This window comes from Bradyrhizobium sp. SZCCHNR1015 (assembly GCF_032489875.1).
Classification (GTDB): domain Bacteria; phylum Pseudomonadota; class Alphaproteobacteria; order Rhizobiales; family Xanthobacteraceae; genus Bradyrhizobium.
Genome location: NZ_JAUEYW010000001.1, coordinates 229,416 through 287,086, shown reverse-complemented (window position 1 = coordinate 287,086; position 57,671 = coordinate 229,416). Strand labels below are relative to the sequence as shown.

At 65.1% G+C, this 57,671-nt stretch carries 49 protein-coding genes and 1 tRNA gene (2 of these 50 cut by a window edge); 20 read left to right on the top strand and 30 right to left on the bottom strand.

Annotation, left to right across the window (positions count from 1 at the left end):
• Together QX128_RS01245 and QX128_RS01240 are read right to left on the bottom strand one after the other, a co-directional pair.
• Positions 1-1,709 carry the 5' portion of a TRAP transporter large permease subunit gene (locus QX128_RS01245; protein WP_316236483.1) on the bottom strand. The gene continues 178 nt to the left of window position 1, outside the view, so only the first 1,709 of its 1,887 coding nucleotides appear in the window; it begins with the start codon at positions 1,707-1,709; the stop codon falls past the left edge of the window.
• Positions 1,710-1,803: 94 nt separating this feature from the next.
• Positions 1,804-2,832, bottom strand: coding sequence for a TRAP transporter substrate-binding protein (locus QX128_RS01240; RefSeq protein ID WP_316236482.1), 1,029 nt, complete (start codon positions 2,830-2,832; stop codon positions 1,804-1,806).
• Between the two features lie 464 nt (positions 2,833-3,296).
• Between QX128_RS01240 and QX128_RS01235 the strand changes: the two genes are divergently transcribed.
• Entirely contained in the window at positions 3,297-4,142 is an 846-nt protein-coding gene (locus QX128_RS01235) for a hypothetical protein (protein ID WP_316236481.1), read from the top strand.
• Between the two features lie 51 nt (positions 4,143-4,193).
• Here QX128_RS01235 and QX128_RS01230 read toward each other — a convergent pair whose 3' ends face one another.
• The 7 genes from QX128_RS01230 to QX128_RS01200 all read right to left on the bottom strand — a co-directional run bounded on the left by QX128_RS01230 (position 4,194) and on the right by QX128_RS01200 (position 11,702).
• Positions 4,194-5,246: a hypothetical protein gene (locus tag QX128_RS01230; RefSeq protein WP_316236480.1), complete on the bottom strand. Its 1,053-nt coding sequence runs from the start codon at positions 5,244-5,246 to the stop codon at positions 4,194-4,196.
• Between the two features lie 34 nt (positions 5,247-5,280).
• Positions 5,281-6,750, bottom strand: a complete 1,470-nt coding sequence (locus QX128_RS01225) for an ATP-binding cassette domain-containing protein (protein ID WP_316236479.1) — start codon at positions 6,748-6,750, stop codon at positions 5,281-5,283.
• A complete protein-coding gene (locus QX128_RS01220; protein ID WP_315799965.1) occupies positions 6,747-7,676 on the bottom strand; it encodes a branched-chain amino acid ABC transporter permease in 930 nt (309 codons plus the stop codon). Before QX128_RS01220 ends, QX128_RS01225 begins: the two co-directional genes overlap by 4 nt.
• A 2-nt stretch (positions 7,677-7,678) precedes the next feature.
• Positions 7,679-8,554, bottom strand: coding sequence for a branched-chain amino acid ABC transporter permease (locus QX128_RS01215; protein WP_316236478.1), 876 nt, complete (start codon positions 8,552-8,554; stop codon positions 7,679-7,681).
• Positions 8,555-8,630: 76 nt separating this feature from the next.
• Positions 8,631-9,863: an ABC transporter substrate-binding protein gene (locus QX128_RS01210; protein ID WP_316215819.1), complete on the bottom strand. Its 1,233-nt coding sequence runs from the start codon at positions 9,861-9,863 to the stop codon at positions 8,631-8,633.
• 298 nt (positions 9,864-10,161) lie between these two features.
• Entirely contained in the window at positions 10,162-10,887 is a 726-nt protein-coding gene (locus tag QX128_RS01205) for a site-2 protease family protein (RefSeq protein WP_315799962.1), read from the bottom strand.
• Complete coding sequence (locus QX128_RS01200; RefSeq protein WP_316236477.1) at positions 10,884-11,702, bottom strand: DUF2167 domain-containing protein; 819 nt, start codon at positions 11,700-11,702, stop codon at positions 10,884-10,886. The genes QX128_RS01205 and QX128_RS01200 overlap by 4 nt, the downstream gene beginning before the upstream one ends.
• Positions 11,703-12,059: 357 nt before the next feature.
• Here QX128_RS01200 and QX128_RS01195 point away from each other — a divergent pair, with 357 nt between their 5' ends.
• Positions 12,060-12,881 carry a hypothetical protein gene (locus tag QX128_RS01195; RefSeq protein WP_316215820.1) on the top strand — a complete coding sequence of 274 codons (822 nt, stop codon included), beginning with the start codon at positions 12,060-12,062 and terminating at the stop codon, positions 12,879-12,881.
• A gap of 69 nt (positions 12,882-12,950) precedes the next feature.
• On the opposite strand, the gene QX128_RS01190 is transcribed toward QX128_RS01195, so the two are convergent.
• Together QX128_RS01190 and QX128_RS01185 are read right to left on the bottom strand one after the other, a co-directional pair.
• Positions 12,951-13,850: a hypothetical protein gene (locus QX128_RS01190; protein WP_316236476.1), complete on the bottom strand. Its 900-nt coding sequence runs from the start codon at positions 13,848-13,850 to the stop codon at positions 12,951-12,953.
• Positions 13,851-14,093: 243 nt separating this feature from the next.
• Entirely contained in the window at positions 14,094-15,554 is a 1,461-nt protein-coding gene (locus tag QX128_RS01185) for a GH1 family beta-glucosidase (protein ID WP_316236475.1), read from the bottom strand.
• Positions 15,555-15,827: 273 nt separating this feature from the next.
• Here QX128_RS01185 and nthA point away from each other — a divergent pair, with 273 nt between their 5' ends.
• From nthA to QX128_RS01165, 4 genes are all read left to right on the top strand, one after another.
• On the top strand, positions 15,828-16,463 hold the full coding sequence (nthA, locus tag QX128_RS01180; protein WP_316236474.1) for a nitrile hydratase subunit alpha: 636 nt from the start codon (positions 15,828-15,830) through the stop codon (positions 16,461-16,463).
• Complete coding sequence (gene nthB, locus QX128_RS01175) at positions 16,463-17,125, top strand: nitrile hydratase subunit beta (protein WP_316236473.1); 663 nt, start codon at positions 16,463-16,465, stop codon at positions 17,123-17,125. The genes nthA and nthB overlap by 1 nt, the downstream gene beginning before the upstream one ends.
• Positions 17,122-17,508, top strand: a complete 387-nt coding sequence (locus QX128_RS01170; RefSeq protein WP_315799956.1) for a nitrile hydratase accessory protein — start codon at positions 17,122-17,124, stop codon at positions 17,506-17,508. Before nthB ends, QX128_RS01170 begins: the two co-directional genes overlap by 4 nt.
• Before the next feature lie 182 nt (positions 17,509-17,690).
• Entirely contained in the window at positions 17,691-18,458 is a 768-nt protein-coding gene (locus tag QX128_RS01165; protein WP_316236472.1) for a hypothetical protein, read from the top strand.
• A 52-nt stretch (positions 18,459-18,510) separates the two neighbouring features.
• On the opposite strand, the gene queC is transcribed toward QX128_RS01165, so the two are convergent.
• Positions 18,511-19,227: a 7-cyano-7-deazaguanine synthase QueC gene (gene queC, locus QX128_RS01160; RefSeq protein WP_316236471.1), complete on the bottom strand. Its 717-nt coding sequence runs from the start codon at positions 19,225-19,227 to the stop codon at positions 18,511-18,513.
• 132 nt (positions 19,228-19,359) lie between these two features.
• Between queC and mazG the strand changes: the two genes are divergently transcribed.
• Positions 19,360-20,202 (top strand): nucleoside triphosphate pyrophosphohydrolase, encoded by an 843-nt coding sequence (mazG, locus tag QX128_RS01155; RefSeq protein ID WP_316236470.1) that lies wholly within the window; start codon positions 19,360-19,362, stop codon positions 20,200-20,202.
• On the opposite strand, the gene QX128_RS01150 is transcribed toward mazG, so the two are convergent.
• Positions 20,203-21,105: a LysR family transcriptional regulator gene (locus QX128_RS01150; protein ID WP_316178715.1), complete on the bottom strand. Its 903-nt coding sequence runs from the start codon at positions 21,103-21,105 to the stop codon at positions 20,203-20,205.
• 124 nt (positions 21,106-21,229) lie between these two features.
• Between QX128_RS01150 and QX128_RS01145 the strand changes: the two genes are divergently transcribed.
• The 3 genes from QX128_RS01145 to QX128_RS01135 are packed head-to-tail and all read left to right on the top strand — an operon-like array spanning position 21,230 to position 26,063.
• Positions 21,230-22,603 (top strand): MFS transporter, encoded by a 1,374-nt coding sequence (locus tag QX128_RS01145; RefSeq protein ID WP_316178713.1) that lies wholly within the window; start codon positions 21,230-21,232, stop codon positions 22,601-22,603.
• A gap of 24 nt (positions 22,604-22,627) precedes the next feature.
• Positions 22,628-24,313: an FAD-dependent oxidoreductase gene (locus QX128_RS01140; protein WP_316236469.1), complete on the top strand. Its 1,686-nt coding sequence runs from the start codon at positions 22,628-22,630 to the stop codon at positions 24,311-24,313.
• A 16-nt stretch (positions 24,314-24,329) separates the two neighbouring features.
• Positions 24,330-26,063, top strand: a complete 1,734-nt coding sequence (locus QX128_RS01135; protein ID WP_316236468.1) for a thiamine pyrophosphate-requiring protein — start codon at positions 24,330-24,332, stop codon at positions 26,061-26,063.
• A gap of 176 nt (positions 26,064-26,239) precedes the next feature.
• Here QX128_RS01135 and QX128_RS01130 read toward each other — a convergent pair whose 3' ends face one another.
• From QX128_RS01130 to dusB, 8 genes are all read right to left on the bottom strand, one after another.
• The gene (locus QX128_RS01130) at positions 26,240-27,907 is read right to left on the bottom strand and encodes an HNH endonuclease signature motif containing protein (RefSeq protein WP_316178708.1); all 1,668 of its coding nucleotides are present in this window, start codon (positions 27,905-27,907) and stop codon (positions 26,240-26,242) included.
• A 474-nt stretch (positions 27,908-28,381) separates the two neighbouring features.
• On the bottom strand, positions 28,382-29,761 hold the full coding sequence (gene hflX, locus QX128_RS01125) for a GTPase HflX (RefSeq protein WP_315799947.1): 1,380 nt from the start codon (positions 29,759-29,761) through the stop codon (positions 28,382-28,384).
• 27 nt (positions 29,762-29,788) lie between these two features.
• Positions 29,789-30,037, bottom strand: a complete 249-nt coding sequence (gene hfq / locus QX128_RS01120) for an RNA chaperone Hfq (RefSeq protein ID WP_006613906.1) — start codon at positions 30,035-30,037, stop codon at positions 29,789-29,791.
• Between the two features lie 270 nt (positions 30,038-30,307).
• On the bottom strand, positions 30,308-31,678 hold the full coding sequence (locus QX128_RS01115) for a sigma-54 dependent transcriptional regulator (RefSeq protein ID WP_315799946.1): 1,371 nt from the start codon (positions 31,676-31,678) through the stop codon (positions 30,308-30,310).
• A gap of 17 nt (positions 31,679-31,695) precedes the next feature.
• Complete coding sequence (locus QX128_RS01110; RefSeq protein ID WP_316236467.1) at positions 31,696-34,041, bottom strand: PAS domain-containing sensor histidine kinase; 2,346 nt, start codon at positions 34,039-34,041, stop codon at positions 31,696-31,698.
• A 175-nt stretch (positions 34,042-34,216) separates the two neighbouring features.
• The gene (gene ntrC / locus QX128_RS01105) at positions 34,217-35,659 is read right to left on the bottom strand and encodes a nitrogen regulation protein NR(I) (protein WP_315799944.1); all 1,443 of its coding nucleotides are present in this window, start codon (positions 35,657-35,659) and stop codon (positions 34,217-34,219) included.
• A 9-nt stretch (positions 35,660-35,668) separates the two neighbouring features.
• On the bottom strand, positions 35,669-36,844 hold the full coding sequence (locus tag QX128_RS01100; protein WP_315799943.1) for a nitrogen regulation protein NR(II): 1,176 nt from the start codon (positions 36,842-36,844) through the stop codon (positions 35,669-35,671).
• On the bottom strand, positions 36,841-37,794 hold the full coding sequence (gene dusB / locus QX128_RS01095) for a tRNA dihydrouridine synthase DusB (RefSeq protein WP_316236702.1): 954 nt from the start codon (positions 37,792-37,794) through the stop codon (positions 36,841-36,843). Before dusB ends, QX128_RS01100 begins: the two co-directional genes overlap by 4 nt.
• Positions 37,795-38,243: 449 nt before the next feature.
• On the opposite strand from dusB, the gene QX128_RS01090 reads away from it, so the two are divergent.
• The 4 genes from QX128_RS01090 to QX128_RS01075 all read left to right on the top strand — a co-directional run bounded on the left by QX128_RS01090 (position 38,244) and on the right by QX128_RS01075 (position 42,354).
• Positions 38,244-39,425 carry a bifunctional 2-C-methyl-D-erythritol 4-phosphate cytidylyltransferase/2-C-methyl-D-erythritol 2,4-cyclodiphosphate synthase gene (locus tag QX128_RS01090; protein ID WP_316236466.1) on the top strand — a complete coding sequence of 394 codons (1,182 nt, stop codon included), beginning with the start codon at positions 38,244-38,246 and terminating at the stop codon, positions 39,423-39,425.
• A gap of 372 nt (positions 39,426-39,797) precedes the next feature.
• Positions 39,798-40,409, top strand: coding sequence for a CinA family protein (locus QX128_RS01085; protein ID WP_316236465.1), 612 nt, complete (start codon positions 39,798-39,800; stop codon positions 40,407-40,409).
• A 164-nt stretch (positions 40,410-40,573) separates the two neighbouring features.
• The gene (locus QX128_RS01080) at positions 40,574-40,951 is read left to right on the top strand and encodes a hypothetical protein (RefSeq protein ID WP_316236464.1); all 378 of its coding nucleotides are present in this window, start codon (positions 40,574-40,576) and stop codon (positions 40,949-40,951) included.
• A 353-nt stretch (positions 40,952-41,304) separates the two neighbouring features.
• Positions 41,305-42,354, top strand: coding sequence for a hypothetical protein (locus QX128_RS01075; protein WP_316236463.1), 1,050 nt, complete (start codon positions 41,305-41,307; stop codon positions 42,352-42,354).
• Between the two features lie 185 nt (positions 42,355-42,539).
• Here the strand turns inward: QX128_RS01075 and QX128_RS01065 are convergent, their stop codons facing one another.
• Together QX128_RS01065 and QX128_RS01060 are read right to left on the bottom strand one after the other, a co-directional pair.
• On the bottom strand, positions 42,540-42,887 hold the full coding sequence (locus QX128_RS01065; protein WP_316236462.1) for a DUF1127 domain-containing protein: 348 nt from the start codon (positions 42,885-42,887) through the stop codon (positions 42,540-42,542).
• Between the two features lie 246 nt (positions 42,888-43,133).
• Positions 43,134-43,691, bottom strand: coding sequence for an HD domain-containing protein (locus tag QX128_RS01060; RefSeq protein ID WP_316236461.1), 558 nt, complete (start codon positions 43,689-43,691; stop codon positions 43,134-43,136).
• Positions 43,692-44,490: 799 nt separating this feature from the next.
• On the opposite strand from QX128_RS01060, the gene QX128_RS01055 reads away from it, so the two are divergent.
• On the top strand, positions 44,491-45,753 hold the full coding sequence (locus QX128_RS01055; protein ID WP_316236460.1) for a methyl-accepting chemotaxis protein: 1,263 nt from the start codon (positions 44,491-44,493) through the stop codon (positions 45,751-45,753).
• Between the two features lie 351 nt (positions 45,754-46,104).
• On the opposite strand, the gene QX128_RS01050 is transcribed toward QX128_RS01055, so the two are convergent.
• Positions 46,105-46,578 (bottom strand): type II toxin-antitoxin system RatA family toxin, encoded by a 474-nt coding sequence (locus QX128_RS01050; protein ID WP_316236459.1) that lies wholly within the window; start codon positions 46,576-46,578, stop codon positions 46,105-46,107.
• A gap of 10 nt (positions 46,579-46,588) precedes the next feature.
• Complete coding sequence (lipA, locus tag QX128_RS01045) at positions 46,589-47,548, bottom strand: lipoyl synthase (protein WP_315799936.1); 960 nt, start codon at positions 47,546-47,548, stop codon at positions 46,589-46,591.
• Between the two features lie 135 nt (positions 47,549-47,683).
• Here lipA and QX128_RS01040 point away from each other — a divergent pair, with 135 nt between their 5' ends.
• Complete coding sequence (locus QX128_RS01040) at positions 47,684-48,322, top strand: DNA-3-methyladenine glycosylase (protein ID WP_316236458.1); 639 nt, start codon at positions 47,684-47,686, stop codon at positions 48,320-48,322.
• Between the two features lie 80 nt (positions 48,323-48,402).
• On the opposite strand, the gene QX128_RS01035 is transcribed toward QX128_RS01040, so the two are convergent.
• From QX128_RS01035 to QX128_RS01015, 5 genes are all read right to left on the bottom strand, one after another.
• Positions 48,403-51,267 carry a valine--tRNA ligase gene (locus QX128_RS01035; protein ID WP_315799934.1) on the bottom strand — a complete coding sequence of 955 codons (2,865 nt, stop codon included), beginning with the start codon at positions 51,265-51,267 and terminating at the stop codon, positions 48,403-48,405.
• 311 nt (positions 51,268-51,578) lie between these two features.
• Complete coding sequence (locus tag QX128_RS01030; protein ID WP_315799933.1) at positions 51,579-52,334, bottom strand: DUF2497 domain-containing protein; 756 nt, start codon at positions 52,332-52,334, stop codon at positions 51,579-51,581.
• 379 nt (positions 52,335-52,713) lie between these two features.
• The gene (locus tag QX128_RS01025) at positions 52,714-54,099 is read right to left on the bottom strand and encodes a TolC family outer membrane protein (RefSeq protein ID WP_316236457.1); all 1,386 of its coding nucleotides are present in this window, start codon (positions 54,097-54,099) and stop codon (positions 52,714-52,716) included.
• Positions 54,100-54,380: 281 nt separating this feature from the next.
• Positions 54,381-55,046, bottom strand: a complete 666-nt coding sequence (locus QX128_RS01020) for a protein-L-isoaspartate O-methyltransferase family protein (protein WP_316236456.1) — start codon at positions 55,044-55,046, stop codon at positions 54,381-54,383.
• A gap of 133 nt (positions 55,047-55,179) precedes the next feature.
• Entirely contained in the window at positions 55,180-55,365 is a 186-nt protein-coding gene (locus QX128_RS01015; RefSeq protein ID WP_315799930.1) for a hypothetical protein, read from the bottom strand.
• A gap of 258 nt (positions 55,366-55,623) precedes the next feature.
• On the opposite strand from QX128_RS01015, the gene QX128_RS01010 reads away from it, so the two are divergent.
• The 4 genes from QX128_RS01010 to QX128_RS00995 form a co-directional block, all read left to right on the top strand.
• Positions 55,624-55,698: transfer RNA gene (locus tag QX128_RS01010), tRNA-Asn, on the top strand.
• A gap of 164 nt (positions 55,699-55,862) precedes the next feature.
• Positions 55,863-56,366: an NUDIX domain-containing protein gene (locus QX128_RS01005; RefSeq protein ID WP_315799929.1), complete on the top strand. Its 504-nt coding sequence runs from the start codon at positions 55,863-55,865 to the stop codon at positions 56,364-56,366.
• Positions 56,367-56,381: 15 nt separating this feature from the next.
• On the top strand, positions 56,382-57,227 hold the full coding sequence (locus QX128_RS01000) for an EamA family transporter (RefSeq protein ID WP_316236455.1): 846 nt from the start codon (positions 56,382-56,384) through the stop codon (positions 57,225-57,227).
• 228 nt (positions 57,228-57,455) lie between these two features.
• Positions 57,456-57,671: the 5' end (the start) of a response regulator gene (locus tag QX128_RS00995; RefSeq protein WP_315799927.1), read on the top strand. The gene runs 249 nt beyond the window's last position; 216 of the gene's 465 nt are visible here — the first part of the coding sequence; its start codon is at positions 57,456-57,458; the stop codon falls past the right edge of the window.

Sequence of the window (57,671 nt, the reverse complement as noted above, 5' to 3'; positions counted from 1 at the left end):
AGGATGATCACCATGGCATAATGCACCTCGTGCACGCCGACGGCACGCGCGATCGGAAACAGCAGCGGCCCGAACAGCACGATTGCCGGAATGCCCTCGAGCACGCTGCCGAGGATCGTGAAGGCGACGATCGAGACCGCGATGAACGTCGCCGGGCCGCCCGGCAGCCCGGTCATCGCGGCCGCCAGCGCGCGCGAGAAGCCGGACTGCGTCAGGCCCCAGGCCATGCCGGTGGCGGTGCCGATGATCAGCAGGATGGCGCCGGACAGCGCCGCCGTCTCGATCAGCATCGGCATCAGCCGGCGCCAGTCGAAGCGGCGATAGACCAGGAGGCCCGCCAGCACGCCATAGACGATGCCGATGGTCGAGACCTCCGTCGCGGTCGCGACGCCCTCGACGACGGCCGCGCGGATCACGAAGGGCAGGGCCAGGGCAGGGAGCGAGACGATGAAGGCCTTGCCGATCTCGGCTCCGGTGGCGCGGCGGACGCCGCTCATGTCCTCGTTGCGGTAGCGCCACCACACCAGCGTGCACAGCGTGATCGCCAGCACCACGCCCGGCAGCAGGCCGCCGGTGAACAGCGCCGCAATCGACACACCGGTGACGGAGCCGATGGTGATCAGCACCAGGCTCGGCGGAATGGTCTCGGTTTGCGCGCCGGTGGCGGCAAGCAGGGCGACGAGATCGCCGGGCCTGGCGCCGCGCGCCTTCATCTCCGGAAACAGCACGGGCGCGACCGCGGCCATATCGGCGGCCTTGGCGCCGGAAATGCCCGAGACCAGGTACATCGCGCCGACCAGCACGTAATGCAGCCCGCCGCGGACGTGCCCCAAGAGGCTTGCCAGGAACGCGACCATGGCGCGGGCCATGCCGGTCATCTCGATCAGCAATCCGAGAAAGACGAACAGCGGCACCGACAGCAGGATGAGGTGGCTCATGCCCTCGTCCATACGCCCGACCAGCACCATCAGCGGCGTGCGCGTCGTCAGCGCCAGATAGCCGAAGATCGCGAGCCCGAAAGCGAACGCGATCGGCACGCCGGCGAAGACGCACAAGCCGACCACGCCGACGAAGAAGATCACGAGGTTGATGTTGCCGAGCGGCTTCAGCAGCGGCTGCGCCACCCAGAACAGCGCGATGATGGCTACGACGGAGACGACGGCCAGCAGCATCGTCCTGACGCTGGCCGTGCGGGCGAGACGGATGAGGGCGAACAGCGCCATCAGTCCGACGCCGACCGGCAGTGCGGCGGCGCGCCAGATATTTTCGATCTGCAGCGCCGGCGTGGTGATGAAGCTTTCCTCGTAGGCGTACTCCCAGGACGGCCAGGCGATCATGACCAGGAACGCCAGCGCCGCGCTCGTCGCGACCAGATCGAGATAGGCGCGCAAGCCGGGGCTGGCGCGCGCCACCATTGCCGTCATCCGCATGTGCTCGCCGCGGCGGAACGCCACCGCGGCGCCGAGCATTGCGAGCCACAGGAACAGGATCGAGGCCAGCTCGTCCGACCAGATCAGCGGCTGGTGCAGGACGTAGCGCGCCACGACGCCCGCGAACAGGATGACGATCTCGGCCACGACGAGCAGCGCGGCGGGGATCTCGACGAGGAGGCCGAGCAGGGCCTCCAGGCCGTCGAGCCAGGACCGGCGGCGAGGGGTCTCAATGATCACCTCGCTGATCGCAATTTCCGTGAACTCGGCATGCGCCATGACGTCACCCGAACGCGCCCTACGCCATTCTTGTTTTGAGCATGATCTTTTCGGAAAACCGGGTCTCCACTTTTCCGGATCATGCTCGGGGGGGCTACGACAGCTTGCCGACGGCCTTTTCGAGCAGCGCCCAGGCCTCGTCGCCGTATTTGCCCTTCCACTCGGCATAGAAGCCGGCGGTGCGCAGCTTGTCGCGGAACGGCGCGACGGTCGGCTGATTGAACGTCAGGCCCTTCGACGCGAGCTCTGCCTGCAGGCCGGCATTGAGCTTGGCGACGTCCTCGCGCTCCTTCACGGCGGCCGCGTTGATGTGCTTGGCGACGATCGTGCGCATGTCGGCCGGCACGGCCTCCCAGGCACGGCGGTTCGCCAGGAACCAGAAGCCGTCCCACATGTGATTGGTCAGCGAGCAGTACTTCTGCACCTCGTAGAGCTTGGCGGTGGAGATGATCGCCAGCGGGTTTTCCTGGCCCTCGACCACCTTGGTCTGCAGCGCCGAATAGACCTCGCTGAAATTGATCGAGGCGGGCGCCGCCTCGAATGCCTTGAACATCGAGGTCCACAGCGGTGACACCGGCACGCGGATCTTGAAGCCCTTGAGGTCATCCGGACCGTTGATCGGCTTGGTCGACGACGTCGTCTGGCGGAAGCCGTTGTCCCAGATCTTGTCCATGACCACCAGGCCGGCCTTGTTGATCTGGCCGCGCACATAGGCGCCGAGATCGCCGTCCATGGCCTTCCAGACCGTGTCGTAGTCCGGGAACGCGAAGCCGATGCCATTGATCGACGCGGCTGGCACCAAGGTCGCGAGGATCAGGCCCGAGAGCGTGAAGAACTCGACGCCGCCGGAGCGGATCTGGCTCAGCATGTCCGTGTCGGAACCGAGCTGGTTGTTCGGGAATATCTGCAGGTCGAACTTGCCGTTGGTCTCGGCCTTGATCGCCGCCGCCATCTCCTTGGCGCGGACGTTGAGCGGATGGGAGTCGGGGAGGTTGTTGGCGTATTTGTACGTGAACTCGGCGCTCTCAGCGCGCGCCACATGCGGCGCTGCGACGGTGCCAATTCCACCCAGTACGGCTGACGCCGCGGAGGCCTTCAACAGCGCGCGTCGTGACAGGCTCATTCTCGTTTCTCCCTGGAGAAGCTTCTTCTCGTTGCATCGCGCCGCCGCAAGCATCGCCGGACGAATCCAGCGACATCAGCGACGTCGCCTGCGCTTATTGCAGCGATGGGCCGCAGCAGCAATATCGGCGTTCGCAGCAGGCCCCATGCGCAGCGCGAGTCTCGGCGATGGCGAGCGCCCATCAGCTTGGGCTGGCCGGGGGTCTGAAGGGCCCGCGGCTGCCGTAAATTCGAGGATTCGGCGCCAAGCCGTTGAACTCCCTCAGCATATAAATATTTCATAATATACCTTATGCGAATTGGCTATGGGCGGTTGCCTGACGGTGGAAGCCGCACATCGGCCCGCCCAGCGCACGTCGGCGCCTGTGCGAAATCGCCCCCGCCTCGTCACCCCGCAGTCTTCGTTTGGTCAAAGCCCAGAGGTCAAAACCGCATCCTTCAGGATTGGGCACGGGCGTATCGTGAATGGGATCCGAAGACATGCCAGTTCAGTCGACGTCGAAGGAAGTTGATCCGGGTGATGTCGCGCTGCCGCCTGACGACGCTGTCTGCGAGGAGATCTATCAGCGGGTGCTGGCCGAGGTGCGCGCACGTATCGATCAGCGGATCGCCGCCATCGAGGCCCAGGCCGCCGCAGATGCTGTCGAGGCTGCCGAACCCGCTGCAGGCGGCGAGCACCTGGAAACGCCTCCTCCGGCCCGGCGCCGGCCCGTATTGCGGGCCATGATCACGCTGATGGCGTCGGCCGGGCTCGTCGGCGCGGCCATCACCCTGGCGCGGGACCATACCGAGACCATCACCTCCGTCACCGACCGGATCGAAGCGGCGGTTCAATCCATCCGGCGCGAGAACGCTCAGACGGCGAATCCAGCCGTGACGCTGGAGACGGCGGCGAACGGATCGAGTGTGGCCGAGACGGCCCCTGCCTCACCATCACCATCCGTATCACCATCCGTTTCGCCAACACCGGAGACGTCACCGTCAGCATCATCAACGCGCTCCAGCGATCCATCCTCCGCGATGGCGGAGGCAACGTCGGAGCGTGACATGCCGCCCGCTCCCGACCGGGACGTTATGCCACTGATCGAGAAGATCGCGCATGATGTCGCCGAACTGCAGAGCGGGTTCCAGGAGTTCAAGTCCAGCCAGGAGCAGGCCAACCGCGATCAGGCCAGGGCGATCGAACAGCTGCAGGCAAGCCAGGACCAGTTGGTGCGCGCGGTCCGGGGGGCGAAGACCGAGGCCACGACGGTTGGCGCAGCCGTGCGCCTCCCACCCCGGCCGCCTCAGGCCCGCCCGCCTCGCTTCTAAGAAGTTCCGGCACGGTTCTCCCGGACGCGCAGGCATGTGCGGACTTTGCGATCAGCGAAATCGCCAGGCCCAGTGTGCGTCGCCTCGGTCGCGCCGCTCGACGATGTCGATCCTCATGAATCGGTCGTGCGCGAGCGCCGTGCCGACCCAGAGTTCGCTCCAGGCCTCGAACACGGCTGGCGGGAGGTTGTCCCGCTCGGACATCAGACGCCAGGACGTCTGGCGTACGAGGATCGAGTCGCGATCCGGCGACAGCTCTGCGTCGTCGCCTTGGCCGCGGGCCAGTCGCGCGAACGCCTTTGCGAACCCTGCAGCGCCAGGCTCGACGCCGCCAAGAAGCGCTGCGACCTCGTCGAACGTATGCATGCCGATCAGCCTCGCCGCGGCGCCGGCCAGATGGCCGCCTTCCTCCGGGCCGAGCACGGCCACCGTCTCCGGCACGATCGAGGTGATATACTCCATCGCATAGTTGCGGAGCACCTTGAGGAGCCGTTCTTCGGGCCAGGCATTCTCCGCGAGCTTGGGAGCGCGGGCCGGATCGAAAGCCGGGCAACGCTCGCCCGGCGAGAACTGAAGACGTTCGTCCGGCGCGAGATCGTGATCCCATTCCTTGTAGTAGCCTTCGAGGCCGGGCTGGCCGTCGACGGTCTGCCCGGTGCAGACGAAGCCGAGCCTGGGATTGCCGAGGACGACGCCATTGTTGGCGTGCCATCCGCGCAGCATCGCGCGCGACACCTCGGAGGGAATGCCGCAGATCGCCGTCCCCGACCAGATCCAGCGCGGCGGCGGATAGCGCACCCACGCCTTGCGATCGTTTTCGTAGACGTATTCGACCTTCACGCCGCCGACCTGATTGGACAGGTAGTGGTACTGCGCACACGCGACCGCATGCGGCAGACCGTCGAGACCGAGCTTCTTCAACCCCGGAAGGAAGCGAGCCAGTTGCTGCCGCCGAAACGTCCGGAACACGATCTCCGCAGCGCGCTGCGGACCCGCCCGCGACGACAACATCAGGATGAGGCCGGTCAGGTAGGAGTGATAGATCAACTCGACGGCGCGACAGGCCGCAACGTCGGAAACGGGTGCGTGGCCATTCCCCTTCAATTGGCTCCCCTTCCCCACGCTCTCCGCTCAACCCTCACAGATAGTTCGCAGCGGCCTCGGCCTCGAAGCGGTCCGGCGGGCCTTCCCAGACGATCTTGGCATGATCCAGCACGTAGACGCGGTCGGCGTGCGGGAGCGCGAAGGTGACGTTCTGCTCGCCGAGCAGCACCGTGATCTTGGTGGTCTCGCGCAGTCGGTCGAGCGCCTTCGAGAGCGTCTCCAGGATGACCGGCGCGAGCCCGAGCGTCGGCTCGTCGAGGATCAAGAGCTTCGGCTTCATCATCAGCGCCCGCGCGATCGCCAGCATCTGCTGCTCGCCGCCGGACAGCGTGCGCGCCAGCTGCGGCTGCCGCGACTTGAGGATCGGAAACAGCCCGAACAGCCATTCGAGCCGCTCGGCACGCTCGGTGTCGGCCAGCGCATTGCCGCCGAGCTCGAGATTTTCGCGCACGCTCATGTCGCCGAACAACTCGCGCGTCTCCGGACATTGCACGATGCCTGAGCGGGCGATCTGCGCCGCCGTGCCGCCGGCAAGGCTGCGCCCTGCCCACTTCACCTCGCCCGAATATGGCACCAGGCCCGAGATGGCGTTGAACAGCGTCGTCTTGCCGGCGCCGTTGAGGCCGACGACCGAGACGAACTCGCCCTCATGGACGTGCAGCGACACGTCCTGGAGCGCCTGCGCCTTGCCGTAGAGCACGCCGACCTTGTCGACCTGCAGCGCCGGCGTGACGTCCTTGAAGCTCGCCTCCGGCCGCGCGGTCGAGACCAGCGCGCCGCCGAGATAGACGCGCCGGACCGTCTCGTCCTGCATCACCTCGGCCGCCCTGCCCTCGGCGATCTTCTCGCCGAGATACATCGCCAGCACGCGGTCGACCAGCGCCGACACGCTCTTGACGTTGTGGTCGACCAGCAGCACGGCGTGGCCGTCGTCGCGGAATTCGCGGATGAGCTCGGAGAAGTCGGCGACCTCGGACGCCGTGAGGCCGGCGAAAGGCTCGTCCACCAGCACCAGCTTCGGGCTGCGCGCCACCGCCTTCGCAAGCTCGAGCCGGCGCAGATCGGCAAACGCCAGTGTCGGCGGCCGCCGGTCGATGACGCCGCCGAGGCCGACGCGCTCCGCAATGGCCCGTGCGCGCGCATCGACGTCCTTGTCGGCGAACAGCCGCGTCAGCTTGTCCGGCAGCAGCGCGACCTTGATGTTCTCCAGCACGGTCTGGCGCGCCAGCGGCCGCGAATGCTGGAACACCAGCCCGACGCCCATGCGCGCGATGTGATGCGACGGCAGGCCCGCGAGCTCGACGCCGTCGAGCCTGACCGAGCCCGCGGTCGGCCGCTCGACGCCCATGACGCTCTTCATCGCGGTCGACTTGCCCGAGCCGTTCGGCCCGATCAGGCCGAGGATCTCACCGGGCCGGATCGAGAAGCTCAAATTCTTGACGGCGACGAGGCCGCCGAACCGTTTGGTGAGGCCGTTGACCTCCAGCATCGGAGCGCCACTCATGCCTTGGCCCCTCCCCTGATCATGCCGAGGAAGCCGTCGGGGAAGAAAAGGATGACCACGAGCGCAATCACGGAGACGATGAGGGTCGCGAGCTCGCCGAGCGGCCGCAGCAGCTCGCCCATGCCGATCAGGAAGATCGCGCCGATCGCGGCGCCAATGACGGTGCGCCGGCCGCCGAGCACCGCGGCGATGATGATCTGCACGCCGACGCCGACATCGACAAAGGTCGAGACCGAGGCCGTGCCCATGTAGAACACCATCAGCGCGCCGGCGAGCCCGGAGAAGAACGCGCTGACGACGAAGGCGGCGAGCTTGTGCTTGGTGACATTGAAGCCGAGCGCGCCGGCCTGGATCTTGTCTTGGCCACTCGCCTGCAGGATCAGCCCGATGGCGCTGCGCGACAAGCCGAACAGGATCGCTCCGCTCACCAGCATGAAGCCGAGCGCGATCCAGTAGTTGGTCCTGGCATCGATCGAGATCACGTCCGGCACGGCGAGGCCGATCTCGCCGCCGGTCAGCCCTGCGGCAACGACGATGAAGTTCTGCAACATCAGCACGGCCACCAGCGTGGTCAGGCCGAAATAAGGCCCGCTGACGCGCAGCGCCGGCAGCGCCAGCACGACGCCGCCGACGACCGCCGCCAGTGCGCCGGCGGCGATGCACAGCCAGATCGACAGGCCCGGCGAGAAGTGCGCATCGAGAATGCCGGCCGTATAGGCGCCGACGCCGATCAGGAAGGTCGGTCCGAAATTGACCTCGCCGGCGAAGCCGAATAGCAGGTCCCAGGACATCGCGAACACGGCCGTGTAGTACGCGACCGTCAGCAGCCCGAGGACGTAGCCTGAGACGTAGGTTGGCAGGATCAGAGCCACGATCACCGTCAGGAGCGCGATCCAGAACAGCCGCGACATAACGAATGCAGGCATGCTCACCTCCGTCCGAACAGCCCTTGCGGGCGCAGATACATGACGATGACGAGCAGCAGCAGCGCCGGGATCGTCCGGTAGGCCGGCGAGATCAGATAGGCCGTTCCGGTCTCGAGATAGCCGACGACATAGGCCGCGATCAGCGAGCCTGACACGCTGCCGAGGCCGCCGAGCACGACGATCGAGAACGCGCTCGCCGTCAGCGGTCCGACGCTGTAGGAGCTGACGCCCAGGAACATGCCGAGCAGGATGCCGGCAACGCCCGCCAGCAAGCCGTAGATCGCCCAGACGGTGAGATAGATCGACGACAGCTCGATGCCGAGCAAGGTGACGCCGCGCGGGTTCATCGACGCCGCCATCACGGCCTTGCCGCGCCTGGTGCGGTTGACCAGGAACCACAGCAGCCCGATCGCGACCCAGCAGATCACGGAGGTGAAATACTCGTTCTTCGGCGTACGCACGCCGAACACCGTGGTCACGCCCTCGACGATGGGCAGCACGGTCTTGGCGTTGTTGGTAAACAGATACGCGATCGCCTCCTGGATGATGATGCCCCACAGCAGCGTCGCGGTCAGGATGAAGATCTCCTTCTCGGACTCGGCGATGACCTTCGATCGCTGGATCGGCCTGACGGCGATGAAGTAGGTGGCGAACGCCAGGATGAAGCCGGCGATGACGCCGATCAGCGCCCCCGTGTAGGGCCCGACGCCGAGCTCGCTGGCAGCGGCCCAGGCGGCGACCGCGGCGCCGACCATGATGGCGCCGTGAGAAAGGTTGAGAACGCCGGAGACACCGAAGATGAGCGTGAAGCCGGTTGCGCCCAGGGCATACAGCGCGCTGATGGCAAAGCCATCGATCAAGATCTGCCAGAAAAGCATTGAAAATCGATCCGCAACGTCAGACTGAGGCACCAAGAAAATGGGCCGCTCCTTGAAGGAGCGGCCCCGCGATGCGTCAGTTGCTGGCCGCCTTGAGCTTGATGAAGGACGGCCAGGTTGCGGTGCCGGAGGCGAGCTCCTTGGGCCAGACATTGACCTGCTTGCCGTTCTGCCACTGCAGCATCAGTCCGGTGATGTAGCCCTTGCCGGTCCGCAGCGCGTGCGGGTTCGGATCGCCCTTCGGCTTGAAGGCGATGCGGCCAATCGTGCCGACATAGTCGGTCGCTTCCATCGCCTCGACCATCTTGTCGGGATCGGTGCCGCCGGCCCGATGGATCGCGTCCGCGATCATGTAGACTTCGTCGTAGGAGGTGTAGCCGGCATAGGATGGGAAGTTTCCGAACTTCTTCTGATAGGCATCCACGAACGGCAGTGTCTTCGGCGTCACCGCGACGCCCGGCCCCGATACGGCATTGTACATGACGCCCTCGACGGCGCCGTTGGTGTCCTTCCAGAAGGTCGAGTTGGTCGCCTGCGAGGAGATGCCGAACATCGGGATCGGCACCTGCTGGCTCTTCCACTGCACGGTCGGCTGGGTGCCGACATGCGAGATGCCGGTGATCATGACGTCCGGCTTCAGGCCTTCGATCTTGTTGAAGATCGGCGTGAAGTCGGTGGTATCAGGCGACATCCGGATATGGTCGACGACCTTCAGCCCGATCTCCGGCAGGCACTTCTCGTAGCCGGCGTCGAGCGGCGTCGTCCACGCCGCATCCTCGCTCATGATTACCGCGGTCTTCATCTTGTAGGGTTCGACCAGCAGATCCTTGGCCGCGTCGCAGACGAGGCCGGCCAGCGAGGTCGAGGTCAGATAGCCATGGAAGGTGTATTTGAGCTGGTCGTAGTTCTTGGCGATGTTCTGGGTGATGACGTCGGATGCGGCGCCTGGCGTGATCATCAGCGTCTTGAGGCGCCCTGCCCACGGCTCCAGCGCCAGCACGACCTCGGAGATGTAGCTCGCAATGACGGCGTTGACCTTGTCCTCGCTGACGGCGCGCTGGAAGGCACGCACCGATTCCGCCGAGGAGGAGTGATTGTCGTAGACGACGATCTCGATCTTGCGCCCGTCGACGCCGCCCTTGGCATTGATCTCCTCGGCGGCCAGTTGCGCCGCGGGAGCGATCGACGAGCCTGCGACGGCCTGGGCTTCGGCGATGACGCCGATCTTGATGGGATCGGCGGCCATGGCGGCCGAGGAGACGAGCGCAGTTGCGCAGCTCGCAAGCAAGATGGACTTGAGCGAAATCATGAAACCTCCCGAATCCTTATGCCTCTGACGGGCAGGCCCAACTTTGGTCTCCGATATGCCAGTGGGCAAGGGAACATCCGGCGACGTGCTCTGCGCTCAGCGCATTGTGATAGCGCGCCGCGCTCATGGCTCATGGAACATCTTACAAGACTGCCTCGTTCCTGCGCGCCGCCCAGACACATCCGCTGCATTGCAGCAACGGATATTCCGAGTCGCAGAAGGCCCACGTCCTTACGACCAGGCGGTGCCGGTGCCCTCGATCTACATGAAGCTTCTCGTCTGAAGCGGCGACCTCAACTCAGCCAAACTGGCGCAAGTGTCCAAGCATCTCGTGCACGTCGTAGGTCATGACGGCGAGCAGCGCCGCGAGCGCGAGATACGTCCCGGCATATTCGAGCTTCGTCTGCAGCGTCGTGCCATAATAAGCAACGTTCTCGGGCGCGCCGGGATCGTAGCGCCAGGCCTTCATCAGTTGCGGGGCTGCGAGGATGGCGATGATGAACAGCATCGGGCTCGGCCGATAGAGCATCAAAGCCAGCAGCAAGGGAACGCCGAGCAGCCAGATGCGCGGGCTCAGCACGCTGGTGATGCGGCCGCCGTCCAGCGGCGAGATCGGCAGCAGGTTGAACAGGTTCAGGAACAGGCCGGAATAGGCGATCGCGAGCAGCAGATTGCTGTCTTCCGATCTTGCCAACAAATAGACCGCGAGCGCCGCGGCGGTCCCGACCAGCGGACCGGCGAGTGCCACATAGGCCTCCGTCTCGACGTCGACCGGCTGCTCCTTGAGCGCGATCCAGGCGCCGACGAACGGAATGAAGGCGGGAGCGCCGACGTCGAGACCGCGCTGGCGCGCGGCGACGTAGTGCCCCATCTCATGAGCAAACAGCAGCGCGATGAAACCCGCCGCGTAGCGCCAGCCCCAGATGCCCGCATACACGACCAGCGACAGCAGCATCGTGCCGCCGCTCATGGCGAGCTTCCCCCATTTCAGGCCGGAGAACAGGATCAGCAGGAGTGCCTTCACGCGGGCCCGCCCGCGTTGTCGCCGCGCGGCTTGCGGCGCAGGAAGTTCATGACCGCGGCCCCGGCGCCGACGACGGCGAAGATGATGATCTTGGCGAACTTCAGGACGAACGCACCGGCCAGCGCCAGCAGCCCGAGCTTCTTCGCGGCAACGCCGCCGACCAGCGCCAGCAAGCCATATTCGGCGATCCGATCTGTGCCGGCGCTGAAATCCTCATAGCGCTTGCCGGCATTGTAGGAGAGATCGGACAGCAGTTCGTGCGCGACAGCCTTGTCGCCCGCGATCCGCTCCGAGCCGGACAGCAGGTTCAGGCTGAAATAGCCGTCACGCCCGAGCGCGTAGGTGTTGTAGTTGACGTTCTTCGGCGCATCGTCGGGCTGGCCCTTCTCCTTGGCGAGCAGCGACCAGACGAGACGATGCGTCGTGGCATCGTAGGCCGGCGGCTCGACCCAGCCGATCACGGCCATTTCCGGAAATCCGCGCGCCGCACGGTCCTTGTTCGCCTCTTCGGCGCCGGCGCGGAGGTTGCTCAGGAGATCCTCCGCGTTCCAGCTCTTGGCATCGTCGTCTTTGATGTAGCCTTCCTTGATGTGCTTGATGACCACCATCCAGTCGTCGTTCTGGCGCCTGCCGACGACCAGCCCGACGAAGGTCGCGTCGTTGACGACGTTGCCGAGCGCGCGAAGGACCCGCAGGCCTTCGTTCTTCGGGACGTAGAAGTAGTCGGCCGGAAGCTTCAGCGTGCCCTGGTCGATCAGCACGATGTCGCTTGGTCCGTCGGTGCCCGCTTGGCTCGCTGCCTGCCAGGCGGCCATCAGTTCAGCCTTGCGCGTGGCCTCATCCAAGGGCACGGCCTGCGCGTGAGCGGACAGGACGACGAACGCTGCGCACAACACTGCGCGCGCAATGACAATCAAGCTTTGCACCGGCCCCAATCCCCCAAAAACATCGGTCGGATAGTACCTCGAAGGCTCGGCAGCGCGCAACCAAAGGCCGATTGAGGCCTCTCGAAGCGATCGATTGGCGCTGCAGCGAGGGAGAGATGGTCCGAAAAGGCCCCCTCCTCGTCACGACGCTGTCTTGCTTTCGGCCAAAGCGGCGGGTCGAGTCACGTTTGAAAATTCAAAGAGAACATCGGCGTCGGCGGCGGGCCAAGGGTTTGGGGATCAGCAATGCAGTCCACACAGAACGTGCAACAGATTGATCAGAGCGAGATCGGCCTCGCCCCTGAGAAGCCCGAGAAGGCGAGCTACGATCAACTGTACCGGCGGGTCCTGCGCGAGGTGCTGACCCGGATCGATACGCGGCTCGCGGCGATCGAGAAGCCCGGCATGGCGGCGGATGCCGCGGCGGCAGCGAGCACGAGCGGGGCGGCAGACGCCGGGGCCAGCCGCTGGGCGCGGGTGAAGGCCCCCCTCGGCAGGCTGCGCGGGCGCAACGCCGTGGGTCTCGCGCTGCTGGTCGTGCTGGTCGGCGGCTCGGTCGCCTGGTCGCAGCGCGACGTCGGCACGTCACTGATGGACCGCTGGATGCCGGGCGCCAGCGAAGCGACGCAAGACGAGGCGACGGCTCAGCAGGGCAGCGAGGATGCCATGATGTCGAATGCCTCGCTGAGGGGAGCGGAAGACACCACCGGCTCCCGCGAGCCCGCGACGTTGATGCAGAGGATGGCGCGCGACATCGCCGATCTGCAGCAGGGCATCGAACAGATCAAGTCCACACAGGATCAGGCCAGCCGCGATCACACCCGCGCCATCGAGCAGCTACAGGCCGGCCAGGATCAGCTGATGCGACTGGTGTCACGAATGTCCAACCAGGCGGTGCAGGCACGCGGCACGGTCCCCCCAGGCCCGCCCCAGCAGATCATCGTCACGCCGCAGCAGCGGACCACGACGGGAATGGCCCGGCCGCAGCCGGCGCAGCCGCAGGGTTCGACGTTCGGGACACTCTTTACCCGCAACACCTCGGGCATTCAGCCGCCGATGCCGCGTTGATGGTGTGATCGGCAGCGGCCATCGGTAGCGGCCTTTGCGCTGCCGATGCGCCCATTTGCCGACCGGTCCTTACGAGCAGGTGTGAACGCGCCCGTCGTAGCCGCGATAGGTGCCCTTCTCCGCATCGTAGGTACGGAAGCTCTTGCAATTGACACCACCCCTCTTCGCTTCGCTCTCGGGCTTGCTGCGGGCGCGGAGCTTGCGCTTGGCCGGCTTGGCGTCGTCCTCGGCGTGATGAGCATGCGCGTTCGCTTTGCCGTGCCGTTCGGGCTTGGCTGACGGGGCTGCGGTATCCTGCTTCACAGCCGCCGTCTGCGGTACCGCCGCTGAAGGCGCCGCGGCCGGCGGCTCGGATGTCTTGGGCTCGGCCGGCGCTACCGCAGGCTTCGCCTCGGCAGCGGTGGCCGGCTGTTCCGCCGGCGCAGCGGCCGCCGGCTTGCTCTCCGCCGCCTTCTCCTCGGCCTTGCCTTCGAGCTTCTCCGGTACGGGCGCGTCCTTGGCGACGGCGGCCGGCTGAACGGCCGGAGCGGGCTCTGCCGGTTTCGACTCGGTCACGGCCGGCTTCTGGCCGACGTCGGTGGCGGAGTTCGGTTCGACCTTGGTCTCGGATTTGGCCTCGGCCGGCTTGCTCTCGGCCGCAACATCCGTCGCGGTTTTTTCGGTCGATACTTTGTCCGCCGGCTGCGGGCTGGCGCTGTCAGTGGACTGAACGGGCTTGGTGTCCACAGCGGCCGGCTCGGCGGGCTTCTCGGCCGTCTTCTCAGGCTCGGCCGCGGCCGCCGGCTTGCCGGCGTCCGAGGGCTGCTCTGCGGGCTTGTCGGCCGTCGGCGCGGCAGACTGCTCCGTGGCGGGCTTGGCCGCATCGTTCGCGGCTCCCTGGGCCCAGGCGCTGGAGCCAGCGATCACTCCGAGGACGCACAACAGAACGCCCGCGCGGACGGCTGGCGGACAGACAACGGAAACTTGCATGCTGGAAAACTCGCTTGAGGGGCCGGCAGATTGCCGGTTTAAGTCATCTGCAGCCAGCTTTCGCCACGAAAACTGCGTGCGCGCAAAAGAGTCGCACAAGGTGTGCTTTCCGCATCATGGATTTGCAATCGCGGCGTGAAGTCCGGCGCGCCGACACTCAATGCGTCGGATGCCGAGGGCACATTGGCCGCCTGAATGGCGTGGACTGGGTCCGGCTGGCCCCCCGGGTGACGTCGCGGCGCTTCACGCGCTCACGGCGTTGCGGCTGATCACGTGATGGTAGTACGACGCGCTGAGCTTGGGCGTGCGCACCTGGGTGTCGAAGTCGACGTAATAGATGCCGAAACGCTGCTTGTAGCCGAACACCCACTCGAAATTGTCCAGCAGGCTCCACAGGAAGTAGCCCTTCACGGGCACGCCCTCGGACGTTGCGCGCTGGAGCTGGGCGAGATAATTGCGCAGATACATCACGCGGTCGAGGTCGTGGACCTTGCCGTCGGCGGTCAGCTTGTCGTCCGATGAGGTGCCGTTCTCGGTGATGTAGATGGTCTGGAGATTCCAGATCTTGGCGGCGAGCTTCGGCACCCAATAGGCCGTCTCCGGACCGACCTGCAGCCAGGGGGAGCTCATATGCGGGAACGAGGACGGCATCGGCAGCACGTCGAAGCCAGCCGCGCGGTCCGACGCGACGACATAGGCTTGCGGCGCGTAGATGTTGAGGCCGACGAAATCGACCGGCGCCGAAATGATCTTCAGTTCGTCGGCGGTGAATTTCGGGGCATCCTTGCCGGACCACGCCAGGAAACCGTCCGTGTAGCGCCCCTCGAGGATGACGTTGAGGAAGCCCGCATTCAATTCGCGCGTCGCGATCTCGGCGGCGCGGATGTTCTCCGGCGTGTCGATCGCCGGCAGGCAGGCCGTGATGTTCTCGGCCATGCCGACGCGCATGCCGGTTTGCCCGCCGGCGCGGATGGCCTGGACGGCGAGACCGTGCGCCAGCGCCACGTGATGGCGCGCCTGGTTGACCTGCTGCTGCGGCAGCTTCAGCCCGGGCGCGTCGACGCCGAGGCCATAGCCGAACGGGATGAATCGGCCGCATTCGTTGATCGTGAAGATGGTCTTCACACGGTCGCCGAGATGCTGCGCGACGTAGCCCGCATAATGCGCAAAGGCCCTGGCCGTGTCGGCCGACAGCCAGCCGCCGACCCGGTCCTGCAGCGCCTGCGGCAGATCCCAATGATACAGCGTTGCGTACGGCGTGATGCCGTTGGCCAGGAGCTCGTCGACGAGGCGGTTGTAGAAGTCGAGGCCCTTCAGATTGGGCGTCAGCCCGCCGTCGGGAAACAGCCGGGGCCAGCCGATCGAGAACCGATAGGCCCGGCAGCCGAGCTCCTTGATCAGCCGCACGTCGCCCTTGTAGCGGTTGTAGTGATCACAGGCGACGTCGCCGGTGCTGCCGTCCTCGATGTTGCCCTGCAGATGCGTGAACACATCCCAGATCGACGGTCCGCGGCCATCGGCCGTGGCCCCGCCCTCGATCTGATACGACGACGTCGCCGTCCCCCACACGAAATCGGCGGGAAACCGCCGCCCGGCATCCTCCTTCACCGCGCTCTCCTCCGCCTGCGCCGGGCCATTGGCCGCCCCAAGGGCAGCCAGCCCGGCCAGCTTTGCAAGATCACGGCGGGAGACGTCGTTCGGCATTGATGAACCTCAAACCTCTGTCGCTTTCGCGCCCGATCGGGACAACGTAGGCCCTACGAACCATATCTGGGCCCCGATTTGAACAGCCCGGGATGGCGGCAATGGAGCGACCCCGATCACATCTGCGTCCCGCGCCGTCGCGTCAACGGCCGAGGACGCAACGCTCGGCATTCTGACCGCCGCACTGCTGCGGCGGCCGTTGAACACGGCGGCACGCACCGAGGGAGCCACCTCGGCTCGACAGCGGTGCTCGATTACGCCTATGGTTGAGTCATGACGGATCACGATCACCATCACGACCATCCGCACGATCACTCGGACCTGTCCGAGACCGATCTGCGCGTTCGCGCGCTCGAAAGCATCCTGACCGAGAAGGGGTATATCGATCCTGCTGCGCTCGACGTGCTCATCGAGACCTATGAGAGCAAGGTCGGTCCCCGCAACGGCGCCCAGGTGGTGGCGCGGGCCTGGACCGACCCGGCCTATCGGGCGCGCCTTCTGGCCGATGCCACGCCGGCGATCGGCGAGCTCGGCTATGCCGGCCGCCAGGGCGAGCACATCGTAGCAGTCGAGAACACGCCGGATCTGCACAACATGGTCGTGTGCACGCTCTGCTCCTGCTACCCGTGGCCCGTGCTCGGCCTGCCGCCGGTCTGGTACAAGTCGGCGCCCTATCGCGCCAAGGCGGTGAAGGATCCGCGCGGCGTCCTGAAGGATTTCGGCTTCGAGCTGCCGCCGACGACGAAGATCCGGGTGTGGGATTCGACCGCCGAGGTCCGCTATTTCGTGCTGCCGATGCGGCCCGAGGGGACCGACGGCTGGAGCGCGGAGCAGCTCGCCGAACTCGTCACGCGCGACAGCATGATCGGCACCGGGCTGCCGAAGCAACCGCATGAGGTCGGTAGCTGATGGATGGCGCGCATGACATGGGCGGCGTCGCCGGCTTCGGTCCGGTCCGCCCCGAGCCGAACGAGCCGGTGTTTCACGCCGAGTGGGAGCGTCGCGCGTTCGCCATGACGCTGGCCATGGCGACCCCCGGCGGCTGGAACATCGACATGTCGCGCTTCGCGCGCGAGAACCGTTCGCCGGACGATTACCTCGGCATGAGCTACTACCAGATCTGGCTCGCGGGCATCGAACGGCTGATGCAGGAGCGGCATCTGGTCGACGCCGATGAGATCGCCGCCGGCAAGGTGCTGCATCCGGCCAGGCCCGTCGCCAGGATCCTCACTGCAGATGCCGTCGCGGCGACCCTGCGTCGCGGCGGTCCGACCGAACGCGCGGAAACCAAGCCGGCGCGGTTCGCCGTCGGCGACCGCGTGCGCGCTATGGACATCCATCCGGCGACGCACACGCGGCTGCCGCGCTACGTGCGCGGCCATCTCGGCCGCATCGAGGCGATCCGGGGCGTGCACGTGTTTCCCGACAGCAACGCCCATGGCGGCGGCGAAGACCCGCAATGGCTCTACACGGTGTCGTTCAGCGGCGCCGAGCTGTGGGCCGACGCGCCCGATCCGCTGCTGGAGGTGACGGTCGACGCCTTCGAGCCCTATCTGGAGCCAGCCCGATGACACCGGACCGTGAGGCGGCGGTCGCGGCGACGCGCGCCCTGCCCGGCATTCCCGTCGATGACAGTGGGCCCGTGTTTCGCGAGCCGTGGGAAGCGCACGCCTTCGCGATGGCCGTCACGCTGCACGCCCGCGGCCTCTTCACTTGGCCCGAATGGGCGGCTGCGCTCGCCGAGGAGATTTCGCGCGCGCAAGCGTCTGGTGATCCCGATTGCGGCGATACCTATTACCGGCACTGGCTGGCGACGCTCGAGCGGCTCGTCGCCGAGAAGGGCGTCACCTCCGCGGACGCGCTGACGCGTTACCGCGATGCCTGGGATCACGCTGCTGATCGCACCCCGCATGGCAGGCCGATCGAGCTCAAGCCCGAGGATTTCGTCGGTTGAGGCCGCGTGCGCGTCGTAAGAATGCTTAATGCCCGGTGAGCGGGCGATCCTGCTTTTTGTGGGCCGGTCTTAACGGCCGGCTATTCATGCCGCGAACAGCCGTATTCGTTCGAAATTGAACATTCATCAGTGCGTCCGTAGCGTCCCGCATCTTCTTTGCTGAAGTTGAGGGGGACGTCGAAATGCCCGCGCCAGAGTTCGCCACCATCGTCGACACGCTCGCCGGCGTGCGCCAGGACTATCACGAGAAGCTCAAATCGATTCCGCAATACGAGGCCTTCCTGCTGATCGAAAGCTCGACCGAGAAGGCCGCGGGCGCCCTGCACGGCACCGAGGCGTCGGGCTCCTCCATCGCCACCGACGTGATCGACTCGCTGCAATATGCGCGCAACCGGTTCGAGCAGCACATGGCCTCGATCCCGGAATATCGCGTGCTGGTGGCGATCGACCGCGTGATCAAGGAGATCTCGCAGCATCTCGGCCTCGCGCCGGCTGATGAGGCGCCTGCCGCAGAGAGCCCCGCCGCGGCCGCCGAGCAGCCCGCCGAAGCTGCTGAGGCAATGGCGAGCACCGAAGCCGACGCCTCCGCCGAAGAGACCGCGCCCGTCGAGCCGGCCCAGCCCGAAATGGCCGAAGACGAAACGGCTTCAGCCGAGGACGAGCCGGTCGAAGCCGGGGCCCCGACCCTGCGTGTCGTCGATACTCCGGCGAAGTCGCCATCGATCGTGCCCGCCGATCAGGATGATGCCGCGGAGGACGACGACATCGTGGTGCTGAACGCACCCGCCTGGGAGAAGAGCGGCAAGGACGCCAAGGACGAGATCACCGCGCGTCTCGTTGCGCAGGCGGCCTCCGCTGCCGCTAACCAGGCCGATGACGGCCACGACGTCGCCGATGCCGATCTCGTCATCGTCAGCCAGCGCGAGCCGTCGGACACCGAAGCCGCCTGAGCGCTCGTCTGTCGCGCAACTCTCCGCGGGGCTCGAGGGCCCCGCTTCCGATTCAGGATGGCCCGCCCGCCGCGATGTACTCGCGCCATCCCTTGGCGCGCAGCTCGCAGGCGGGACACTGCCCGCAGCCATGGCCCCAATCGTGCCGCGCGCCGCGCTCACCGAGATAACAGGTGTGCGACTGGTCGCGGATCAGGTCGACGAGGCCGGTGCCGCCGAGATCGTGCGCCAATTGCCAGGTCGCGGCCTTCGACAGCCACATCAGCGGCGTGTGCAGCTCGAACGCGCGCGCCATGCCCAGGCTCAGCGCGTTCTGCAGCGCCTTGATGGTCTCGTCGCGGCAGTCCGGATAGCCCGAATAGTCCGTCTCGCACATGCCGCCGACGATGTGGCGGATGCCGCGGCGATAGGCGAGCGCCGCCGCAAAGGTCAGGAAAACCAGATTGCGGCCCGGCACGAAGGTGTTGGGCAGGCCGTCGGCGCCCATCTCGATCGCGACGTCGCGCGTCAGCGCCGTCTCCGAGATCGCAGCCAGCGTCGGAATGTCCAGCGTGTGGCTGTCACCGAGCTTGACCGCCCAGTCGGGACGCAGGCGCGCGATGCCCTCGACCAGCCGGTCGCGACAGGCGAGTTCGATCGCATGGCGCTGGCCGTAGGCGAATCCGATCGTCTCAACGCGCGCGAAGCGGTCGAGCGCCCAGGCCAGGCACGTCGTGGAATCCTGCCCGCCCGAGAACAGCACCAGGGCCGTCGTGTCCTGCTCATTCATGGCTCCCGCTTAGCATCATCGACGGGTCGGGCCAACCTGCGGAGCGATCCCGCGTCATGGCCTTTTTGCTGGGAGCCGCGCGCCGCTTGGGGCATACAGGACAGGATCGAACGATGCTGTCAGGACCTGCCAATGATCCCTTCCCGCGACATCTCCCGCCTGATCGAGATCATGGCGGCGCTGCGCACGCCGGTCACCGGCTGTCCGTGGGACGTCGAGCAGACCTTCCAGACGATCGCGCCCTACACCATCGAGGAAGCCTATGAGGTGGCCGACGCGATCACGCGCGTCGACATCGACGATCTGCGCGAGGAGCTCGGCGATCTCCTGCTGCAGGTGGTCTATCACGCCCGCATCGCCGAGGAGCAAGGCGCGTTCGCGTTCGGCGACGTCGTCGAGGGCATCACGAAGAAGATGATCCGCCGCCATCCGCATGTGTTCCCGGACAAGGACGGCAACGTCACCCAACCCACCAAGGGCACCTGGGACCGCATCAAGGCCGAGGAGAAGGCCGAGCGCGCCGCGCGCCGCCCGCCCGAGGAGCGGACGAGCAAGTCCTCGCTGCTGGCAGGGATCAAGGCCGGACAGCCGGCGCTGGTGCGCGCGATGGAGCTGCAGCGCAAGGCCGCGACCGTCGGCTTCGACTGGAACGATCCGCGTGCCGTGTTGCAGAAGATCCGCGAGGAGGCCGACGAGATCGAGGCCGCCCTCGACAACAGAGATGCGACCGAGCTGACCGAGGAGACCGGCGATCTCCTGTTCGCGCTGGTCAATCTCGCCCGCCATGCCGATGTCGATCCGGAGACCGCGTTGCGCGGCACCAACGCCAAGTTCGAGCGCCGCTTCGCGCACATCGAACAGGCGCTGACGGCCAAGGGCCGCAGCCTCGAAGAAGCCTCGCTCGACGAGATGGACGAATTGTGGAACGAGGCGAAGCGACTGGAGAAGGAGCGTCCCCCGTCTCCGAAGCCGTGATCAGCCGCCCTTGCGCGACAGCACGGCCTTCGCGATCTCGACGAAGCGCTGCGCGGCGGGCGACAATCCGAAATCGGCGCGGCTCAAGAGCGAGACGTGCCGATGGATCGTCGGCTGCGACAGGGGGATGGCAACGAGCGTCGGAAATTGTGCCTTCGGCAGCATGTGCGCGGGCAGGATGCTCAGGCCTGCGCCCTCCGCCGTGAGCGCCAGCGCGGTGGTGATCAGCGACACCTCCCAGGCCGGCTTCAGCGCCCGCCCCGTCTGCGCCAGCGCCTCGTCGATCTGACTGCGGATCCGCGTGCCGTGACGCATCGTGATCAGCTCGGAGCTCATGATGCCGTCCCACGTCAGGCGGCGGTGCTTCTCGAACCGGCCGTCCTTGATGCCGATGGCCGACAGCGGACTTTGCATCAGTGTGTCGATCCGGACCTCCGGCACGCCCTCGTCCTCGACGCTGCCGAGGCCGAACTCCGCCTGCCCGGCCATCACGATCGCGAGGAGCTCGTCGGGGGCGACATCACGCAGGTCGATCCTCACCTCGGGATGGCGCGACCGGAACGTCGCGAACACGCGTGGCAGCAGCGCCGACGCCACGCCCGCTGAGACCGCGATGGAGATCCGGCCGGCCTTGATCTCGGCAAGGTCGCGCATCCGCTGCGACAGCCCCTGCGCTCCCGCCAGGATGCGCTCGGCGGCGGTGATCGCCTCGCGGCAGGCCGCCGTCGGGTGCAGCGCCCGCGTCGTGCGATCGAACAGCTTGAGCTGAAAGTTCTCCTCGATCTGCCGGATCAGGAGGCTGATCGCCGACTGCGTGACGCGAAGCTCGGCGGCCGCCCTGGTGATGCTGCCGAGCCGATACACCAGGACCAGGGCCTCCAGTTGCCGCAGGGTCGGGGGCATTAGCTTTCCTTATGAATGAATGAGAATTTTGTGGCTAATCGAAAGAGTTTGATCATGCAACATATTTGCAAACAGCCGGAGCGGCGAAGCGGCCCGGCAACAACAAGCACATGGGGAGGGACATTTGACGCAGGCGATCAATCTCACGCGCTACGTCGACGAGCGGCCGCTGTCGGGATTCCAGATCCGGGTCATCTGCCTGTGCGCGCTGGTCGTCGGGCTCGACGGCTTCGATGCCCAGGCGCTCGGCTTCGTCGCCCCTGCCCTCAGCAAGGATTTGCATCTGGCGCCGGGCGCGTTGGGGCCCGTGTTCGGTGCGTCCCTGTTCGGCGTGATGATCGGCTCGCTGGTGTTCGGCGCGCTGGCCGACTATCTCGGACGCAAATGGCTGGTGGTGGCCGGCGTTCTCGTATTCGCGCTCGGCTCGCTGGCGACGACGCAGGCCACCAGCATATCCGACCTCGTCGTCCTCCGCTTCGCGACCGGAATCGGGCTCGGCGGCGTCCTGCCCAACACCATCGCGCTGACCGGCGAATATTCCCCGCAGCGTCGCCGAACCTTGCTGATCATGCTGATGTTCATGACCGTGTCGCTGGGGTCGGCGATCGGCGGAGCGGTCGCGGCCAAGCTCATCACCGCCTATGGCTGGCAGATCATCTTTCTCATTGGCGGCGCTCTGCCGCTCATCCTCTGTCCGGTCCTGATCGTCTGGCTGCCGGAATCGCTCTCGCTGATGGCGCTCGATCCGCGCAGGAGCGAACGCGTGCGCACGTTGCTGGCGCGCATCGATCCCACGGCCCAGCTTCCGGCCGATGCGCGGTTCACCATCGTCGAGGAGAGCGGCAAGGGCTTCCTGCTGCCGCAGTTGTTCACCAAGCGGCGCCTGCTCCCGACCCTGCTGCTGTGGGTGATGTTCTTCATGAACATGATGGACATCTATTTCCTCAACAGCTGGCTGCCGACGCTGACGCATGGTGTCGGCCTCGACGTCCAGGCGGCGATCGCGGTCGGCGTCGCCTTTCAGCTCGGCGGCATGCTCGGCACCGTCGGGCTCGGCTTGCTGATCGAACGGTTCGGCTTCGATCGCGTCCTGTTCGTGACCTACGTCGCCGGCTTCCTCTCGATCGTCACCATCGGCATCGCCGGCGCCTCGTTGCCGATCCTGGTGCCCGCGGTCTTCATCGCCGGCGTCGCCGTGATCGGCGGACAGATCGGCTGCAACGCCTACGCGGCGCGGATCTATCCGACCTACATCCGCGGCACCGGCATCGGCTGGGCGCTGGGCATCGGCCGCTTCGGCTCGATCCTCGGCGTCACGCTCGGCGGGCTGATGCTCGCGGCGAAATGGGACGTGTCCTCGCTGTTTCAGGCGAGCGCGGTGCCGCAGCTGTTCTCGGCACTGGTGATCCTCGGCCTTGCCGTCCTTGGCATGCGCGGCAGTCTTCCGAGCGCCGGCGACGCGCAGCGGGACGCGCTTTCGACAGCCGAGCGTGCCTAGGTTCAAAGCAAAAAGAGAACTGACATGAAGACGATTCAAACCCAGGTGCTCATCGTGGGTGCCGGCCCGGTCGGGCTGACCGCCGCCATGGACCTTGCCTCGCGCGGCATCGACGTCGTCGTCGCCGAGATCAGGCGCGCCGGAGAGCCGCCCAACGTGAAGTGCAACCACGTTTCCGCGCGGTCCATGGAGGTGTTCCGCCGCCTTGGCATCGTCCAACACGTGCGCGAAGGCGGCCTGCCGGCCGACTTTCCCAACGACTGCGCCTATCGCACCGCGGTCGTCGGCCGCGAGCTGACCCGCATTCCGATTCCGTCCCGCCAGGATCGCTATACGGCGACCGGTGGACCCGACACCGATTGGCCGACGCCCGAGCCGCCCCATCGCATCAACCAGATCTATCTCGAGCCCATCCTGTTCGCTTGCGCCGAGGCGCAACGCGGCATCACGATTCTCAACCGCGTCGAGGTCGATCGGTTCGACCAGGATGAAGACGGCGTGATCGCGCGGGCGCGCGATCTCGACACCGGCCAGGACATCACCATTTCGGCCGATTATCTGATCGGCTGCGATGGCGGCCGCTCCGCGGTGCGCAAGCTGATCGGCGCACGGCTCGGCGGCACCGATGTCGTACAGCGGGTGCAGTCGACCTACATCCGTGCCCCCGCGCTGAAGGACCTGATCACCCAGAAGCCGGCCTGGATGACGATGTCGCTCAACCCGCGGCGCTGCGGCACCACCGTCTCCATCGACGGCCGCGACAACTGGCTGATCCACAACCACCTCGCGGCCGAGGAAGTCGAATTCGACAGTGTCGATCGCGACTGGGCGCTGCGCACCATTCTCGGCGTCGACGACCGTTTCCAGTATGAGATCATCAGCAAGGAGGACTGGATCGGACGCCGCCTGGTGGCGGACCGCTTCCGCGATCGCCGCACTTTCATCTGTGGCGATGCCGCGCATCTGTGGATTCCCTATGCCGGCTACGGCATGAATGCGGGGATCGCCGATGCGGTCGACCTGTGTTGGATGCTCGCCGGCGTGCTGCACGGCTGGGCTGCCCCCGCCCTGCTGGACGCCTATGAGGCGGAGCGTCAGCCGATTACCGAGCAGGTGTCGCACTTCGCGATGAACCATGCGCTCGCCGTGATGAGCCAGCGGCGCGCCGTGCCTGCCGAGGTCGAAATGGAGGGCCCCGTCGGCGACGCGGCGCGTAGCAAGGTCGGCAAGGCCGCCTACGATCTCAACGTGCAGCAATATTGCTGCGCCGGCTTGAACTTCGGCTACTACTATGACCGGTCACCGGCCATTTCGTACGATGGCGAGACGCCGCCGCCCTACGGCATGGGCCATTTCACTGCGTCCACGGTGCCGGGCGCACGCGCCCCTCATGTGTGGCTCGCCGATGGCCGATCGCTGCTGGATGCGCTCGGCCCGGCCTACACGCTGGTCCGGTTCGATCCGGCCGTCGATGTCACGGCGCTCGTCGAGGCCGCAGCTCGGCATGGCGTTCCCCTGACTGTGGTCGACGTCGACCGGGCCGCGGCCGGCTATGGCTTTGCCGAAAGCCTGCTGCTGGTGCGGCCGGATTCCCACATCGCCTGGCGTGGCATGGCCGCACCGAAAGAGCCCGACGACCTGTTGGACCGCCTGCGCGGCCTCACAACCCAGCCTGAGGCCGTGCGCCGTGACAATGCCGTCGTCGCCTGATCCGCGTCATCGCGCCATGACCCGCCACACCACCGCGCACTACTTCCTCGAGGCGCTCGTCGAGATCGGCGTCGACTACATCTTTGCCAATCTCGGCACCGATCATGTCTCGCTGATCGAGGAACTTGCGCGCTGGGACAGCGAAGGCCGACGGCACCCGGAGGTGATCCTGTGCCCCCACGAGGTGGTCGCGGTGCACATGGCGATGGGCTATGCGAGTGCGACCGGCCGCGGACAGGCCGTGTTCGTCCACGTCGATGCCGGCACGGCGAACGCGTGCATGGCCATTCAGAATGCCTTTCGCTACCGGCTTCCGGTGCTGCTGTTCGCGGGGCGGGCCCCGTTCGCGCTGCATGGCGAGCTGCCGGGAGGACGTGACACCTACGTCCACTTCGTGCAGGAGAGTTTCGATCAGGGCAGCGTCATCAGGCCCTATGTCAAATGGGAATACACGCTGCCGTCGGGCGTCGTCGTCAAGGAGGCGGTGGCCCGCGCCGCCGCATTCATGCACAGTGATCCGCCCGGCCCGGTCTACATGATGCTGCCGCGGGAAACCCTGGCCGAGACCTGGGACGAGCAGGCGATGCCGGCCTACCCGGCCGCGCGCTATGGCAGCGTCAAAGCGGGAGGCATCGAGCCGGAACGGGCGCAGGCGATCGCGGACGCGCTGATGAAGGCGGACAATCCGATCGCGCTGACCGCCTATCTCGGCCGCAGCGCCGACGCGGTTTCCGTCATGGAGCGGCTGGCGCTGGTGTGCGGCATCCGCGTCGCCGAGTTCAATCCCGTCACGATGAACATCTGCCAGGACTCCCCCTGCTTTGCGGGCGCCGACCCCGCCGCGCTCATCGCAGGCGCCGACCTCGGACTGCTCATCGACATCGACGTGCCCTTCATTCCGCAGATGCTGAAGGCGGCCGATCGGCTGCGCTGGATCCAGATCGACATCGACGCCCTGAAGGCGGACATCCCGATGTGGGGATTTGCCACCGACCTTCGCATTCAGGGCGATTCGGCCGTCATTCTCCGCCAGGTCCTGGAGATCGTCGTCGCCCGTGCCGACGATGCGTATCTGAGAAAAGTGCGCGATCGGATCGCGAGCTGGCAGTCCGCCCGCGAGGCGGCACAGGCGAAACGCACGTCCGCGGCGGGCCAGAAGGGCCGGACCGGCGCGATCAACCCGGCCTATCTGTTCGCCCGGCTGCAGGCGCATCTGTCGGAGGACGACATCGTCGTCAACGAGGCGGTCCGCAATGCGCCGCTCCTGCAGCAGCAGCTTCGCCGCACCAGGCCGATGACCTATGTGGGCCTCGCTGGCGGCGGCCTCGGCTTCAGCGGCGGCATGGCGCTCGGGCTCAAGCTCGCCAATCCCTCGACACGCGTGGTGCAGATCGTCGGCGACGGCGCCTACCATTTCGCCGCACCGGATTCCGTCTACGCCGTAGCGCAGCAATACCAGCTCCCGATCCTGACCGTGATCCTCGACAACAACGGATGGCAGGCGGTGAAGGCGTCGGTTCAGCGCGTCTATCCCGATGGCACGGCCCAGCGGACGGACTCGTTTCTGTCCCGGCTCTGCACCGGCCGTCAGGACGAGCAGCGCCGTCTCGCCGACATCGCCAGCGCATTTGGGGCCCATGGCGAGCGGGTCGACGATCCCGATGCCCTCGATGCGGCGATCGAGCGCTGCGTCGCAGCCGTCGATGGCGGTCGCGCCGCGGTGCTGCATGTGGACATCACGCCGCTTTAGTTCGATCGGGCGCGACCAAACGGCGCGGTCTGACCCGGCGCGGCGGTCAGTTCTCTTTGCCTACATCGAGCTCGTCCCTGCTGACGGGGCCACTCTGCAAGTGGTCCTTGCCTGAAGATGTCGACAGCTATGGAACAACACGGAGAAGGCCAGTTGAACATGAGGTATGAAATGAATCATGCCGAGCTTCGGGACAGACCCGGTAAATCTTCCAATCTGGCGAGGGACGCTTCCAGATCAGCGATCGCGCTCCCATATCGCGCGCCTGCCACGCTCCGTGCCCTAACTAGGTGCGCCCGTGCTTCCTCCAGACGCTTTACATGCAAGCAGGCCCGCACACGTGCAGCATGTATCGGAAACTTATGCCCTCCATAGCGATTGGCGCGTTCGAAAAACCGCATTGCGAGATCCAGATCAGATCTACAACGAGCAGTTAAGGTACCTAGCATCGTCCAGAACTCCGCTTCATCAACACCGAAGAGCACGTCGTGGCCGAATGCGTCTTGCCCGAAAAAACGCCGTCGCGCATCAGTCAAGATGTTTGCGAGTTGGTTTGGAGCTTCGAGGTCAGTCTCAAACTTAGATAACAGGTTAACATCGAACCACTCTTCATCCACGATGGACCTGCAAGCAATCCAGGCCTTGAAATTGTGGGCATGGTCGAAGCCCTGACGCAATGACTCCGAAAGAAACGAGAGCGCGTCATTCACAATGGTCAATCCCCTGCTTCGATCTTGCGAATATGCAGCAGTCGACGCCTCGCCTATGATGTACGCCACTCGGCTCAACGCAGGACGAAATCCGAAATCGATGCCCTTCCAAAATGCGTCTATCGACTTGGTATATTGAAATGTCTGCCGATAGAAGATTGGACGATATTTTGCAGACGCGCCGTATTCTAGAAGTTCGGGGCCCTCCAAACTCTGGCCTATAGCGGCTATCCGTTCATCATACTCCGCAACCGACCTCAGCGGGAGCAATCTTGCCTTCGAGTATTCCACGAGCAAAGACTGCAGCAACGCCGACGAGGATCTGACGAGAGACAGGCTACGTTTCGCGCAGCGTTCAGCTTCGCTGAACGAACTCTCTTGGTGTGATTGAAGTCGCTGCAAGCGGCCTCGCCACCTGACGACGGCTGACTTCACTATTAAGATATAGGCCAAGGCGTCCTGATCTTCAGCTGAAGCACTAACTGAATCGAGCTTGTCGTTCAGAGCCTTTGCCAATGTGAGCTTCTTTTGCGTATCGAATACGCTGTACTCATCCCTTAAGAAAAGCAGCATAAGCGAAACCGCGACGGGCACCTTTCGCGCGTCTGCTATCTTTCTCAGCAGAGCGGTGCTCGCCTGCAGACCCTTCTCCCATCGAGACGAAGAATAGTCGTTCTCCAACGACGTCGTCTTGAGTTCAAGTCGCGCCAACTCCACCCATTGCACGGCAGTTTCGACCAACGGGTTGAGCGCAATATCGCCTAGAACACGCTCTGCCTCCCGGAGAAGACTGCGCCCCTCTTTTGGTCCGCTCAGGGTCGCCTCATTCATCAGGTCATAGATTCGACCGACCCTGACATCTTGCGCCAACTCGTGGTGGTCGAACCTGAATGGACTGCTCTGAAACAAGTCATCTACGAATCTAGCGACGTGACGAGCTTTGTTCATGACCATCTGGAAGAGGATCGCCGGCGGGTATTCGCTCGGTTTTTCCTGATCGATCAGGTGATGGTGCTTTCGGCAAAGCAGCATCAAGTTGTTTTCAGAATCGAGATCGACGTGCGGAAACGATGCTTTGAATTCGGATCGACTGCCATCATTCACCGGCAGGATGTGGCAGAGTTCGCCGATCATCTCGATGTGCCCATTGGACCATCTTGCAGCGATTTCCCCACAAGCACCGTACTCACAGTGACCAATCGATCTCATAAAGATCGAGGTTCGGACACTCTGTCGAATTTTTTCTCTTGAGGCCATACGCGCAACCCGCATGTCGCTCGACAAAATAATCTCATTTGAACGAAAGGCACTTCTGAACGGCGTGGCCGTCGGCCGCTATTGATACAAATCAATATTATGATTGACACGTTTTAGTTGTAAGTTTTTTGTCTGTAAAGTCATCCGCATCTGTGAGCCGAGATGGCTGTTAGAGCCGTTGAATCGGCTGCATCTGTTTGATTTTGCTGCGCGATGAAGCTGATGGTGGCCCACTAAGCGGCCGCCGGAGACGCTCAAAGAATATAGCGAATAAGCGCTCAAATCAGTTGATTTGGATGGTTGCGCACTCGATCGAGTGGCAATCGATAGTGGTTGGATACCTTTACTATTCTACGCAACCCGGGGCACGCCGTGATAGCGCTCCACCACGATGTCGCGCTTGGTGGCGTCGACGCGCACGGTCATGTCGTAATGGCCCTCGTGCAGCTCCTTGGCCAGCACCTCGGCGTTGCGGTGCAGCCAGGAGATGCCGGCGCCGTCGGCGGCGTCGATGGTGAGGTCCAACGTGGTGCGCGCCGCCGCGAGCCGGTCCTCGATGGTCTGCAGCAGCGCGTCGACGCCCTCCCCGGTTTCGGCCGAGACCAGCAGGCAAGGCCGCTCCGGCGGACGCCGCGCGGCGATGTTGGCTAGGTTCTCGCGCGCAGCCGCATCGAGCCGGTCGATCTTGTTCCAGACCTCGATGATGGTGTCGGTGGCCTCGGGATCGATGCCGAGCTGGCTCAGCACCAGCTCGACGTCGTGCTGCTGCGCCTCGGCATCCTCATGCGACATGTCGCGGACGTGCAGGATCACGTCGGCCTCCAGCACCTCCTCGAGCGTGGCGCGGAAGGCGGCGACGAGCTGCGTCGGCAGGTTGGAGATGAAGCCCACGGTGTCCGACAGCATCGCCTTGCCGCCATGCGGCAGCGTGATCGCGCGCAAGGTCGGATCGAGCGTCGCGAACAGCATGTCGGCGGCCTGGACGTCGGCGCGCGTCAGGCGATTGAACAGCGTCGACTTGCCGGCATTGGTGTAGCCGACCAGAGCCACGACGCGATACGGCACACGCTGGCGTCCGGCGCGATGCAGCCGCCGCGTCGCCTGGACCTTCTTCAGCTCGTTCTCGAGCCGCGTGATGCGGTCGCCGATCAACCGGCGGTCGGCCTCGATCTGGGTCTCGCCGGGACCGCCCATGAAGCCGAAGCCGCCGCGCTGGCGTTCGAGATGGGTCCAGGACCGCACCAGACGGCTGCGCTGATAGTTGAGATGCGCGAGCTCGACCTGCAGCGCGCCCTCCTTGGTCTTGGCGCGGCGGCCGAAGATCTCGAGGATCAAGCCGGTGCGATCGAGCACCTTGGTGTTCCAGGCCTTCTCCAGGTTGCGCTGCTGGATCGGCGAGAGCGCGCAATCCATCACCACCAGCTCGACGCCATGGCCGGCGATCACGCCGGCAATCTCTTCGACCTTGCCCTTGCCGAGATAGGTCGCGGGGCGAATCTGCCCGATCGGCGCGAGAATGGCCTCGGCCACGGTCAGCTCGATGGCCCGCGCGAGGCCGGCGGCCTCGTCGATCCGCGCCTCGAAATCACGCATGTCGGATTGGCCTGCTTGCGCGCCATCGTCGCCGCGGCGCGCTCGCAAGTAGGGGCCGACCACGATGACGAGCCCGGTCCCCTTGTTGTCATCCGGCCTCGACAGGCCGATGGTCCCTTCGCGATCGCGGGGTTCCAATCAGGTCACTCTCACGTCAGGTCAGACTTACGCAGACGCGTCCTCGCCACCCTCGAACAGCTGGATCGGCGCTCCCGGCATGATGGTGGAGATCGCATGCTTGTAGACGAGCTGCGAGTGACCGTCGCGCCGGAGCAGCAGGCAGAAATTGTCGAACCATGTGACAATCCCCTGCAGTTTTACGCCATTGACCAGGAAGATCGTGAGCGGCGTCTTGGTTTTGCGGACATGGTTGAGAAAGGTGTCTTGTAGGTTTTGTGCGCGGTCGGCCGCCATTGTTGTTATCTCGCAGTCTTGTGCTTTTTCTTATTGAACCTTCGATGACCCGATCGCAGGCCCCGGATTCATCGAGGTGACCCATGGTCCATTGAGATCCCCCTCGAGGGACCACGGGATGCCGGATTAGAAGACAGGCGAGCATATTAGGCAAGCCGCTTGCAGGGAAGCCGGTTCCAAAAGACCCGGATTCATCCGTAAAATTCCGGAACTCGCCGAATTTTCCAATGTAAATTCGTCCAGTCGGCAAGTTTGGCCGAGCCGAAGGCCTCAGCCGACGCCGAGCGCCTTCAGCTTGCGATGCAGGGCGGACCGCTCCATGCCCACGAACTCGGCGGTGCGCGAGATATTGCCGGAAAAGCGGCTGATCTGGGCGATCAGATAGTCCCGCTCGAACACCTCGCGTGCCTCGCGCAACGGCAGTCCCATGATGTGCTCGCCATTGTTGCTGGTCGGCATCGCCGGCACCATCGATCCCACATCCGGCGGCAGCATGTCCGCGGTGATGATCACCTCCGGTCCACCGGCGGCCAGAATCATCACGCGCTCGACGTTGTTGCGGAGCTGGCGGACGTTGCCGGGCCACACATGCGACTGCAGCACGGCCATGGCGTCCTGCCCGATCTGCCGCTTCGGCAGGCCGGTCGTGACCGAGATCTGGTCCATGAAATAGTCGATCAGCTCGGGAATGTCCTCGCGGCGCTCCGACAGCGGCGGAACCCGGATCGGCACCACCGACAGACGGTGATACAGATCCTCGCGGAAACGGCCGGCGGCAATCTCCTCCTCGAGATTCCGAGCGGTCGAGGAGATGATGCGCACGTCGACGTGCACCTTGGTGGTGCCGCCGGCGCGCTGAAACGTCTGGTCGACCAGCACGCGCAGGATCTTGTTCTGCGTTTCGCGTGGCATGTCGGCGATCTCGTCGACGAACAGCGTGCCGCCGTGGGCCTCTTCGAGCGCGCCGGTCTTGCGCGCCTGCTCGCCATTGGACTGCTCGATGCCGAACAGCTCCTCCTCCATCCGCTCCGGCGTGATCGCGGCGGCGTTGATGACGACGAACGGGCCTTCGGAGCGCGGCGACTGCGCGTGCAGCGACCGCGCGGCGAGCTCCTTGCCCGAGCCGGGAGGGCCGACGATCAGGATCCGGCTGTTGGCCTTGGCGGCGCGCTCGATGGTCTGGCGCAGCTGGTTCATCGATGGCGAGCGACCGGTCATGGTGCTCGCGGTCGGCGCCAGCTGCTTCAGCTCGCGCACCTCGCGCTTGAGCCGCGAATTCTCCAACGCACGCGTCGCGACCAGAATCAGGCGGTCGGACTTGAACGGCTTCTCGATGAAGTCATAGGCGCCGCGCTTGATCGCGGCGACCGCCGTTTCGATGTTGCCGTGGCCGGAGATCATCACCACCGGCAGGTCGGGATGGTCCTTCTTGATCTGCTCGAGCAGCTGCAGACCGTCCAACTTGGAGCCTTGCAGCCAGATGTCCAGGAACACCAGGTTGGGACGGCGGCTCGTGATCTCCGCGAGCGCCGAATCGCTGTCGCGCGCGGTTCGCGTCGTGAAGCCTTCGTCGTCCAGGATGCCGGCGACCAGCTCCCGGATATCGGCTTCATCGTCGACAATCAGAATATCACTCGCCATGGGTCACGCCTGTCTCGTCAGCTGCCGGTTGCGGCTTGGATTTTTGGTTCATCATTGGTCGTTTGAACCGTGTCGGCGGTTTCGCCGCCGGCCTCGGTCTTCTGCGCATTGTCAGACGCCGCCGCCTGCTCCTTCGCGCCCGTCTTGGCGGCCTGGCCGGAGACGGCAAAGCGCAGCCGCATCCAGGCGCCACGCTGGCCGGGACGAAAATCGGATGCGTCCTTCAGCTCGAGCTTGCCGCCATGGTCTTCCAGCACGCGGCCGACGATCGCGAGCCCGAGGCCGGTGCCCTTGGCGCGCGTCGTGACGTAGGGCTCGAGCAGCCGCTGCCGCGCCACCTTCGGCAGGCCGATGCCGTTGTCGATGACGTCGATCAGCACGTCCTCACCCTCGCGCGAGGCGACGACATCGATTCGGCCCTTGCCGAGCTCCGCCTCGGGCACCACCTCGATCGCCTCGGTGGCGTTCTTGATGATGTTGGTCAGCGCCTGCGAGATCAGGCGGCGATCGAACTGCGCGCGCAACGGGTCCTGCTTGATCTCGGTCTCGATGTCGATCTCGGGATGCGCGACCTTCATCAGGAACACGGCCTGCCGCACGGTGTCGGCGACGTCCTCGCCCTCCATCACCGGCTTCGGCATCCGCGCGAACCGCGAGAACTCGTCGACCATTCGCCTGATGTCGTCGACCTGCCGCACGATCGTCTCGGTACATTGCTCAAATACCGCCTTGTCCTCGGTGATGACCTTGCCGAATTTGCGGCGGATGCGTTCAGCCGAGAGTTGAATCGGCGTCAGCGGATTCTTGATCTCGTGTGCGATGCGGCGCGCGACGTCGCCCCACGCCGAGGTGCGCTGCGCCGACACCAGCTCGGTGATGTCGTCGAGCGTGATGATGTAGCTGTCGCGCGCCTGGTTGGTCTGCTCGGCGGTGACGCGCACCGACAGATTGCGCTCATGGCCGTCGCGCTGGATCGTGATCTGGCCCTGCACCAGCCGCTGCTTGCCCTCGCGCGCGGTCTTCATCATGTCGTCGAGCTCGGGCAGCACGTCGGAGAGCGGATGATCGAGCACCTCCTGCTCGGCATGTCCGATCAGCTTCTCGGCCGAGCGGTTGAGGATGCCGACGCTGCCGGAGGCATCGACACCGATGATGCCGGCGGAGGCCGACGACAGCACCGCCTCGATGAAGCGGCGCCGGCTGTCGATCAAATCGCTGGCGCTGACCAGCTCGTCGCGCTGCGTGCGCAGCTCCTGCGTCATCTTGTTGAAGGTCTGGCCGAGCTGGGCGAGATCGCCCTCCGAGCGATGCACCGGGACCTGGACGTTGAGATCACCGGTCGACACGGTGTTGGCGGCATTCATCAGTTGCCGGATCGGCGCCACCAGCCAGTTGGCGAAGTTCAGCCCGATCAGCACCGAGGCCATCAGGATGGTCAGCGCGATCACCGCGAACATCAGCGCGAAGGCGATCTGGATGCCGAAGCGCCGCGCCTCGACCTGGGCATATTCGGCGACCGACAGCTCGGTCTGCTTGAGCTGCTCGACGACCTGCGGATCGAGCGGACGCGCGACGTAGAGGAAGGTGTCGTTGAACGCGCGCAGCCGGATCACCGCAGCGACGTAGTTCGACTCCGGCAGCACCGCGATCTCGGGTTCCTCCTCCCGGACATTGTTCAGGAAGTCGGGTGCCGGCGGCGAATAGGCCAGTTGCACCCCGCCGGACTCGGCCCAGACGATCGGATTGGTGTTCTTGTCGATGATCATCGCACCCGGCAGATTGCGCGAGGCGGCGCTGGTGGTCAGCAGATCGCGGAAGCTGGCGCGATCCTGATCGAACAGCGGCCGCGCACGGGCGATGTCATTGGCCATGCCAATGATGTCGCCGCGGATGAACTGCGCGTGCTCCTGCATGTAGGCGCGCGCGATGGTCAGCGAGTTCTGGATCGCGACCTTGGCCGGTCCGGAGAACAGCCGGTCGAGGCCGCGATCGATGGTGACGTTGGCGGCCACCGCGACCAGCACCGCCGGCAGGACCGCGATCACCGAGAACAGGCTGACGATCTGGACGTGCAGCCGTGCCGCCGCCCGGCCGCGGCGGCGGGCCTGCACCACCTGCCAGACCTCGCGGATGATGATCCCGACCAGGACCAGGATCGTTCCGGCATCGATCAAGTAGAAGGTCTTGACGACGTCCGTCGTCGGCTCAACCGGGGTCAGCCCGACCAGCACAATGAAGGTGAGGAAGGCCGACAGCAGCGCCAGCGCGACCGCGACCGGCGCGAGCCAGGTGCGCCAGGTCCAGCGTCGGCGGTCGGCGGACGAGGAATCGAAGGGGGTGGCCGAGGTCTCTGCGCTGGTCATTCCGGTAAGGTGGGTGATGCTGAACGCGGCACGTCCGGGAATCGGACTGATGCATTCCTACCACGCTGTTGCCAAATTGCGACAAATCCGCGGCGCGGAAGCGCGACGCGGATTTGTCTACAATAATTCTCACCTGAGGCGGGCTTGAGCCAGCCGCGAAGGTATCAAATCACCGTCACCCGCCGCTGCGGTACACCTGGATGTCGAGGTCGCGAATCTTCTTCCGCAGCGTGTTGCGGTTGAGACCGAGCAGATCGGCGGCGCGGATCTGGTTGCCGCGCGTCGCTGCGAGCGCTGCCGTCAGCAGCGGAATCTCGATCTCCTTGAGAATGCGGTGATAGAGGCCCGGCGGCGGCACGCCGTTCGGAAAGCCCTGGAAGTGCGAGGACAGATAGGCCTCGACGGCCCCCCCGAGATTGTCGATCGAGGTCGGCGCATTGGAGCCGGTCGTCACCGCGGGCGGGGCCAGCTCGCCGTCGATGACCGAGGCGGTGATGACGTCCTGCGGATACAGCGCCGCCAGGCGCCGCGCGAGGTTCTCCAGCTCGCGGACGTTGCCCGGCCAGCGGTGCTGCTTGAGCCGCTCGAGCGCGGCGGCATCGAGCTTCTTCGGCGGCAGCCCGTCCTTCTCGGCCAGCGCGAAGAAGTGCCGGACCAGATCCGGCAGGTCCTCAATGCGCTCGCGCAATGGCGGCAGCCGCAGCGGCACGACGTTGAGGCGGAAGAACAGGTCCTCGCGGAACAGCCCCTGCTGGATCAGGATGCGCAGGTCCTTGTTGGAGGCTGCGACGATGCGCACGTCGGTCTTGATCGGGGTGCGGCCGCCGACGGTGGTGTACTCGCCCTGCTGCAGCACGCGCAAAAGCCGCGTCTGGGCCTCCATCGGCATGTCGCCGATTTCGTCGAGGAACAAGGTGCCGCCCTCGGCCTGCTCGAAGCGGCCCGAGGCGCGGGTGTTGGCGCCGGTGAAGGCGCCGCGCTCATGGCCGAACAGTTCCGATTCGATCAGGTCGCGCGGGATCGCCGCCATGTTGACGGCGACGAACGGGCCGTTCCGGCGCTTGCCGTAATCGTGCAGCGCGCGGGCAACCAGTTCCTTGCCGGTGCCGCTCTCGCCGGAGATCATGACCGTGAGGTCGGTCTGCATCAGCCGCGCGAGCACGCGGTAGATGTCCTGCATCGCCGGCGAACGGCCGACCAGCGGGATCGATTCGAACTCGCCGTCGTCGGGCTGGCTCGCCGCCCGCTCCTTCGGCTCGGCCAGCGCGCGGCCGACGATCGCGATCAGCTCCTTCAGGTCGAAGGGTTTGGGCAGATACTCGTAGGCGCCGCGCTCCGAGGCCTTGATCGCGGTCATGAAGGTGTTCTGCGCGCTCATCACGATGACCGGCAGGTTCGGCCGCATCTTCTTGATGCGCGGCAAGAGGTCGAACGCGTTCTCGTCCGGCATCACCACGTCGGTGATGACGAGATCGCCCTCGCCCTGGCTCACCCAGCGCCACAAGGTGGCGGCGTTGCCGGTCAGCCGCACCTCATAGCCGGCGCGTGACAGCGCCTGGTTCAGGACCGTGCGGATGGCCGTATCGTCATCGGCAACGAGAATGCTACCTGCAGGCATAGGTGGTCCTCAATTTGATCCCTGTGAGGCATGCAACGGCGTCCCCGAAACGTCATCGCGATTGCTTTGGTCTGGTTGTTTGGTTGCGCTGTACATCGGCATCAGCACCCGGAAGGTCGTCTTGCGCGGCTGCGACTCGCACTCGATGATCCCGCCATGGTCGCCGACGATCTTCGCGACCAATGCAAGTCCGAGGCCGCTTCCGGTCGGCTTGGTGGTCACGAACGGATCGAACAGGTTGGGCATCAGGTCTTCCGGCACGCCGGGGCCGTTGTCCCTGACGCAGAACTCCAGCGGCAGCGACACCCGCGATTTCTTGCCGGGCACCGACAGCCGCACGCCCGGGCGGAACGCGGTGGTGAGCTGGATCTCCGCATCCGAGCCGAGATCGACGACCGCTTCCGCGGCATTCTTGACCAGGTTGAGAAACACCTGGATCAATTGATCCTGATTGGCGAGCACCGGCGGCAGCGACGGATCGTAGTCCTCGACGAAGCGGATGTTGCGGGCAAAGCCGGATTGCGCCAGCCGCTTCACGTGGTCGAGCACGGAGTGGATGTTCACCGGCCCGCGCGCCACCGGGCGGTCGTCGCCGAACACCTCCATGCGGTCGACCAAAGTGACGATGCGGTCGGCCTCGTCGCAGATCAGCCGGGTCAGCATGCGGTCCTCCGAGGAGGCCTGCTGCTCCAGGAGCTGCGCAGCGCCGCGGATGCCCGACAGCGGATTCTTGATCTCGTGCGCCAGCATCGCGGCCAGCGCGATCACCGAGCGCGCGGCGCTGCGGTGGGTGAGCTGGCGGTCCATCTTGTCGGCGATGGTGCGCTCCTGCAGCATGACGACGATATGGCCGGGCCGCTCCGGCAGCGGCGCGACGTGCAGGTCGACGAGACGATCGGCGCCGGTGCGCGGCGTGCCCAGATCGACCTTGTATTCGTTGACCGGCGCGCTCGTCGTGCGGACCTGGTCGATCAGCGCCAGGAGCGGGCTGCCAAACGGCACCAGCTTCTTCAGCGACTGCCGCTGCAAAAACTGCGTCGAGGAATCGAAGAACGATTCCGCCGCCATGTTGGCGTCCATGATCATGCCGTCCGGGCCGATGACGAGAACCGGATTGGGCAAGGCGTTGAGGATGGCGTCGCCATCCGACGGAAGTCGCTTGCGCTGTTCTGCGGCTGAGCTCATGCGGCTGCACTCCAGGCAAAATCGTCGAAAGCGTCACGCAGCGCCCGATGCACCAAAGACGGCTGCTCGGACGTGAGGATACGGTCGCGCCAGGCCTTCAGTTTTTCGGCCGGCGCGCGGGCATGCTCAGCGGCGACGTCGAGCCCCCAACTGAGATGCTTGCGGGCGTGGCGCAGGCCGACACGCGCGCCGTAATGGCGGCAGATCTCGTCATAGAGCGCCGTGAGCAGTGCGAGCTGCTGCGCCAGCTCCGGCGCGCCCTCCTCCGCCCCGCCATTGAGCTGGCGGCCGATCTGACCGGGCAGCCAGGGGGCGCCTTGCGCGCCGCGCCCGATCATCACGGCATCCGCGCCGGAGGCGTCGAGCGCCTCGCGCGCGTCTTCGTAGGTGGTGATGTCGCCGTTGACGACGACCGGCAGATCGACGGCGTCCTTCACCGCGCGCACCGCGCTCCAGTCGGCCTCGCCCTTGTAGAACTGCTGCCGGGTGCGGCCATGCACCGTGATCAGCTGCACGCCCGCGGCCTGCGCGCGGCGCGCCAGCTCCGGCGCGTTCAGGCTGCGCTCGTCCCAGCCGAGCCGCATCTTCAGGGTCACGGGCACATCGACGGCCTCGACCGTCGCCTCGATCAAGGTCAGCGCATGATCGAGATCGCGCATCAGGGCCGAGCCGGACTGGCCGCCGGTGACATGCCGCGCCGGGCAACCCATGTTGATGTCGATGATATCGGCGCCGCCGTCCTCGGCGACCCTGGCGCCCTCCGCCATCCAATGCGCCTGGCAGCCGGCGAGCTGCACGACATGTGGCCCGATGCCGCTGGCCTCGCAGCGCAACCGGGATATCCACCGCCCGCGCACGAGATCGTCGCTCGCGGTCATCTCGGACACCACCAGACCGGCGCCGAGCTCGGCCGCGAGTCGGCGGAACGGCGCGTCGGTGATGCCCGACATCGGCGCCAGAATGGCCCGGTTGGCGAGCGAAACGTCGCCTATCTTCAAGGCTTTGGCTGGTGGTTTGGCCGGACCGGTCACGAACGACTCTTAAAGCTCTTTGGACGCATCATCGCGTCTGCGCTGCACTCTCAAGCACAAATCTTGGGCAGTCAAGCGTCATGCCTACACTTTAGCCAAAACGATCAGTATTTCAAGTGCAGTGCAGCAAAATATGCTTGTTCGGCAGTCATGGTAAACCCTTGAGCCGCCGGATTTTTGCATGGCTCCACGGCGGTTCGCAGCAGCGGATCGGCCTTCAAGTGCCTCACGGCGCCTTACGAACGCGTCGCGGTCGCAGTCGCCGCTCAAGTCATGTGTGATCCTGCTCGCTTAACATCCTCTGCAGATGTAAGAAGCCGGCAAATCTCCTCACCCTGGTCTTTCATCAGCATCGATATCCTGTTCCCATGACGACTTCTCAGCGGACTGCAGCCATCCTCGTCGCGGCCGGACGCGGCCTGCGCGCCGGCGCCGGTGGTCCGAAGCAGTACCGCACGATTGGCGGCCGTACCGTCATCCATCGCGCGCTCGCCGCCTTCGCCGATCATCCCGAGGTGGAGGTGGTCCAGCCGGTGGTGAATCCCGATGACATCGACATCTTCAATGCTGCCGTATCAGGCCTGCGCCACGAGGTCCCCGCACATGGTGGCGCAACGCGCCAGGCCTCGGTGCTGGCAGGCCTGGAAGCGCTGGCGCCGCACAAGCCCGACATCGTGCTGATCCACGATGCCGCGCGTCCGTTCGTCACGCCGGCCGTGATCTCGCGCGCGATTGTCGCGGCCGGCAAGACCGGTGCGGCGATTCCCGTTGTGCCGGTGACCGACACCATCAAGGAGGTCGGAACGGGCGGCGACATCACCGCGACGCCGGAGCGCGCGAAGCTGCGCATCGCACAGACGCCACAGACCTTCAAGTTCGAGACGATCCTCGAGGCGCATCGCCGCGCCGCGCGCGAGGGCCTCACCGAGTTCACAGATGATGCGGCGATTGCGGAATGGGCGGGATTGACCGTCGCGACCTTTGAGGGCGATGTTGCCAACATGAAGCTCACCACACCGGAAGATTTCGTGCGCGAGGAAGCGCGCCTCGTAGCATCGCTCGGCGACATCCGGACCGGCACCGGCTACGACGTCCACGCGTTCGGCGAGGGCGACCATGTCTGGCTGTGCGGCCTGCGTGTGCCGCATAGCAAGGGCTTCCTGGCCCACTCCGACGGCGATGTCGGTTTGCACGCTCTGGTTGATGCAATTTTGGGCGCCCTGGCCGATGGCGACATCGGCTCGCACTTCCCGCCCTCCGACATGAAGTGGAAGGGCGCGGCCTCCGATCAGTTCCTGAAATACGCCATCGAGCGCGTCACCGCGCGCGGCGGCCGCGTCGCCAATCTCGAGGTCACGATGATCTGCGAGCGGCCGAAGATCGGCCCGCTGCGCGACCAGATGCGCGCCCGCATCGCCGAGATCACCGGCGTCGACATCTCGCGCATCGCCGTGAAGGCCACGACGAGCGAGCGCCTCGGCTTCACCGGCCGCGAGGAAGGCATCGCGGCCACCGCAAGCGCGACGATCCGGTTGCCGTGGGGTGTGTAACGAGTAGGACTGGATTGATCTGACCAGGTGGTAGAAACCCGCTACCGACATTAGCCTACGAGATTGATCCAATCCGAGTTTGAGTCGAGCTATCACCGCGACCGCGGTGCGCCCCTCGCCCCGTTCTTGCGGGGAGAGGGTTGGGGTGAGGGGCAGCCGCACGGGAAGTGTGTGCGGATAGACCTGCACCCTCTCACCCGGATTGCATCTTGCGATGCAATCCGACCTCTCCCCGCTCGAGCGAAGTTTCGCTTCGCGCTGGCAGGCGAGGTAAATCGAGCCCGCCGAGAACGCTTCGAGATCATCGAACGTTATGCGGACTTGGACGTAGATGCTGATGCTGCTCTCAGGGTATCGAGGACGAGCGGGGACATGGCGAGCGAACGTCAAATCGGCTCCACCAGCGCGCTGGCCCGCTCGCTGCTCGACCTCTGCCGGTCGCGCAAGCTGATGATCGCGACCGCCGAGTCCTGCACCGGCGGCCTGGTCGCCGCCGCGCTCACCGACATCCCCGGCTCCTCCGACGTCATCGACCGCGGCTTCGTCACCTATTCCAACGAGGCCAAGCGCGCGATGCTCGGCGTCGAGGCCTCGACCTTGCAGACCTTCGGCGCCGTCTCCAAGGAGACCGCGATCCAGATGGCCGTCGGCGCCCTGGAGCGCGCCGACGTCGATCTCGCCGTCGCCATCACCGGCATCGCCGGCCCCGGCGGCGCCACCCCCGGCAAGCCGGTGGGCCTGGTCCATTTCGCCGTCGCAGCCCGCGACGGCCGCATCACCCACCGCGAGCACCGCTTCGGTGCCATCGGCCGCAGCACGGTCCGGACGCGCTCGGTGGTCGAGGCGTTGCGGATGCTGATGGAGTTGGCGCGGCCGCAGGTCGCCGTGAAGCCGAAGCGCGCTGCGGCGACGAGACTGCGCCCGCGCGTGGCGCGCGCGCCACGGCTGCATCCGGTGAAGCGGCCGAGGCGTCCGCGAACTTAGTTGGATGTGACGCGGCTCTCGCCGCACCGTCATCGCGAGCGCAGCGACGCGATCCAGGGCCTTTCCCACTTCAAGACTCTGGATTGCTTCGGCGCAACCGCGCCTCGCAATGAGGTGGATGGAGCGGTAGATTTCAAGCGGATGAACGTACCGGCGTATCAACAATGAAAGAGCGCAAGACATCCGTCTCCGACCTGATGGTCAACGATCTCTTCCATGCAGCGTTTTCGAACGACGCTGTCAAAATTTGTATCGTGACGGAGAGGGACGACAGCACCTTTACGGCACGGGCGCTGACGACCCAGGAAACATTCCGCTTCGACCGAAGGAGCGGCGTGAGCATTCCTTTTGAAGCCGATGGCGCTGTCTGCACGATCGACTCGGTAGCGCCGCTTCCCAACGACGTCCGCGATGCCCTGCTCGGCCATGATCGACGCTGCCGGACCTCCAAAGACCCCGACGCGGGTCGGTTGAGCGTGACGGAACGGCATGCCCTGCTCGACGCCCAAAAACTTTACGAGGTCAATCGGTTCAGACGATGAAACGGCGACCACGAGCGCCGCGCCAATCGATCCTGTTCATCGGCTGGGGGTAGCCGCAGAACCTCGAAGACCTGATCAAGCAATCTTGTCATCGCGCTGGATCATGACTCCTGCCCCCCGCCGGGATTGGTTTCTCCAAGCGGGGATATACCGGCTTGGCAGGCACGGTTAGCGCGCGCCTCGTATTTTGCTATCTCGCGGCGGATTGACTTAAATCAACCTACGATTGTAATACTAGGGAGCTCTCCGACCGAATGTGAAAGCGGTGTGCCAGAGTAACGCCTCACGTTGTCACCAATCTTCCTGAACGTCGCAGCGCAATTGCAAGCGGCTCCAACCACAGAGGAACGTTCGTGAGTGAAAACCTTGTTTCCTTTGTCCAAGCCTTCACAGTCGATTTTTTTGGTTCACTTCTTCCAGGTGTGCTTCTGCTGGTCGGCATCTATGTAGGAATTCTCTACCCTATAGACATATTGTACTGCACCTACGGAACTCACTGGCACGCCATCTGTGATACGATCCAAGGATTACACAGCCAATCCACCACCACGCTCGGCAATGTTCTGGCACTCGGCGCCGCCTATCTGATCGGCATCACGTATTCGAAACGATCCGTCGCATGGGCGGACACTGCGAGCTACTACTATGCCGAGACCGTGGTCGCAAAGTCACATCAGCCTCACGCCAGCCCTGTCACCCGTCTTCGCCAGTTGTCGGAGCCACCAACCAACTTCTGGACACTTGAACAACTATTCGCCTATCTGCGATTTAAGCTATTCGACAGTCCACGCTTCGCGTTCGGCATCCCAGTTAACGGTATGCCGCTTGTGGAATTTCCCTATGATAACTTGCGGAGCTACCTTGTGCGCATAGGGCTTCCCCACATCGCGCAGCACATCAGGTGGGAGCCCCGGCCTCCAGAGCCCTGCTCTTCAGACGAACATGAGTTCTGCAGAGATCAACAGAGACGGCAGGGCATGGATCTCGACAATTTCAATGCGATTAAGACGCGGATAGAGATCAATTCTCCCAGCGTGTACCGTTCGATCATTCAGCTCGAAGCGCAAAATCGACTTCTTGCATCGACGTTTTCTGTCGCGACGCAAGTGTGGTTGCTTATTCTTGTTTTCCTCATGGTGTTCTATGTCCCCGTGGTGACACTGGCGTGGCGCCCGCCCAACGACGACCTGTCGGTCTTGCTCTTGCCGCTCTCAGCAAGTTTCGTGTTGTGTCTTTTCCGCCATCGGATTCTTCTCACCCTGCATAAGGAGCGTGTCCGTGAAGCGGTGCGGGTCTACGAATCGGCTGCGATTTTGGGCCTCCTTGACGTCGAGGAGCCGCCGACGACCAATGCCGACCTCGTCATAGCCGATCCCGGCGACACTGCGGACGAACAGACATAGCTGACATGGCCTCGTTGGCAAACGGCGACGGGAAAGCCGCCGTCCCGCGCATCTGTGCCGATACGCCCGCGGATTTCGACCGCGCGGCGTTTCACCGGGAGTTTGACGCCGAGGTCGTCAGGTTCTTCTCCGAGAGGTTGGGCAAGTAGGATCCGCGGCAGGACCTGTGTTCCGCCGCGTCTCTCTCACGCGCGCCAGAACGGACGACGGCACAGCCGCCGCGCTTCCTCGCGCGTTAGGCCGTAATCCTCCAACTCCTCGTCTGCCATCCAAGGCAGCTCCCGACCGAAGCGGCGGCGCTCGCGCCAGCGCTGCCACCAGAGCCGCAGCAAACACACTGGCTCGGGCCCGGCGCGGCTTCGATCGGGGACCGGTGGCACCAAGTAGTAGACGTTCGCGCCGGGCTTTGGCGAGATCGGATGACTCGACGGGGGATCGCGACCGCGTTCGGAGAGCCCTGCTGGTCGCGACGTGTCACGCAGCATACGCGCCTCGAGGGCGCTGATGCTCGGATCGTCGGTCGTGCTCGGCATGGCGGGCTCCCTTGCGAATGAAGAACCTGCCGGCAATTAAAAAAGCCGCCAGGTCCCTGGCGGCTGATCGGATCAAATGCTGCAATCGTCAGATTGAGCGCGATCCTCCCGCCGCCAGCGAGCTGCGGTGCGTCCAACGACCAAAGCGATGAGTGGCGACGGTGATCATGGGCGGCTCTATAGCCGATCCATCTGAGGTTGTCATCCTCGAATGGGAGCCGAGCCGAGCGCCCTCCCCCGGTTTGCTCAGGACGGAAAAGTGCCGACGGTCCGCGCGAGTTGCCGCGCCAACGCTCCAGGCAGAGCCTCATCAAAAATCCGGCTCAGCGAGCTGTAGTACCAGATCGTTCCCTCCCTTCCTCCGGTGAAGCGCTGCCACACCGCGTCGCCGACCTCATCAAGACCGCGCGCGATCGCCTCGGCATTGTCGACCTTGTCGGCGAGCGACACCAGCAGCGATGACGCCGGCTTGAGCGGCAGCTTGGCGAGATAGGCTTCCTTCCGCGGGCGCCATGCGGGCTTCGGATCGACCCAGGAATCCGTGCAGTCCGCGACGATCTCTGCGACGCCATCACCGAATCGCCGCCGGATCTCGTCCAGCGTGGCCTGTCCGCCCTGATCCTCGGCGGCGTCGTGCAGCAGGCCGGCGATGGCCTGCACCTCGCTGCCGCCCGCCGACAGCACGCGGCTGGAGACGCTGAGCAAGTGCGCGATGTAGGGCACCATGCTGCCCTTGCGCAATTGGGTCCGGTGCAACTTCGCCGCATAGACCAGCGCGTCGTCATAGAGATGAGAGAGTGACATCAGCCTGCTTTCCTCTTCAGATTGTCCCTTGAGCATCACGATAGCCGACCCGTCGGGCAAATCAGCCCTCTCGCGGTTTGTGCCCGGCCGGGTGCTGAATCCTTCCAGCCGCCGAAATCGCATTCCACCCCGTGCGCCACGCGACGAATTTCCCGAGTGCTTTCAATGTCCGACTCACTGTCCAGTCCTTCCCGCGAAAATATTCCGCTTTCGATTTTCCAGAATCCATGTTTCCTTCCCCTCATCCCGCCTCGACACGAGGGGCGTATCGCGATCGTCACGACACGCGAGGTGGGGAGGCGATGGCCGCTGATTGCCGCAGCGCGTCTTGGACGTGCGGACGAACGGCTCCTGGCGGACGTGAAGTCGCAGCGTCCTGACACCCCGAAGCTGGTGTCACGCCGGTGGAGATGATGATCCGCCGGTCACGGGGGCAAGACAGCCGGTCCCCGGGGAGACTGCGTATAAGCGTGAAGACCGTCGCGCGGGGAATGCCGGGATGTCTCGGCTGCACCTGTGGTACCTGCCGCCTGCATTTTTTTCCGCAGGCGGGCCATGGGGGCGGCGAGCTCCCGGCATTCCCTGCGCCCTCGTGATTTCAGAGGGGCCATCGACAGGCACAGCCCGGGCACGATTGCGCCGCGGAGGATGCGGCTGCTCGTCCGCTCGATGCCGTCCCTCACCGTCCGGATCGCGATCGCCGACGATTATCGCACGCGCCGCCACGGCCTAAAGGTTTTGGTTAATTTTGTCCTGCTACGTCTCGCGCATTCTTCTCTGACAGTGGATTCGGGACCCCATGGCTTTCTTCTCCGGCAAGTCGGCTGATCGCACGCATAACCTCCTGATGACGGAGCTGTTCGAACGCCATCGCGACGCCATCCTGGTGATGTCCGACGGCAAGATCATCGCCTGCAACGAGACCGCGGTCCGCTTCGGCGGCTTCCGCAGCAAGCAGGACCTGCTGTCGCGTTCGCCGGCGACCATGGCGCCGGAGTTCCAGCCCAGCGGCAAGCGTTCCGCCGATGTCGTGAAGGAGATGGATGCCAAGGCGAGGCGCGAGGGCCACGCGACGTTCGAGTGGACCACCAAGCGCGCCGACGGCAGCCCGGCGCTGGTGCAGATCACGCTGGTGCCGACCCAGGTCGAGGGCCAGACCTATGTCATCAGCTTCCGCCGCGATCTCTCCGACCTCATTGCCGCGCGCGAGGAGAAGAAGCGCGCGCTCGACCGGATCGCCAAGGATTTCGAGACCTCGGTCGGCGCCATCGCCAATGCGATCTCCGGCGCCTCGCGCGAGGTCGAGACCACGGCCGCCTCGCTGACCACGACCGCGGATCAGGCCGCGCAGCGCGTGGCGCTGGTGGCGTCGGCGTCCAACTCCGCCTCCTCCAACGTGCAGTCGGTGGCCGGCGCCACCGAGGAGCTCTCGACCTCGGTCAGCGAGATCAACCGCCAGGTTGCGACCTCCTCGACCATCGCCGCCGAGGCCGTCGAGGCGTCCTCGCGCACCAACGACCTCGTCAACAGCCTCGCGGACGCTGCGGCCAAGATCGGCGCCGTCACCGACATGATCAACGCGATCGCGAGCCAGACCAACCTGCTGGCGCTGAACGCCACCATCGAGGCCGCCCGCGCCGGCGATGCCGGCCGCGGCTTCGCCGTGGTCGCCTCGGAGGTGAAGAGCCTGTCGAGCCAGACCGCAAAGGCGACCGACGAGATCAGCGCCCACATCAGCGCGATGCAGCGCGCCACCAGCGATACGGTGGCGGCGATCCAGGGCATCGGCGGCACCATCGGCCAGATCAGCGAGATCGCCAAAACGATCGCCACCGCGGTCGACCAGCAGGGCCATGCGACGCAGGAGATCGCCCGCTCGGTCAGCCAGGCCGCCAGCGGCACCCGCGAGGTCGCCACCAACATCGGCTCGGTCAGCCAGACGGTGGAATCGGCCGGCGGCGCCGCGCGGCAGATGCTGGGTGCAGCCGGCCAGCTCGCCAAGCATGCGGACGAGCTGCGCGGCAGGGTGAAGGACTTTTTGACCGCCGTGCAGGCGGCGTAGGTTCGATCGCAGCAGTTGACGCCGGCGATCAGGACGGCTCCGCGACCATGACGCGGAGCAGCTGTTTGAAGACGTGGATAGGAAGGAACTTGCACGCTGCCGTCTCTGCGGTGAGAGGCACGCGGCCAACCGCGCCCTCCGCTGTCGTCCCGGGCAAGCCGGAGCGGCGCGGAGCGCCGTGGAGGCGCCGACCCGGGACCCATACCCCGCAGCAGATGTGGTGAAACGAGATCGGAGTGGCGCGCGTGCGGCCACACGGCCCTCTGTGGCTATGGGTCCCCGCGTTCGCGGGGACGACAGCGGAGAGTGGAGCGCCGTCAGTGGTTGATCATTGGCGTGATCAAAAAAGCGCTATGTCGACGACACCGCTGGCTTGCGGCCGTAGATCGCGTCGGCGCGCTTCTCGAACGCCGCCGACATGCGCGCGAAGATCGTGTCGAACATCGAGCCCATCAGCATCGCCAGCATGCGGCTCTTGAACTCGTAGGCGATGAAGAACGTCACCTCGCAGGCGCCCTGCTCGCGTGACTCGAAGCTCCAGCGGTTCTCCAGGCTTGAGAACGGTCCGCTGACATATTCGACCAGGATCTTGCGCCCGGCGCGGTCGAGCGTGACGCGGCTGGTGAAGGTCTCCTTGACCAGCTTGAACGAGACCGTCATGTCGGCGACGACGACCTCGGTGCCGTCAGGCTTCGGATTGCGCTGGCGCACCACCAGCTTCTCGCACAGCGGCACGAACTCCGGATAGCGCTCGACATCGGCGACGAGGTCGAACATCTGGTCGGCCGTGTGCGCGACGCGGCGCTTGTTGGAAAATCTCGGCATCTGGTCTCGATCAGCGCGCGAGCGCGTCGCGCGCGGCCTTCAGTCTGGCGAAATCCTCGCCGGCATGGTGCGAGGAGCGCGTGAGCGGGCTCGCCGACACCATCAGGAAGCCCTTGGTGTAGGCGACGGTCTCATAGCCGGAGAATTCCTCCGGCGTGACGAAGCGCATCACGGCGTGATGCTTCCTGGTCGGCTGCAGATACTGGCCGATGGTGAGGAAATCGACCTCGGCCGAACGCAGGTCGTCCATCACCTGCAGCACCTCGTGGCGCTCCTCGCCGAGGCCGACCATGATGCCGGACTTGGTGAAGATGGTGGGATCGATCTCCTTGACCCGCTGCAGCAGCCGGATCGAGTGGAAGTAGCGCGCGCCGGGGCGGACCGAGAGGTAGCGCGACGGCACGGTCTCGAGATTGTGGTTGAAGACGTCGGGCTTGGCCGCGACGACCTGCTCCAGCGCGCCGTCCTTGCGCAGGAAGTCGGGTGTCAGCACCTCGATCGTGGTGGTCGGGCATTTGGCGCGGATGGCGCGGATGGTCGCGGCGATATGGGCGGCGCCGCCGTCGGCGAGATCGTCGCGATCGACCGAGGTGACCACGACATGGGTCAGGCCGAGCTTGAAGGTCGCCTCCGCCACGTGCTCGGGCTCGCCGGCGTCGAGGGCGGCGGGAAGGCCGGTCTTGACGTTGCAGAAGGCGCAGGCCCGCGTGCAGGTGTCGCCCATGATCATGAAGGTGGCGTGCTTCTTGTCCCAGCACTCGCCGATGTTCGGGCAGCCGGCCTCCTCGCATACGGTGACGAGGCCGTTTTCGCGCACGATGTTGCGGGTGTCGGCATAGCCGCGGGTGGTCGGCGCCTTGACCCGGATCCAAGCCGGCTTGGCCGGCGAGATGGAATCCGGCCGGTTCGCCTTTTCGGGGTGGCGGGGGCGCAGCGGCGTGTTCGCGTTGATGTCGACGATGGTGACCATGGGATTCGCACAAACCTCTGTTGCGCCCTAGCTATTCCGTGCCGCGGCGCACCGCAACCGGCTGGCCGAGGATACCAGGGCATGGCAGATATGGGCAGCGCGGAACAGCGCTCACCACGGCGGATTTCCTCGAGAATGGCGCAAAAACCGGCAAAAGCCCCCGGAGTTTCACGGCTCCGGCGCAATGCGGCGGCCAAGCGGCTGACGCGGGCGTTCTTCGCCCGCGAGGTGCTCGCGGTGGCGCCGGAGCTGATCGGGGCGACGTTTCTGGTCGACGGCGTCGGCGGGATCATCGTCGAGGTCGAGGCGTATCACCACACCGATCCGGCGGCACATTCCTTCCGGGGACCGACACCGCGCAACCAGGTGATGTTCGGCCCGCCCGGCTTCGCCTATGTCTACCGCTCCTACGGCATTCATTGGTGCGTGAACTTCGTCTGCGAGGCCGAGGGCTCGGCCAGCGCTGTGCTGATCCGGGCGATCGAGCCGACGATGGGGATGGAGGAGATGCAGCGGCGGCGTGGGCTCGAGGACGTCCGTGCACTGTGCGCGGGGCCAGGCAAGCTGACGGAGGCGATGGGCATCACGATCGCGCATAACGCACTGCCGCTCGATGCTCCGCCGATCGAGCTGTTCGCGCGGACAGGCGATGTCGAGGTCGTCACCGGCATCCGCATCGGGATCACCAAGGCCGTCGAGCTGCCCTGGCGCTTCGGCCTGAAAGGCTCGCGGTTCCTGAGCAAGCCATTTCCGCCGTCATCGCGAGGAACGTAAGCGGCGAAGCGATCCAGGGCTGCGCGTGAGACTCGGGATTGCTTCGCTTCGCTCGCAATGACGGAGGAGAGAGCGTCGTGTCAGACGCCCTGCAGCCGCGACAGCGCCTCTTGGAACTTGGCCTTGCGCGCCAGCGCCGCCTCGCGCTTCTCCTTCTCCTCCTCGACGAGCTCCTCCGGTGCGTTGGCGACGAACTTCTCGTTGCCGAGCTTCTTGTCGACGCGCTCGATGTCGGCCTCGGCCTTGGCGATCTCCTTGCCCAGGCGGGTGCGCTCGGCGGCGAAATCGACGACGCCCTTGAGCGGCAGCGCGGCGACCTCGCCGCGCACGACGAGCTGGGCGGAGCCGTCAGGCGCGGCGTCGGCGAAGCTGATGTCGGAGAGCCGCGCGAGGCGCTTGATGACCTCGGTCCAGCGCGGTGCGCGCTCCCTCGTCTCGGCGGAGGCCCCGACCAGCGCGAGCGGCATCAGAGTCGCCGGCGGAATGTTCATCTCGGCGCGGACCGAGCGGATCGCGGTAACGAGATCGACCACCCAGCCGATCTCGGCCTCGGCCGCCTCGTCCTTGAAGCTGGCGGCGTCGAACGAGATCAGCAGCGGCGGCACCAGGGGATCGCCGAAGCTGGCCGCGGACAGCGCGGCGATCTCGGCCACCGTCGGCCTGTCGGTGCGGTGCGGCCAGGGTGACAGGGTCAGCAGACTGTCGCGCTTGGCGGTGGACTCCCACAGCGCCTCGGTGATGAAGGGCATGAAGGGATGCAGGAGCTTGAGGATCTCGTCGCGCGCCCAGGCCACCATCGCGCGGGTCTCGGCCTTGGCGGGCCCGTCCTCGCCGAGCAGGGTCGGCTTGGAGAGCTCGACATACCAGTCGCAATAGACGTCCCAGACGAAACGGTAGATCGCGTTGGCCGCGTCGTTGAAGCGATAGGCCTCGAGCGCCTCGGTGACCTCGCGCGTCGCCGCGGCCGCCTCATGCGCGATCCAGCGGTTCAGGGTCTCCTTCGCGGAGCCCGGGTCGAAGCCCTCGGGCACCGTGCAGCCGTTCATCTCGGCGAAGCGGCTGGCGTTCCAGAGCTTGTTGGCGAACTTGCGGTAGCCGTCGACGCGCTGCGTCGACAGCTTGATGTCGCGGCCTTGGGCTGCCATCGCCGCCAGGGTGAAACGCAGCGCGTCGGCGCCGTGCTCGTCGATCAGCGCGAGGGGATCGATGACGTTGCCCTTCGACTTCGACATCTTGGCGCCCTTCTCGTCGCGGACGAGCGCATGGATGTAGACGGTCGAGAACGGCACCTCCTTCATGAAGTGCAGGCCCATCATCATCATGCGGGCGACCCAGAAGAAGATGATGTCGAAGCCGGTGACCAGCACGTTGGTCGGGTAGTAGCGCTTCACCTCCGGTGTATCGTCGGGCCAGCCGAGCGTGGAGAACGGCCACAGCGCCGAGGAGAACCAGGTGTCGAGCACGTCCTCGTCACGCGTGATGAAGCCTTCGCGCTTGTTGCGGTCGAGCGCCATCTCGCGCCCCTGCTCCGCCGTGATGACCTCCTGCTCGACGTAGTAGCCGATGGCGTGGCCGACGGCCTCCTCCTCGGTTTCGGCGACGAAGACCTTGCCGTCAGGGCCGTACCAGGCGGGAATCTGATGGCCCCACCACAGCTGGCGCGAGATGCACCAGGGCTGGATGTTCTCCATCCAGTCGAAATAGGTCTTCTCCCAGTTGCGCGGCACGAACGTCGTCGCGCCCGACCTGACCGCCGCGATCGCGGGCTGCGCCAGGGTCTTGGCGTCGACATACCACTGGTCGGTCAGATAGGGCTCGATCACGACGCCGGAGCGGTCGCCATGCGGCACCATGTGCGTGTTCGGCTCGACCCGCTCGAGGAAGCCGAAGGATTCCAGCCGCTCCAGGATCTTCTTGCGCGCAGCAAAACGCTCGATGCCGTGGAACTCCCTGGCAAACTCCTCGGAGCCCTCGGGAAGGCCGCGCAGATAGTCCTCGTTGTCGACCAGCGCAATGCAGCCTTCGCGATCAAGAATGCTGATCTGCGGCAGGCCGTGGCGGCGGCCGACCTCGAAATCGTTGAAGTCGTGCGCCGGCGTGATCTTGACCGCGCCGGTGCCCTTCTCCGGATCCGAGTAAGTGTCGGCGACGATCGGGATCTCGCGCCCGACCAGCGGCAGGATCACGCGCTTGCCGACGAGATGCTGGTAGCGCTCGTCATCCGGATGCACGGCGACTGCGCTGTCGCCGAGCATGGTTTCGGGACGCGTGGTCGCGACGACGATGAAACTCGTGGGATCCTCGGGGCTGAACGTCTTGCCTTCGATCGGATAGCGCAGGTACCAGAGGTTGCCCTTGACCTCGATCTGCTGGACCTCGAGGTCCGAGATCGCCGTCAGCAGCTTCGGGTCCCAGTTGACCAGCCGCTTGTCCTTGTAGATCAGACCCGCACGGTGCAGCTCGACGAACACCTTGACGACGGCCTTGGACAGGCCCTCGTCCATCGTGAAGCGCTCGCGGCCCCAGTCGCAGGAGGCGCCGAGACGCTTCAACTGGTTGATGATGGTGCCGCCGCTCTCGTCCTTCCACTGCCAGACGCGCGCGAGGAACTTCTCGCGGCCCATCTCGCGGCGACCGGGCTGCTGGCGCTCCATCAGTTGGCGCTCGACCACCATCTGCGTGGCGATGCCGGCATGGTCGGTGCCGGGCTGCCACAGCACGTCGCGGCCGCGCATGCGCTCGAACCGGCACAGGATGTCCTGAAGCGTGTTGTTGAGCGCGTGCCCCATGTGCAGCGATCCGGTCACGTTCGGCGGCGGGATCACGATGGTGAAAGGATCGGCATCTCGGCGATCGGGGCGACCGGCGGAGAACGCCCGGGCATCCTCCCAGACCAGGGACATGCGACCTTCGAGATCGGTGGGCTGATAATTCTTATCGATCATGGCATTTCCAGCGGCGTGGGGCCGGCTGTCCAATTCGGGATGTCGCGGAACTCGTCCGGGCCTTTTGTGACATGACCTGAAAAAGCTCACGCAAGCTGTTGGTGCTTGGGCTGTTTTCGGACTGATGTCCGACCGCGGACCGTGCTCCCGGAGGAGCCCTCTCGATCCGTCCGGCAGGGATCAGCTTGACAGGGCTAGAAAGCCGCCGCGGCGCGCCAAGTCAACAGCAGCGGCGAACATTGACGCAAAGGGCCTACCGCCCGCCGCGGCTCGCTCCAGAACGGAATGCGAGTTCGTGCCCCCTCTCGGCGTCAGCGGCCGCGCGAGACGCGCTCGATCTCGGCCTTGACGATGCGCTCCACCAGGGCCGGAAGATTGTCATCCAACCACGATTTCAGCATCGGACGCAGCATCTCCTTGACGAGGTCCTCAAGCGTCCGGGCGTTGTTGCTCAGCACCGTGTTGGCCAGCGCATTGAATGCCGATTCGACGGCGTTGACCGTGGACGGCGCCAGGATCGGCTGCTTCGGCGTGGCCTGCTCGAAAGACGACTCGAAGCTCGCGGCCTTCTGGTTGAGCCGCCCGGACTCGATGAACTCGATATCGTTCTGCGGATCCACCTTTCGGAAGGATGCCGCGGCGGGGGCTGGCGCTGGAGCGGGAGTCGGTGGGGCCACTGCCATGTCGTCCGTCAACTCGAGTACTTCAGGTTCTGGATCCGGCTCGGGTTCGGCCGGCCTGACCTCTGCCGCCGGAGTCGTTTCATCCAAACCCGCCAGCAATGCGTCAATGTCATCCTGACTGTTGGGCGCCGCAGCCGCCGCGGGCGGCGGCGCAGGTGGTGGTGGCGCGGGCTTGGCGGGGGCCGCAGCAGCGATCTTCGAAGGCGGGATGTCGTTCATCACCGGCTTCGCGGCCGGGGCCGCCGGCTTCTCGGCCTTCACCGGCTCCGGCGCGGCAGCCTTGTCCGCCGCCGGCGGCTTGCCCTCGTCGTCGGCAATGATACGCCGGATCGACGCCAGAATCTCCTCCATGGAGGGTTCTTGGACCTTCGCAGGCTGCGTCATTTCCGACTCCAAATCAGCAACGCCGCCCTACGTATCGGCGCGGCGCAAAAGTCCCGGGCGCCGGATCCAAGAGGGTTGGACTTCTCAACGGACATGCCAACTTGTCTCCGGACAAGGCCTGATCGATGCAAAACAACAGAACGATACTGCCCATGTCGGAGACTATTCTTGGAAGAACTTCCGACGCAGTCCGAATCGTTCGGCGGCCATTTTGAGGCTATGTCATGGCAACAAATGAATGCAAGCAACGCCGGCCGCGAACCCGGTGGAGCACGGAGGTCGCCTGTCAAGCGTCGCCCATTCGTCACAACCACAGCATGTGCCACAAAAAAATCCCCCGGCCAAGGACCGAGGGATCAGGGTCGATATTAAGAATGTACTAACGACCATCCGGCGTCCGTACACCCGCCCAGTTATCCCGGACCTGCTGGTAGTGAACGCTGGGATCGTAGGTGGTCGTCGGCAGGTTCAGCACCTGCGGCGACAGCCGACCGACGGTCTGAAGCACCGAGTAGGACGCCACCACACGATCGTGCTGTGCGTTCACCAGCGAGTTCCGCGCATTGACCAGCGCCTGCTGAGCGTTGAGGACATCCAGCGTGGTCCGCTGGCCCGCCTTGGCTTCCTCGCGCACGCCGTTCAAGGCGATCTCGGAGGCCGCCACCTGGGCCTGCGCCGACTGCACCTGAGCCTTGCCCGCGAGCAGCTTGCCCCAGGCAGATACCACGTCGGAGCGAGCCTGATCACGCGTCTGCTCCAGGACCAGACGCTGCTGTGCCAGCGACTCCTTGGACTGCCGGATCAGCGAATATTCCGCCCCTCCGTTGTAGATCGGAACGTTCAGCGAGGCGACAGCCGACGCGCTGAACCCACGATAGGATTGCAGGCTCGACTCATAGCCCTGCTGAGCCTGAGCCTGGACGTTTACGGACGGCAGCAGCGCACCTTCCTTGATCTTCGTGTCAAGATACTGGACGTCGATGCCGTACATCGCCGCGGTCACGCTCGGGTTTTCCGTCAGGGCCGTTTCGACCGACTGCTGGAGGCTCGGCGGCAAGTAACGATCAACAGGAGAGCCCGGCGCCAGATTCTGGGGATCGTTGCCGATGATTCGGCGGAAGTTCGAGCGGGTCGCCGTCAGCTGGGCCTCTGCTGTGAGCTGCTGCGTGCGGCCGGCGGCGAGCTGAGCCTCGGATTGCGCGACGTCGGTGCGGGTGACCTCGCCGACGTTGAACCGATCCCGAGTCTGCTTGAGCGTCTGCTCCAGCACTCGCGTGTTGCTGCGCTGGACCTCGACGATCGCCGCATCGCGCAGATAGTCCATATAGATCGTGGCCGCGGCTAGCAGCACCTGCTGCTCGAGAATGCGGAGAGCCTCGCGTTGCGCCGAGACGTTCGCCTCGGCCTTGCGCACGCCGTTTGCCGTCTGCTGACCGTTGTAGAGATTCTGGTTGACCGTCAGGCTGACGCTTCGCGGCCTTTGCACGCCGTGCGCGGCCGGCGTCGCGGGTGCCGCTTGCAAATCCGTATACTGAATGCCCGCCGTCGCAGTCAGATTGACCTTCGGCCGATACCCCGAGAGTGCCTGCGGAACGCCTTCGTCGACCGCACGAGCCTGGGCCCGCGACGCGTTCAGTTGCGGGTTGTTCTGATAGGCGCGCACCAGCGCAGCCTCGATCGTGTCGGCCAGCGCAGGCGTCGGGCCTGCACAAGCCATCACGAGGACCACAGCCGCCGCTGCGGTGACGAGCTTCACCCCAAACATCCCTGTTCCATTCATTTGTTACCGGCTCGAACGCCAGAGCCGGGCCGTAACCTGTTGAAGAGACTCCCGCGCACCTCGCACCTTATTCCCCATGCAAGCGCAACGGAACCACCCAAGCCTGGAACCCGTATCGAAAACTGTCAACGTGCAGCATCCAGGCCACACTTCTGATTTAAAACAGAATTTTGCCCGCCCGCAGCCGCGAAGACAACGCACCAAGCCGTACTGCGCGACGGGATGCCGGCAGTTCAGAGGGGTCGCCAAGAACTTCGTCTGACGACTTAAAAAACGAACTCGGGGACCCGTTCGAGGCCGGAAATGACCGGCGCCGCGGCATCGAACAGAACCCTGCTGCCGATATCACCATGCGATCGCGTAAAGATCATGGCGCGGGCGGGGCGCGAGGTGGCGAAGACGCCGACCAGGCGGCCGCCCTCTTTCAATTGACGGCAAAGACCGTCAACAGCGACCTCGGTCGCTCCATTGAGAAGAATCACGTCGAAGCGGCCGTCCGCCGGATCACCCTCCGCAGCCGGCGCGACTCGAATCGTAACCGGGCAGCCATCGACGGCGGCAAGCAGATGCTTGGCGCGACCTTCGACCGCCGAATCGACCTCGGTCGCCGTCACGCTGCCCGCAAGCCGGGCGGCCAACGCAGCGAGATAGCCCGTCGCACATCCGACCACCAGCACGCTGTCGGTCGGCTTGATCTCGGCAGCCTGCAGCAGTTTTCCCGTCAGCATCGGTTTGATCAGATACCGCTTGGTCGAAGCGGATTCGGAGACGTCGAGATCCAGGTCGAGATAGGCCAGCGCCTGCCGATCTGTGGGAACGTAGGCTTCCCGCGGCACGGTCAACAACGCATCCAGCACGCGGTGATCGGTGACGTCGTTGGTCCGGACCTGACCATCGACCATTTTCTGGCGCGCCGTCGCGAATGAAGACATGAGCAGACCTGCAAGCAAAGCGGATGGACCGCGGACGATCTGCGCAATCTTTTGGTACAAGGCCCTCGAAAAGGCAACATGCGGGTTTCAACGGAGCCGCTGGGACACCGCCTGTGAGGACGCCGACCGCCGGCTACTCGATCACCACGGCCAGTCGCCCGAGCAACTGCACGATCTCGTCAATATGTTCAGAATCACCGCGCGTCATCATGTCGGCCAACCGCGTGAGACATTCGTCGTCGCTGAGACGCTCGACCTGGTCGGGAATCAACGAGGGCGCGGAGACTTCTTCAGCGAATGGGATGACGGTGTTTGGCATCTACGACACTCCATGACCGCGGGGGACTGGCCGGTTCCAGCAAACTATCGGGGCCGGTTTGCTCCCCTCCAAGTGAATTTCCTGTCATCGAACTGTGGGCGGCCGCTGCCCAGCAAGCGTTCAAAATCAATCTAACCATATGAAATTTCGGTATTTTATTCCTGAGCCCGCAATCGTCGCAAAGATGCGATTTCGTTCTATGCAAGGCGAAACGGCTTTGTTATACGCAGCCGCATTCGCGAACATTGCTTCGCCTGTTCCTCGGTAGCTCAGCGGTAGAGCATTCGACTGTTAATCGAATGGTCGCTGGTTCGAATCCAGCCCGGGGAGCCATTCTGGCCATGCCGAATGGTTCTTTATCCTCCCAATCCTTCTTTCTTGTGACGCGGGACATCCGCCGATTGGCGGCGAACGTTCGCCGATCTTCACTGTCTTCCCTTGACCGCGCATGGGGCGTCGGGCAAGCGGGGGCACTCCTTCTGCAGTGACGACCAGCGATGCCGATTTCCGATCATCTGAGAGCCGTCCGCAGCAAGATCGGCCATGATCTGTTGGCGACCACGGCGGTTTCCATCTCCGTGTTCGACGACCAGGGCCGCATTCTGCTCGGGCGCGACGCGGAGACGGGCCTCTGGACGTTGCCCGGCGGCGCCATCGATCCGAATGAGCATCCGGCCGACGCCGCCACCCGCGAATGCTTTGAGGAGACCGGCCTCGTGGTCCGCCCGAAACGTCTGCTCGGGGTGTTCGGCGGCCCGGAGTTCCTCATCCGCTATCCCAACGGTGATCTGACCTACTATACGGTCATCGCCTTCGAAGCCGTCATCGAAGGCGGCGCGCTTGCGCCTGACGGCGAGGAGATCGCGAGCCTCCGATTCGTCGATCGTGGGGAATGGGACCAGCTCCCGGTGTCGCCATCGAGCCGGATCATCTCGCGTCAGGCGCTCCAGCACGACCCGGTCCCCTACTTCGCTGCCGCGAGCTGGCGGCCCGAGAGCTGAACCGGACTCGATTCGTTGGATCCTGTCGCCGCAATTCTCATGCTGATGGCCGGTCTGCTTCATGCGAGCTGGCATGCCATCGTCAAGACCGGCAGCAGCCTCTCCCTTCTGGCTGGCATGGGTCTGGTGAGCAGCGCCCTGATCCTGCCCTTCATGTTTCTCGTTCCCATTCCGGCGCTCTCGACCTGGCCGCTCATCGTGGCCTCGCTGGTCTTGCACGCGGGCTACAAGGCGAGCCTCGCAATGGCCTACCGTTCGGCCGAGCTTGGACGTACCTACCCGATCGCGCGTGGCACCGTTCCGCTGTTCGCAACGCTATTTGCCTCGCTGGGTCTGCAGCAACTGCCACGGAGCGGGCAGTTGATCGGAATTGCCGTCATCGTCCTCGGAATCACCGGCCTGGCGCGCGACCGCATCCACGGTCCGATCGACCGCCGCGCGTTCTGGGCTGCGGTCTGCGCCGCCGCACTGGTCGCCGGCTATTCGGTCGTCGATGCGGCAGGCACTCGGCAGACCGAAGGCTGGGCTTCGTTCACGGTCTGGATGATCGTGCTCGACAGTGTCGTGTTCTTTCTCGTCGCAATGATGTTGCGAGGACCTGCGCTGGTGTTGGAGATCCGAGACGCCCGCACTCCGGTGCTGATCGCAGGCACCCTGGGGCTGACGTCATTCGTGGTATTCCTTTGGGCCTTGAGCCGCAATCCGATCGCCAATGTGGTCGCGTTTCGCGAATGCAGCGTCCTGTTTGCGACGCTGATCGGCGTGCTGTTCCTGAAAGAGCGTGCAACGCCGCAACGGCTTTGCTGCGCGGCGCTGATCGCAGTCGGGCTGGTCATCGTCGCCTTGCTCAAGCCGGATTGAGATTCGTCAAACAGCCGGAGCCATCGACCCGGACATCATAGTTCCATCTTCATCGCATGATGCACAACAGAAGATCTGCCTGCGGTCCGGACAGGGAAGTTCCGTAAAACTCCTGGTTGCAGAATCGCAGCAACTAATTCAGTGTTAACTACTTTGCCATTTTTGAGCCTCAGCCTATTGTCCTTGTAGCGTGAGAGTCCTTCAGTCCCGCTGATACTGAGGTGGCCCATGCCTACTGTCCTCATTATTGACGATGATTGTGCCACGCGCGCTGCGCTGGAAACATTATTGAAGAAGAAGCGGTTCTGCGTGTTTCTCGCGCCGGATGGTCCGACCGGCATTCGATTGATCGGCAGCGTGTCCTTCGATGCCGTCGTGATCGACATGTTCATGCCGGGCATGGACGGCATCGCAACCATTCGCGAGCTCATCAAGCTCGATCCC

Bases quoted from the DNA above. Each gene is read 5' to 3' on its own strand.
- QX128_RS01115 (WP_315799946.1), bottom strand. From the start codon at position 31,678: ATGGCGAGTGATATTCTGATTGTCGACGATGAAGCCGATATCCGGGAG.
- nthB (WP_316236473.1), top strand. From the start codon at position 16,463: ATGGATGGCGCGCATGACATGGGCGGCGTCGCCGGCTTCGGTCCGGTC.
- ntrC (WP_315799944.1), bottom strand. From the start codon at position 35,659: ATGCCTGCAGGTAGCATTCTCGTTGCCGATGACGATACGGCCATCCGC.
- QX128_RS01190 (WP_316236476.1), bottom strand. From the start codon at position 13,850: ATGCAAGTTTCCGTTGTCTGTCCGCCAGCCGTCCGCGCGGGCGTTCTG.
- QX128_RS01210 (WP_316215819.1), bottom strand. From the start codon at position 9,863: ATGATTTCGCTCAAGTCCATCTTGCTTGCGAGCTGCGCAACTGCGCTC.
- QX128_RS01165 (WP_316236472.1), top strand. From the start codon at position 17,691: ATGCCCGCGCCAGAGTTCGCCACCATCGTCGACACGCTCGCCGGCGTG.
- QX128_RS01130 (WP_316178708.1), bottom strand. From the start codon at position 27,907: ATGATCGGCGAACTCTGCCACATCCTGCCGGTGAATGATGGCAGTCGA.
- QX128_RS01170 (WP_315799956.1), top strand. From the start codon at position 17,122: ATGACACCGGACCGTGAGGCGGCGGTCGCGGCGACGCGCGCCCTGCCC.
- QX128_RS01040 (WP_316236458.1), top strand. From the start codon at position 47,684: ATGGCGCAAAAACCGGCAAAAGCCCCCGGAGTTTCACGGCTCCGGCGC.
- nthA (WP_316236474.1), top strand. From the start codon at position 15,828: ATGACGGATCACGATCACCATCACGACCATCCGCACGATCACTCGGAC.
- QX128_RS01090 (WP_316236466.1), top strand. From the start codon at position 38,244: ATGACGACTTCTCAGCGGACTGCAGCCATCCTCGTCGCGGCCGGACGC.
- QX128_RS01235 (WP_316236481.1), top strand. From the start codon at position 3,297: ATGGGATCCGAAGACATGCCAGTTCAGTCGACGTCGAAGGAAGTTGAT.
- QX128_RS01015 (WP_315799930.1), bottom strand. From the start codon at position 55,365: ATGCCAAACACCGTCATCCCATTCGCTGAAGAAGTCTCCGCGCCCTCG.
- QX128_RS01185 (WP_316236475.1), bottom strand. From the start codon at position 15,554: ATGCCGAACGACGTCTCCCGCCGTGATCTTGCAAAGCTGGCCGGGCTG.
- QX128_RS01110 (WP_316236467.1), bottom strand. From the start codon at position 34,041: ATGACCAGCGCAGAGACCTCGGCCACCCCCTTCGATTCCTCGTCCGCC.
- QX128_RS01080 (WP_316236464.1), top strand. From the start codon at position 40,574: ATGAAAGAGCGCAAGACATCCGTCTCCGACCTGATGGTCAACGATCTC.
- dusB (WP_316236702.1), bottom strand. From the start codon at position 37,794: ATGTCGGGCATCACCGACGCGCCGTTCCGCCGACTCGCGGCCGAGCTC.
- QX128_RS01240 (WP_316236482.1), bottom strand. From the start codon at position 2,832: ATGAGCCTGTCACGACGCGCGCTGTTGAAGGCCTCCGCGGCGTCAGCC.
- QX128_RS01050 (WP_316236459.1), bottom strand. From the start codon at position 46,578: ATGCCGAGATTTTCCAACAAGCGCCGCGTCGCGCACACGGCCGACCAG.
- hfq (WP_006613906.1), bottom strand. From the start codon at position 30,037: ATGGCGGCCGACCGCGCACAAAACCTACAAGACACCTTTCTCAACCAT.
- QX128_RS01030 (WP_315799933.1), bottom strand. From the start codon at position 52,334: ATGACGCAGCCTGCGAAGGTCCAAGAACCCTCCATGGAGGAGATTCTG.
- QX128_RS01085 (WP_316236465.1), top strand. From the start codon at position 39,798: ATGGCGAGCGAACGTCAAATCGGCTCCACCAGCGCGCTGGCCCGCTCG.
- QX128_RS01150 (WP_316178715.1), bottom strand. From the start codon at position 21,105: ATGCCCCCGACCCTGCGGCAACTGGAGGCCCTGGTCCTGGTGTATCGG.
- QX128_RS01005 (WP_315799929.1), top strand. From the start codon at position 55,863: ATGCCGATTTCCGATCATCTGAGAGCCGTCCGCAGCAAGATCGGCCAT.
- QX128_RS01035 (WP_315799934.1), bottom strand. From the start codon at position 51,267: ATGATCGATAAGAATTATCAGCCCACCGATCTCGAAGGTCGCATGTCC.
- QX128_RS01060 (WP_316236461.1), bottom strand. From the start codon at position 43,691: ATGTCACTCTCTCATCTCTATGACGACGCGCTGGTCTATGCGGCGAAG.
- queC (WP_316236471.1), bottom strand. From the start codon at position 19,227: ATGAATGAGCAGGACACGACGGCCCTGGTGCTGTTCTCGGGCGGGCAG.
- QX128_RS01200 (WP_316236477.1), bottom strand. From the start codon at position 11,702: ATGGCCGCCTGGCAGGCAGCGAGCCAAGCGGGCACCGACGGACCAAGC.
- QX128_RS01065 (WP_316236462.1), bottom strand. From the start codon at position 42,887: ATGCCGAGCACGACCGACGATCCGAGCATCAGCGCCCTCGAGGCGCGT.
- QX128_RS01025 (WP_316236457.1), bottom strand. From the start codon at position 54,099: ATGTTTGGGGTGAAGCTCGTCACCGCAGCGGCGGCTGTGGTCCTCGTG.
- QX128_RS01100 (WP_315799943.1), bottom strand. From the start codon at position 36,844: ATGAGCTCAGCCGCAGAACAGCGCAAGCGACTTCCGTCGGATGGCGAC.
- QX128_RS01215 (WP_316236478.1), bottom strand. From the start codon at position 8,554: ATGCTTTTCTGGCAGATCTTGATCGATGGCTTTGCCATCAGCGCGCTG.
- QX128_RS01055 (WP_316236460.1), top strand. From the start codon at position 44,491: ATGGCTTTCTTCTCCGGCAAGTCGGCTGATCGCACGCATAACCTCCTG.
- QX128_RS01135 (WP_316236468.1), top strand. From the start codon at position 24,330: ATGACCCGCCACACCACCGCGCACTACTTCCTCGAGGCGCTCGTCGAG.
- lipA (WP_315799936.1), bottom strand. From the start codon at position 47,548: ATGGTCACCATCGTCGACATCAACGCGAACACGCCGCTGCGCCCCCGC.
- mazG (WP_316236470.1), top strand. From the start codon at position 19,360: ATGATCCCTTCCCGCGACATCTCCCGCCTGATCGAGATCATGGCGGCG.
- QX128_RS01225 (WP_316236479.1), bottom strand. From the start codon at position 6,750: ATGAGTGGCGCTCCGATGCTGGAGGTCAACGGCCTCACCAAACGGTTC.
- QX128_RS01140 (WP_316236469.1), top strand. From the start codon at position 22,628: ATGAAGACGATTCAAACCCAGGTGCTCATCGTGGGTGCCGGCCCGGTC.
- QX128_RS01195 (WP_316215820.1), top strand. From the start codon at position 12,060: ATGCAGTCCACACAGAACGTGCAACAGATTGATCAGAGCGAGATCGGC.
- QX128_RS01020 (WP_316236456.1), bottom strand. From the start codon at position 55,046: ATGTCTTCATTCGCGACGGCGCGCCAGAAAATGGTCGATGGTCAGGTC.
- QX128_RS01220 (WP_315799965.1), bottom strand. From the start codon at position 7,676: ATGCCTGCATTCGTTATGTCGCGGCTGTTCTGGATCGCGCTCCTGACG.